The organism is Amycolatopsis sp. NPDC051061, from assembly GCF_040682935.1.
Classification (GTDB): domain Bacteria; phylum Actinomycetota; class Actinomycetes; order Mycobacteriales; family Pseudonocardiaceae; genus Amycolatopsis.
Map to the genome: position 1 here is coordinate 225,268 of NZ_JBFBBZ010000007.1, position 55,452 is coordinate 280,719.

Below are 55,452 nucleotides of genomic sequence, written 5' to 3' on the forward strand. Positions count from 1 at the left end.
GGTCGTGGGTTCCGAAGATTCGGCTGCCTCGTGCCGCTGGAGCATTCGACCGTACCGACGGCTGCAGCACCTACGACTACCACCGCCAACACGATCGCCCAGCGGATCAACTTGGCGCGCATACGCTTGCCGAAGAATCTTCCTCTGGGGCGCCGGTTTCGACTTCGCATGCTCCCCAAGTCGCCGCACCGGAGCAAGGCGTTAAAGCCGATAGCAGATCGTGACGGGCGACATGATCAGCACGACACGCGAGCTGTTCTGGCGCCGAGAGCGAGCCTAAGAAATCATCCCGCGTCGACCCCGATGCCCGCGAGGATCTCCCGCGCGCTCATCACCAGCGACGCCCGCGACGGCGTGACCGAAGCCCCCGCCAAGGCACCGAAGATCGTGCCCTCCATCCAGTCGACCACCAGCGCCGCGTGCCGGGATGGGTCGGACGAACCCGCCGCCGCCAGGGCCTCCGTGGCCAGCCGGCGGATCAACGCTCCGCCCGAGTCGTACTCCGCGCGCAGCTCGGGACGCCGGGTCGCCTCCAGTGCGAACTCGTAGCGGGCCAGCATCCTTGTCCGGCCCGCGCCCAGGGCCTCGGACACGTAACCCGCAATCGACTCCGCCAGTCCGCCCGACGGCGCCGGTGCCTGGTCCAGCTCGACGATCCGCGCGAACGTCAACGACAGCAGCGCCGCGCGGGTGCGCGCGTAGTACGACGTCGAGCCCACGGGCAACCCGGCGAATCGGTCGACCGCGCGGTGCGTCAGCCCGCGCATGCCCTCCGCCGCGATCACCTCGATCGCCGCGTCACCGATCACCGAAAGCCGGTCCATCCAAGGCACTCTACAGGTGTAGAGTCCTCTACAGATGTAGAGGAGGAGCCATGCACGCGATAGTGGTCGGCGGCGGGATCGGCGGGCTGGGCGCCGCCGCGGGGCTGCACCGGATCGGGTGGACCGTCACCGTGCTCGAACAAGCCGGCGAGTTCGGCGACGTCGGCGCCGGGATCTCGCTCTGGCCGAACGCCCTGCGCTGCCTCGACGAACTCGGCGTGGACCTGGGAGAACACCTTGCCGCCCAGCACGAAGGCGGGTTCCAGGATCGCCGCGGCCGGCGGGTCACCCGCTTCGACTCCGCCGCCTTCGAACGCATCCACGGCCGCCCGCTCGGCGCCATCCACCGAAAAGACCTGATCGCCGCACTGAGGAACGCCGTCCCGGCCGAGAGCCTGAACACCGGCGCCGAAGTCACCGAAGTGCACGAAGACGGGCGAGTCCGCTTCACCGGCGGAGAGCTCCAGGCCGACCTCGTCGTCGCCGCCGACGGCATCCGCAGCCCGATCCGCCACGCGCTCTTCCCGCACCACCCCGAACCCGTGTACTCCGGCAGCACGGCGTTCCGCGGCGTCGCGAAATACCCCGGCGCCCGGCTCAGCACCAGCTTCGACCGCGGCACCGAGATCGGCGTCCTCCCCCTGACCGGCGACGACGTCTACTGGTGGGTCTCCTACCTCACCGAACCCGGGAACCGGCCGGACGACCCCAAGGAGTACCTGCGGCAGCACGTAAAAGACTGGCACGACCCGATCCCGGCGCTCATCGACGCCACCCCGCCGGAAGCCGTGCTCTACCACGACCTCTACTACCTGGGAACGCCGCTCGAGACGTACGTCCGCGGCCGGATCGCGCTGCTCGGCGACGCCGCCCACGCGATGCCGCCGTTCCTCGGCCAGGGCGGCTGCCAGGCCCTCGAAGACGCGACCGTACTGGCCCACGAGCTGTCCACAAAGGACCCTGAGCAAGCACTGCGGGCCTACGACGAAGAACGACGGCCCCGCAGCCAGAAAGTGGCCCGCGAGTCCGTCCGGATGGGCAAGCTCGGCCCGCAGCTGGCCAACCCGGCCGCGGTCAAGCTCCGCACCGCGCTGCTCAAAGCCCTCCCGGCACAGGTGACCGTCCGCGTGGGCAAGGACATCACGGGGTGGCGGCCGCCGCGTCTCCCCCGACCAGCCCCGCCTCGTACGCCGTGATCGCCGCCTGCACCCGGTTCTTCGCCCCGAGCCGGGTCAGGATCGTGCTCACGTGCGCCTTCACCGTCCCCTCGACGACGAACATCTTCGCCGCGATGTCCGCATTGGACAGTCCGGAACCCACCAGCGTCAGCACTTCCCGCTCGCGCGGGGTCAGCGACTCGACCTTCGAACGCGCCGCCGCGGCCCGGGAAAGCCGGCCGCCCGACAGCCGCGCGATCACCCGCTGCGCCACCTTCGGCGAGAGGAACGCGGCCCCGTCGGCGACGGCGTGGATGCCGGCCAGCAGCTCGCGCGGGTCGCCCGACTTCAGCAGGAACCCACCCGCGCCGAGCCCCAGCGCACGCTCGATGTACTCGTCCTCGCCGAACGTCGTCAGCATGATGACGCCGGCCGACGGCAGCAGCCGCCGGATCTCCGCGGCCGCGCCCAGCCCGTCCAGCCCGGGCATCCGGATGTCCAGCAGCACGACGTCGGGGTGCGTGGCGAGCGCCTGCGACACGGCGGAACGCCCGTCGGCCGCCTCGGCGACGACCTCGATCCCCGGGTCCGCGCCGAGGATCGCCGCCACCCCCGCCCGCATCAGCGCCTCGTCGTCGGCCAGCACGACCCTGATCACGATTCCCCCTCGCTGAACCAGTTCTTCGAAACGAGCTTCCCGTCGGCGAAGCACAGCCGATAGGCGGCGTAGTCGTTGTCGAGCCACGATCGTCCGGTGCCGTAGTACTCGCACACCGCGCCCGGCGCCGGGCGCGGCTCGCCCCGGGTCGGGCGGGCGGCGCGCTGGTGCTCCGGCAGCTGCGGCGCCAGGTCGGCGCGCGGCTGCCCGACCCGCATCCGGTCGTACGCCGCGGCGGGCAGCTCGGAAGAGTTCCACTGGTAGAGGAACGCGATCCCGCTGACCGCGAGGAGCACGCCGAACAACGCGAGCGGGATGGTCACGGCGTGGATCAGGGTGCGCCGCACGTCCCGCCGGGCCAGCGCCAGCGCCTGGGCCGACGTCGACTGCCCGACGGCGTCGTCGGCCGCCTCCCGCCGCTCCGGGCTCTCTTCGACCGGCGCGGCGTCGTGCGGCAGCGTCGCGGTGACGGCGAACCCGCCCGCACGCGGCCCGGCCCGCAGCGTCCCGCCGACGAGCCGGACGCGCTCCCGCAGGCCGATCAGCCCCAGCCGCCCGGACGCGGCCCCCGGCAGCGGCCCGGCGGGCGGCGCCGCGTTGACGACGCTCACCTCGGTCTCCGCGCCGGAGCTGGTCACGCGGACCGTCACGGCCGCGCCCGGCGCGTGCTTGGCCACGTTCGTCAGGCCTTCCTGCACCACCCGGTAGGCGGCGCGCGCGACCATCGGCGGCGCCAGCGAACTGTCCACGCCTGCGTCGATGAGCAGCCCGGACGCGCGGGCCCGCGAGATCAGCTCGTCGAGGTCGCCCTGCACCGGCTCGACCGGCGCGGCGTCCTCGCGCAGCACGCCGATGATCTCGCGCAGCCGTTCGGTGGCCGCCGCGGCGCTGGTCCGCAGCTGAGCGGCCGCGTCGCGCTGGACGTCGTCGAGCCCGCCCGCGACCTCCAGGGCGGCCGCGCGGACCGCGATCAGGCTCAGCTCGTGGCCCAGCGAATCGTGCATGTCGCTGGCGATCCGGGCGCGTTCGCGCAGGCGCGCCTGGTCGGCGACCAGGCGCTGCCGGCTTTCCATCTCCTCGGCCCGCCGCCACCCGGTGCGGGCGAGCTCGCCGCGCACCCGGACGTACCGGCCGAGCAGCCACGGCGACAGCCCGGCGAACACCAGGATCGCCATCATCGAACCCCAGTCGCCGAGACCGTCCGGGGCCACGAGCAGCGACAGCGGGATGCCCAGCAGCGAGACGGCCGCGCCCATCAGCAGCGCGGGCCGGACCCGGGCCATCCGCAGCGCGGCCTGGTAGCTCATCGCCACCAGCACGAACACCGTCCACACCGGCACGCGGTCGCCGTAGGGGAACGGGACGGCGAGCGCCCCGGCCAGGGCGAGGCCGAGCGAGACGGCGGGGTAGCGCCGGGCCGTCGCCACCGAGCCCGCGACGACGGCGAGGCCGCCCGCCAGCTCCCAGTACGACGGCGTGTCGAGTGTCCCGGCGACCACGGTGAAGGCCAGGAACAGCCCGAGAAGCACGTCCAGCACCACGCGCCACCTGCGCTTCGTCACCTCCCGCACAGGAACGAAGCTACAAGCCGTGACGGCGGGCGACCACTGCCGAAAGTCAACCTTTCAGGCTGTCCAAGAAAGCCAGGGTCTGCGGCCACGACAGCGCATACGCGTCGGCGTTGACGGTGGTGCCGTGCCGCGAAGAGTCGCTGAAGCCGTGTTCGGCGCCCGGGAAGTGCTGGGTGAACGTCGCGCCGCGCGGCCGGGACTGCAACGCCGTCTGCAGGCGCGCGAACGTCTCGTGCGAGACGACGGTGTCGGCCTCGGGGTAGGCGACCAGCACCGGCACGGTGATCTCTGTCGACAAAGCGACTGTGTCGAGGTCGTGGTTCGGCGGCGCCGGCTCGCGGACCGTCGGGTGGTAGGCGACGACACCGGAAAGCCGCTGGTCACGGGCGGCGAGCAGGAGCGCGAAGCGGCCGCCGAGGCACCAGCCCATGACGCCGGCCGATGTGCAGCCGAGGTCGCCGAGCAGGTGGTCGAGCAATGCCGTCTGCTCCGCCAACGCGGTCTCGTCGCGCAGCTCGCCGAGCTTCTCGCCGAGGTCCTCGCGGGAGGTGTTGTCGGTGCTCGCGCCGTGGAAGACGTCCCAGGTCAACGCCGTGATCCCGCGGCCGGCCAGCTCGTCGGCCCAGGCCCGGACCTGCTCGCCGATGCCGGTGATCATCGGCAGGAGCAGCATCCCGCGCTCCGAGCCGCCGGCCGGGCGGGCCAGGTACGCGGAGAGGTCGCCGACACGGACCGTGGACGTCTCGATGCTCATGTCCGCATGATGCATGATGATCCACCATGGCCGAGCGCACACTCGCCGAACAGTTGGGCGGCTACCTCCCCGAAGGCATCGAGGCCCTCGAAGAGCACGAACGGCAGGACCTCGCCGAGGCGCTGCGCGACGCGCGCAGACGGCAGGCGAAAGCGCTCGCCGAAGCGGGCGAAGAGGGCCTTCGGTACGTCCCCGCGTTGCTGCGCGGAGCGGTCCGGAAGGCGGTCGGGCTGTGACGGACTACGCGGCCGAAGCCGAGATCCTCAAGCTCGCGCGCGTCCTCGACGTCGAGCCCGCGCGGCTCGGGTACCTCGCCCGCGTCGACGCCGACGAGCTCCAGGCATTCCGCGCGCAGGTCACCGACACGCTCTTCGACGCGAACATCGCCGTCCTGCAGCGGATGGCCCTGGCCGCGCGGCTGCTGCCCGGCGGGGTGCTCGCCAAGATCGCCGAGAAGGTGTTCGGCCCGCTGCTGTGCGCCCGGATCGCCGGGGTGGTCGACGTCGCGCGCGGCGTCGACGTCGCCAAGCGGCTGCACCCGCGGTTCCTCGCCGAGGTCGCGGCCGAGCTCGACCCGCGGCGCGCGAGCGCGATCATCTCCCGCATCCCGCTGGACACGGTTCTCGCGGTGGCGGCCGAGCTGGCGCGCAAGCAGGACTGGATCACCCTCGGCCGGTTCGTCGGGCACCTGCCCGACCCGACCGTGCGGCGGGCCCTGGAGGAGATCGACGACCCCGGCCTGCTGCGGATCGCGTTCGTGCTCGACGACAAGAAGCGCATCGACCACGTCGTCGGCCTGCTGCCGGCCCACCGGCTCGGGCGGCTGCTCACCGCCGCCGGCGCCGACGAAGACCTGTGGACCCCGGCGCTCGACCTGCTGAACCACCTGAGTGCCGAGCGCCGGGGCACGCTGGTCCCGATGCTCGGCGGCCTCCCGGACGGACTCCGGGAACGCGCTCAGGCGACGATCAAGTAGATCCCGTACCCGACGATCGCCGCGCACAGCACGAAGCAGATGACTGCCCCGGCCAGCGGACCGGTGCCCGAGGCACCCGATTCGCGGGCCGAGTCGCGCTGCGAAAGCCCGACGACCCCGAACGAGAACAGGCTCGTCAGCACGACCACCGAAGCGAGCGCGACGACGAAGACGAGACCGAGGGAACCCCAATCGATGTTCACGGCGCTCCTCAGGCGTTGGCCGGCTGCGCGGCCGGCTCGGACTCGGTGATGGAGCCGGCGCTGACCGGGTTCCGCTTCGACGCGAGGTAGATGCCGACCGCGACGACGACCCCGGCGAGGCCGATCAGGACGGTGCCCCAGGTGCCTAGCGTCGAGACCTCGGCGGCGACCGCGCCGACGATCGCGGCGGCGGGCAGCGTCAGCGCCCAGGCCACGACCATCTTCCCGGCGACGCCCCAGCGGACCTCGGCGAGCCGCCGGCCCAGGCCGGACCCGATGATGCCGCCCGAGCAGACGTGCGTGGTCGAGAGCGCGAACCCGAGGTGCGCCGAGGTGAGGATGACGGCCGCGGCGCTGGTTTCGGCCGCGAAGCCCTGCGGCGTCTGGATTTCCGTGAGCTTCTTGCCCATCGTCTGGATGATCCGCCAGCCGCCGAGGTAGGTGCCGAGCGCGATCGCGGCGCCCGCGGTGAGGATGACCCAGATCGGCGGGTTGGAGCCCGGCGCGAGCGAGCCCGACGCGATCAGCGTCAGCGTGATGACACCCATGGTCTTCTGCGCGTCGTTCGTGCCGTGCGCGAGCGAGACCAGCGAAGCCGACGCGATCTGGCCGGCCTTGAAGGTCCGGCCCACGGTCCCTTCCTTGGCGCGGGCGGTGATCCGGTAGACGAGGAAGGTGCCCAGCGTCGCGACGATCCCGGCGACGATCGGCGAGGCGAGCGCGGGGGTCAGGACCTTCTCGACGACCTTCCCGAAGTGGACGGCGTCCGAGCCCGAGGCGATCCAGGTGGCGCCGATCAGCCCGCCGAAGAGGGCGTGCGACGAGCTCGACGGCAGCCCGATGAGCCAGGTCACCAGGTTCCACACGATCGCCCCGACCAGGCCGGCGAAGATGATCACCGGCGTCACCTTCGTGTCGTCGACGATGCCGCCGGAGATCGTCTTCGCGACCTCCACCGAGAGGAACGCGCCGACGAGGTTCAGCACGGCGGACACGGCGACCGCGACCCGCGGTTTCAGGGCGCCGGTGGCGATCGAGGTGGCCATCGCGTTGGCCGTGTCGTGGAAGCCGTTGGTGAAGTCGAAGGCCAGTGCCGCGACGATCACCACCAGCACGATCAGTGAGAAGTCCATGGCGGCCCTCTTCCGATGCCGGAGGCGGTTCCTTGGCAACGCTACTGATCAACAGGACGGGCTCCGATCCCTGTCGCGTGACGGCTCCCTGAACTTCCGATGAACCGGGGTGGGGACAGCCCCACCACGAAACCGGTGGTCCGGCCCAGTGCCCTCGGCCGGTCCACCTGAGACCGTCGATGCCGGACGAAAGGGGCAGCGATGAACAAGCTCGGGTGGGCGGTCGTCGCGACGGCGGCGTCGGCGGTGTTGTTCTTCTTCGGCACGGGCCTGGATCCGGTGCCCGAACTCGCTTGGCTCGCCCCACTGCCGATCCTCCTGCTCGCCACCCGCGTCGTCGGCGCGGCCGCGCTCGGCTGCGCGTTCGTCGCGTACCTCGCGGGCAGCGCCGGCACCTGGAGCTACTTCTGGCACTCGTTGGCGGTCCCGCGTCCCGCGGCGATCGGGATCCTCGTCGGGAGCGCGCTGCTGTTCGCGCTGGCCGTCGGACTGTTCCGGCTGCTGGTCCGGCGCGGTCACGCCTTCCTGGCCGCGCTCGCGGCACCCGCGTTGTGGACCGTGGTGCTCTACGGCGTCTCGCTGCTGAACCCGACCGGGCTGATGGGCACCTTGATGACGACCCAGGCCGACCGGCCGTCCGTGCTGCGGATCGCCGCGGTCACCGGCGGCTGGGGCGTGGAGTTCCTGGTGCTGTTCGTCCCGGCCGCCGTCGCCGCCGCGCTCGCTCCCGGGGTCCGCGGCCTCGCCCGGCTGACCGGCCTGGTCGCCGTCGCCGCCGCGCTGGGCGGCCTCGTCTTCTGGAGCGTTCCCACGCCCACCGGGCCGTCGACGCGGATCGCGTTGGTCGCGCCGGGGCAGAGCCGCTGGGCGGCCGACGTCGCCACCCCGGACGGCCAGGCGCTCGTCCGGTCCTATGTGGACCAAATCGGCCGGCTGCCGGACGGCGTCCAGGCCGTCGTGCTCCCCGAGGCCGCCTTCGCGGTGGACCAGACCAGCCGCCCGCGGCTCGTCGAGGCCTTCACGGACGTCGCGCGCACCCGGAACCTCGACGTCGTCACCGGTGTCCTCGACACCACCCCGGACGGCCGGTTCAACGCCGCTCTCGCCGTGCCGCCGTCCGGTGCTCCGGTCGAATACCGCAAGTGGCACAACGGGGATTCGAAGAACGTCGCGTCCGGCACCGAGCTCGCGCACCTCGCCGGGATCGGGCTCATGGTGTGCATGGACGTCAACTTCGCCGACCCCAGCGGCGAATACGGCGAAGCCGGCACCGGCCTGGTGCTCATCCCGGCCTCCGACGAGGACGTCGACGGCTGGGAGCACAGCCGCACGGCGCTGATCCGCGGCGCCGAGAACGGCTTCGCGGTCGCGTGGAGCGCCGCCCGCGGCACGTCGATGCTCGCGGACTCCCGTGGCCACGTCCTGGCCGACGCGCACACCGGCGGCAGCCCGTTCACGGTGGTCGTCGCCGACGTCCCCGTCGGGCCGGCAAGACCCCGTACGCGCGCTCCGGCGACTGGTTCGCGTGGCTCTGCGGCCTGGTCGCGGTGGGCGGGATCGTCGCCGGCGCCCGTAAGCCGTCGTTGTCACCCGTCACAACGAACACCGGGCAACTCTGAGCGTTTTCCCAGGTCGCCTCCAGCGGTATGTGACCGATCATGATCTGCGTCACGTACTGACGGGTAACTGGAGGCAACGGAATGCGGGTCACCAACGGCGGTGCCAAGCGAATCCTGGCCGTGCTCGCCGCGGCGCTCACCTTCGGCGCGGTCGCGCCGGCGGTCGCGGAGGCCGCACCGAGCAGCGGCTGGAACGACTGGGGGTGCCGCCCCACGGCCGCCCACCCGGCGCCGGTCGTGCTCGTGCACGGCCTCGGCGCGAACGACACCGTCAACTGGTTCTTCCACGCGCCGAAGATCGCCGCCCAGGGCTACTGCGTCTTCTCGCTGACCTACGGCACCGGCCTCCTCGGCCCCGGCGTCGGCGGGCTCGCGTCGATGCGTGACAGCGCCGCGCAGCTCGGCCGGTTCGTCGACCGGGTGCGGTCCACGACCGGCGCGGCGAAGGTCGACCTCGTCGGCCACTCCGAGGGCAGCACGATGCCCGCGTACTACCTGAAGTTCGGCGGCGGCGCGGCGAAGGTCGCCCACTTCGTCGGCTTCGGCGCGAACTACCGCGGCACGACGCTCGGCGGCCTCGACGCGCTGGCCAAGGCGCTGCTCACCACGGTGCCCGGGCTGGGCCTGGTCCTGAAGACGGCCTGCGGCGCGTGCACGGAGTACCTGGCGCCATCGGCCTTCCTGGACGACCTCGCCCGCGGCGGCGTGCACGTCGCCGGGCCGGCGTACACGAACATCGTGAGCAAGTACGACGAAGTCGTGACGCCGTACACGAGCGGGATCATGAACGAGCCGGGCGCGACGGACATCCTGCTGCAGGACTTCTGCTCGTCCGATGCTTCGGGTCACCTGAGCCAGGCGGTCGACCCGAACGTCACCGGGCTGATCCTGCACGCGCTCGACTCGTCCTATACGCCGAAGTGCACGCCGTTCACGCTTCCGCTGTGAGCGGGTTCTGCCCGAGGTACCGGCGTCCGTTTTCGGCGGACTCCCGAACCGCGGCGAACCCGTACTCCACCATCGCGGACTCGTAGGCCGCCACGGCCTCGAGCAGCGGAGCCCCGGCCAGCGCGGACGCCAGCGCCGCACCATCACGCAACGCGGTGTTGGCGCCCGCGCCGCCGGCCGGGCTCATCGCGTGGATCGCGTCGCCGACGAGCGTCACCCGCGACGGTTCCCACGGCCCGATCGGCACGCTCGTGCGGATCGGCTGCGGGAACGTCGCCGGGACGTCCCAGTGCTCGACCATCGCCCTGGCCAGCGGGTGCCAGCCGTCGACCAGCCCGAGGGCCACCTTCTGCAGGTCGCCGGGGGTCATCGCGGCGAGGTCCGCCTCGGCGTGGCCGACGACCTCCCAACGCGCCCCGACCGAGCAGGTCATGTACGGCTCGCCGTCGCGCAGCCGCAGGTCCGGCACCAGCCGGGCGCACGCGTCGGCGACCGGCTCGGGGTAGTCGACCGGCGCGAACCCGGCCATCGTCCGGTCCGGGCCGATCATCATCGAGAACACCGCGAACATCTCCGGCTCGAACAGCGCCCGGGTGTCCGGGGTGAGCGGGATCCGGCCGTAGAGGTGCACGAGCCCGGCGTCGACGACCTCGGCGTGCGGCAGGCGCCGCTGCCGCACCGCGGAGTTGATGCCGTCCGCCCCCACCAGCAGGCTGCCGCGCGCGGAGGTCCCGTCGGCGAAATGCGCTGTCACGCCGTCTTCATCGGTTGCGTGGTGCGTGCATCGCTTGCCGTAGGTGACTTCCTGGCCGTACAGCAGGATCTGCCGCAGGGTGAAGCGGTTGATGTTGAGGTGGGTGCCCTCGTCTTCCAGGCGCGTGAGCAGCCGCAGCCGCTCGTCGTAGACGTTCGTGTGCGGCAGCGCCCGGCCCGCGGTGGCGCGGAAGAGCTCGTGCAGCTCGGGACGCAGCACCTCGCGCAGCGCCGAGTCGCCGACGCCGCTGATGTGCAGCCGGTAGCCCTGCTTGCGCGCGCCGGCCGACTCGTCGCGTTCGTAGACCTGGTACGGAATTCCGGCTCGGCGCAGGCCGTTCGCGAGGCTCAAGCCACCCAGGCCGGCCCCGATGATGATCACAGACACAGCTGTCCCTTCGTCGCTTCCGAGGAAGGGACGCACAGGTAAGCCTGCTGCCGCCCGGACTAACCCATACCGGACTGTGTCCTATCAGAAACAGTGTCTTCGCGCGTCCTCGGCTCCGACGTTAGCGCACGCGATCTCCGGCGCGCCACACCATTTTCGTCAGCGGCACTCCCGGCCGGTACGCCAAGTGCGTCACCGAAGGCGCGTCGAGGACGTGGACGTCCGCCCGCGCGCCGGGCCGCACCACGCCCACGTCGTCACGACGCAACGCCTTCGCGCCGCCCGCCGTCGCGGCCCAGACCGCTTCTTCGATCGTCATGCGCATCTGCAGCACCGCCGTCGCGACGCAGAACGCCATCGACGTCGTGTACGAGCTGCCCGGGTTCGCGTTGCTGGCCAGCGCCACGGTCGCGCCCGCGTCGAGCAGCCGCCGGGCCGGGGCCAACGCCTGCCGGGTCGACAAGTCGCACGCGGGCAGCAAAGTCGCCACGGTCTCCGACGCGGCCAAGGCCTCGACGTCGGCGTCGCTCAAGTAGGTGCAGTGGTCGACGCTCGCCGCGCCGAGTTCCACCGCCAGCCGCACGCCCGGGCCCTCACCGAGCTGGTTGCCGTGCACGCGCAGGCCGAGCCCGCGCTCGGCGGCGGCCTTCAGGACCCGCGACGACTGCGCCTCGTCGAACGCCCCGGTCTCGCAGAAGACGTCCGCCCAGCGCACGCTCCCCGCGACGGCATCGAGCATCTCGCCGCACACCAGGTCCACATAGGACTCCGCGTCGGCACCCGGCGGCACGAGGTGAGCGCCGAGGAACGTGACCTCGTCGGCGACCTCCCCGGCGATCCGGGCGCTGCGGGCCTCGTCGGCGACCGTAAGCCCGTAACCCGTCTTCGTCTCCAGGCAGGTCGTCCCCTGCTGAGCCGCTTCGTCGACGTGGCGGCGCAGGTTCGCTGCCAGCTGCTCGTCGGACGCCTCCCGCGTCGCGCCGACCGTGATCGCGATTCCGCCCGCCGTATAGGGTTTCCCGGCCATCCGCGCCTCGAACTCGGCAGTGCGGTCGCCGGCGAAGACGAGGTGCGTGTGGCTGTCGACCCAGCCGGGCAGCACCGCGCGGCCGCCGACGTCGACGCGCTCGTCGGCGTCCGGCGCTTGCCCGGCAGCACCCACCCACGCCACTTCGGCGCCGTCGACGACGAGAGCCGCGTCGGTGAGCCGGCCCAGCTCGGGGTCGTTCGTGGTGAGCTCGCCGATGCCCGTGATCAGGACTGCCACAGTGCCTCGATCTCCTTCGCCAGCGCGGTTTCCGGTCGGTCGATCAGCAAGTGCGCGCCGTCTCGCACAACCTCGCGGCCCGCGACGACGACGTGCCGGACGTCGGCGCCCGAAGCCGCGAACAGCACCCCGGACGGCTCGATCCCGGCCGTCCGCACCGAGTCCAGACCGACCGTGACGAGGTCCGCGCCCTGCCCCACGGCGAGCGAACCGACCTCGGGCCAGCCGACGGCGGCGTGGTCGGTGCCCGCTTCGAGGAGTTCTTCGGCGCTGAAGCGGCCGCGTTCCTCGCTGGCCAGCCGGTCGTCCAGTTCCAAGGCGCGGGTTTCCTCGAAGGCGTCAACGACGGCGTTGCTGTCACTGCCGATGCCGAGCCGCACGCCCGCGTCCCGCAGCGCGCGGGCCGGGCCGATTCCGTCGCCGAGATCGCGTTCGGTGGTCGGGCAGAAGCACGCCCGCGCCCCGCTCAGCCGGTTGATGTCCGCCGCCGTCAGGTGGGTCGCGTGCACGGCGACGAGCCGGTCGGTGAGCACCCCGCGTTCGTCCAGCAGCTCGGCCGGCGTGCGGCCGTACGCGCTCCGGCACTGCTCGTTCTCGGCCCGCTGCTCGGAAAGGTGGATGTGCACGACGCGCGCACTATCCACAAGCGACAATTGATCAGCCGGGACCGCGCGTACGGAATGGATCGCGGCGCCGACCCGGAACAGGTCGTCTTCCTTCAGGTCGCCGACGCGCTGAGCCCACGCCGAAGCCGAACCGTCGGAGAACCGGCGCTGGACCTCGTCCGGCTCGACGCCGATTCCGCCCGCGAGATAACACGTGTCCAGGAGCGTCAGCCGGATCCCGGCGTCCGCCGCGGCCCGGCGCAGCGCCTCCCCCATCGCGTTCGGATCGGCGTACGGCTGCCCGCCGGGCCCGTGGTGCAGGTAGTGGAACTCCCCGACGCTCGTGTAGCCGCCGAGGACCATCTCGGCGTAGACCCCGCGTGCCAGCCGGTAGTACGTGTCGGGGTCCAGCCGCGCGGCCAGCGAGTACATCCGCTCGCGCCACGTCCAGAACGTGCCGCGCTCGTGGTGCGTGCGACCGCGCAGGGCCCGGTGAAAGGCGTGCGAGTGCCCGTTCGCGAAGCCAGGCAGCGTCAGCCCGTCGAGCACGAGACCCGCGCGCGGCGCCCCGGCGGTCACGCCGGTGATCCGGCCGTCCGCGACGTCGATCCGCACCCCGGAAGCGACGCCGCCGGGCAGCCAGGCCCGTTCGCACCAATAAGTCATCGCGACAGTTCTTCCAGTGCCGTCGCGAGCGCCTGAGCCCCCGCCTCGACGTCCGCGGCTTCGGCGAACTCCTCCGGCGAGTGGCTGATGCCGGTCGGGTTCCGCACGTAGAGCATCCCCGCCGGGACGAACCCGGCGAGGATCGCGGCGTCGTGCCCGGCACCGGTCGGCAGCTCCGGCACTCCGCCGAGCCAGCCGCCCAGGTCGCGGCGCAGGGCGTCGTCGAACACGACGTCGCCGGAGTAGGACTCGCGGGTGATCTCGACCCGGCAGCCCTCCTCCTTCGCCGCGTCCGAGGCCGCGCGGCTGATCTCGGCGACCAGCCCCGGCGTGCCCTGGCCGGGCACCCGCGCGTCGAGCCAAAGGTCCACTGTGGACGCAATGACGTTGGTTCCGCCCGGGGTCGGCACGAGCCGGCCGACGGTCGCGCGCGCGTCCGGCACGTTCGCGGCCAGCCGCCGGACGGCCGTGACCGTCGCCGCGGCGGGCAGCATCGGGTCGGCGCGGTCCGCGATGAGCGTCGCGCCGGCGTGGTTTCCCTGGCCGGTGAAGGAGAACCGCCAGCGGCCGTGCGCGATCACGGTGCTGCCGACGGCCACCGGCAAGCCGACGTCGATGAGCCCGCGCCCCTGCTCGACGTGCAGTTCGAGGAACTGCCCGATCCGGTCGAGCCGCTCGTGGTCCGGCCCGATCCGCGTCGGGTCGATGCCGGCTTTCTCGGCGGCCTCGGCGAACGTGACGCCGTCGGCGTCCCGCAGGCCGCGCGCCTTGTCGGCGTCGATCGTGCCGGTGAGCAGCCGCGAGCCGAGGCACGGGACACCGAACCGGCCGCCCTCCTCCTCGGCGAACACCACGACGGCGAGCGGCTTGCGCGGCCGAAATCCCTTGCCTTGCAATGCTTCCACGGCGGCCAGTGCGCTCACCACACCGAGCGGGCCGTCGAACGCGCCGCCGCCGGGCACCGAGTCGAGGTGGCTGCCGGTGACGACGGCGTTGCGCCCCGGCGGCCCCCACCAGGCCCAGATGTTGCCGTTGCGGTCGGTCTCGACGTCCAGCTCGAGCCCCAGCGCCCGCTCGACGAACCACTCACGCAGGTCGTGCTCGGGTGAGTCGAAGGCGTGGCGGGAGTAGCCGCCGCGCTTCGGGTCGCGCCCGACGTCGTCGATTTCTTCCAGCAGCCCGGAGGCTTTCACACGTCGTCCCGCATCGGCACCCGCACACCCCGTTCGTCGGCGACCTCGGCCGCGCGATCGTAACCGGCGTCGACGTGCCGGATGACGCCCATGCCCGGGTCGTTGGTGAGCACCCGCTCCAGCTTCTGCGCGGCCAGCGGCGTCCCGTCGGCGACGCTGACCTGGCCCGCGTGGATGGAGCGGCCCATGCCGACGCCGCCGCCGTGGTGGATCGAGACCCAGCTGGCGCCCGAGGAGGTGTTGACCAGCGCGTTGAGCAGCGGCCAGTCGGCGATCGCGTCGGAGCCGTCGGCCATGCCCTCGGTCTCGCGGTACGGCGAGGCGACGCTGCCGGAGTCGAGGTGGTCGCGCCCGATGACGACCGGCGCCTTCAGCTCGCCGCTCGCGACCATCTCGTTGAACCGCAGGCCGGCCAGGTGCCGCTCGCCGTAGCCGAGCCAGCAGATGCGAGCCGGCAGTCCCTGGAACGCGACGCGCTCGCCGGCCAGCTTGATCCACCGGGCGAGGGATTTGTTCTCGGGGAACAGGTCCAGCATCGCGCGGTCGGTCGCGGCGATGTCCTCGGGGTCGCCCGACAGCGCGACCCAGCGGAACGGGCCGTTGCCCTCGCAGAACAGCGGGCGGATGTAGGCCGGCACGAAACCGGGGAAGTCGAACGCGCGCTCGCAGCCGCCCAGCTTGGCCTCGCCGCGCAGGGAGTTTCCGTAGTCGAAGACCTCGGCGCCCTTGTCGAGGAAGCCGAGCATGGCGTCGACGTGGTCGGCCATCGACTCGCGCGAGCGGTCGGTGAACTCGTCGGGCTTCTTGGCCGCGTAGTCGTGCCAGTCGTCGACGCTGACGCCCTTGGGCAGGTACGACAGCGGGTCGTGCGCGGACGTCTGGTCGGTGACGATGTCGACCTCGACATCGCGGCGCAGCAGCTCCGGCAGCACCTCGGCGGCGTTGCCGACGACGGCGACCGACAGCGGCCGCTTCTCCTGCTTCGCCTTCGTGACGCGGGCGATCGCGTCGTCCAGGCTGTCGGCGACCTCGTCGAGGTAGCGCGTCTCGACGCGGCGGTGCGCGCGCTGCGGGTCGCACTCGATGACCAGCGCGACGCCGTCGTTCATGGTGACGGCGAGGGGCTGGGCGCCGCCCATGCCGCCGAGGCCGGCGGTCACGGTCAGGGTGCCTCGCAGCGACCCGCCGAACTTTTTCTTGGCAACCGCGGCGAACGTCTCGTAGGTGCCCTGCAGGATGCCCTGCGTCCCGATGTAGATCCACGAACCCGCGGTCATCTGGCCGTACATCGTGAGGCCCTGCTGCTCTAGGCGGCGGAACTCCGGCCAGGTCGCCCAGTCGCCGACCAGGTTCGAGTTGGCGATGAGCACGCGCGGCGCCCACTCGTGCGTGCGGAACACGCCGACCGGCTTGCCGGACTGGACGAGCAGCGTCTCGTCGATGTCCAAAGTGGTCAGTTCGCGGGTGATCGCGTCGAAGCTGGCCCAGTTGCGGGCGGCCTTGCCGGTGCCGCCGTAGACGACCAGGTCCTCGGGCCGCTCGGCGACGTCGGGGTCGAGGTTGTTGTGGAACATCCGCAGCGCGGCTTCGGTCTGCCACGACTTGGCGGTGAGCTGGGTGCCGCGGGCGGCACGGACGACGCGGGACATCAGACCTCCAGACGGGCGGCGTCGAGGACGGCGCCGGAGCGGACGAGTTCTTCGGCGGCCGCGATCTCGGGCGCCAGGTGCCGATCGGGGCCAGGGCCCTCGACCTTCGTGCGGAGCAGGTCGCGGACCGCGCCGGTGACCGGCGACGGCTTGAGCGGCGCCCGGAAGTCGAGCGCGCGGGCCGCCGTCAGCAGTTCGATGGCCAGCACGGTGGTCAGGCCGTCGACGGCCTTGCGCAGCTTCCGCGCGGCCGACCAGCCCATGGAGACGTGGTCCTCCTGCATCGCGCTGCTCGGGATGGAGTCGACGGACGCCGGCACGGCGAGCCGCTTCAGCTCGCTGACGATCGCGGCCTGCGTGTACTGCGCGATCATGTGCCCGGAGTCGACACCAGGGTCGTGCGCGAGGAACGGCGGCAGGCCGTGCGAGCGGGCCTTGTCGAGCATCCGGTCGGTGCGGCGCTCGGCGATGCTCGCGACGTCGGCGACCGGGATGGCCAGGAAGTCCAGCACGTACGCGACGGGCGCGCCGTGGAAGTTGCCGTTGGACTCGACGCGGCCGTCGGCGAGGACGACGGGATTGTCCACGGCGGACCTCAGCTCACGGTCGCCGACGAGTTCGGCGTGCGCGAGGGTGTCGCGCGCGGCGCCGTGGACCTGCGGGGCGCAGCGCAGCGAGTAGGCGTCCTGGACGCGGTTGCAGTCCGGCCCGCGGTGGCTCTCGACGATCTTCGAGCCCTGCAACGCCTGGAACATCCGGGCCGCGCTCAGCGCCTGGCCGGGGTGCGGGCGCAGGGCCTGCAGGTCGGCGGCGAACACGCGATCGGTGCCGAGCAGTGCCTCGACGCTCATCGCGGCGGTGAGGTCGGCGACGTCGAAGAGCCGGTGCAGGTCAGCGGCGGCAAGCAGGAGCATCCCGAGCATGCCGTCGGTCCCGTTGGTGAGCGCGAGGCCTTCCTTTTCGGCGAGGACGACCGGCTCGACACCGGCGTGCTTCAGCGCTTCGCCGGCGGGAACGACTTCACCGCGATACTCGACTTCGCCCTCGCCCATGAGCGCGAGCGCGACGGCGGCCAGCGGCGCGAGGTCGCCGGAGCAGCCGAGCGAGCCGTACTCGTGGACGATCGGGGTGATACCGGCGTTGAGCAGGGTCGCAAGCGTTTGCGCGGTGCCCGGGTTGATGCCGGTGTAGCCGCTGGCGAGCGTGCGCAACCGCAGCAGCATGAGCGCGCGGACGACCTCGGTCTCCACCGCGGGCCCGGCGCCGGCGGCGTGCGAGCGGACGAAGCTGCGCTGCAGCGCGGTCCGGCTCTCCACCGGGATGTGCCGGGTGGCCAGCGCGCCGAAGCCGGTCGAGACGCCGTAGGTCGGCGTCACGGCGTTGGCCAGGTTCTCGATGTGCTGGCGGGTCGCGGCGAGGTTCTTCTCGGCCGCGTCCGTGAGCCCGACCGGCGCGTGGCCGCGGACGACGTCGACGACCTGGGCGGCGGTCAGCGGTTCGGGGCCCAGGAGCACTTTTTCCGGCATGGGCTCATTGGACATCGTCCTTCCCGCTGGTGGGCTGCCTCAACGAGTGGTTGTGTCTGGTATCCCAGACAACGGAGCTACCCTGGCCCCGAGCGCCCCAATGTGGCCTTCGGTGCGTTGAACGCACCCAAGGGGCCCTTCGGTGCGTTGAGCGCAACCAAGGCCACATTGGGGCGCCTGGCCCGGGAGGTGCGGATGGGTGAGAGCAGCGAGGTGCCGGCGCTGCGCCGGGGCTTGGCGGTGCTGCGCCTGCTGGCGACGCGGCCGGGTCCGGTGACCGCGGCGGCGATCGCGCGGGAGGCGGGACTCCCCCGGTCGACGACGTACCACCTGCTCGGCGAGCTCGAGGCCGCCGGGTTCGTCGTGCACCTGCCCGCGGAACGCCGGTACGGCCTGGGCATCGCGGCTTTCGAGCTGGGTTCGGCGTACCTGCGCCACGATCCCCTCGAGCGCCTGGCCGGGCCGTTGCTGCGCAAGCTCGTCGACCGCGCCGGCCACACCGCGCACCTGGGCGTGCTGCACGGCAACGAGTCGCTGTACCTGATCAAGGAGCGCCCGGCGCGGCCGGAGACCCTGGTGACCGAGGTCGGCGTCCGGCTGCCGGCCCAGCTGACGGCGTCCGGCCGGGCCATCCTGCGGCACCTGCCGGCGCCACACGTCCGGGCGTTGTTCCCGTCGGCGTCGGCGTTCGTGCTCCGCACCGGCCGCGGTCCGCGCACCCTCGCCGAGCTGCGCCGGACGTTGACGGCGGAGCGCCGGCTGGGCTGGTCGGTGGAGGACGGCCACGTGACGGCGGGGTTCGCGTCGGTGGCGGCCCCGGTCTTCGACCACGGCGCCCGCCCCATGGCGGCGATCAGCGTGACCCTGCGCCACCACTGCACCGCCGAGCCGTGCGCGCAGACGTGGCCGGAGCTGGCGGCCGAGGTGGCGGCGTCGGCCGCCGAGCTGACCAGCCGGATCAGCGGCCACCCGGGCTGACCCGCTGCGGCGATCGGGGCAACTGTCACCGAACGGCTCGATTCCACTCCGCTGGGTTATTACCGTGACTGAGCAGGGGTTTCGAGGGGACGTCGGGTGATGGACGACGCACGCGTGACGAGGGTGGGATTCGGCGCGGTCCTGGCCGTCGCCGAGTTCCGCGCGATGTGGGTCGCTGAGCTGCTGTCCGTCTGCGGCGACCAGCTCGCCCGCGTCGCGCTCGCGGTCCTCGTCTACCAGCGCACTTCGTCGGCGGCCCTGACCGGCCTGACCTACGCCCTGACGTACGTGCCCTCGCTGCTCGGCGGGGTCCTGCTCGCCGGGGCGGGTGACCGGTGGCCGCGCCGGGACGTCATGGTCGTGGCCGACCTGGCCCGCGCCGCGCTCGTCGGCGTCATCGCGGTCCCCGGCGTCCCGCTGTGGGTGCTGTGCGTGCTGGTCGCGGTGATGACGGCGCTGGGCGGGCCGTTCAAGGCCGCTCAGCAGGCGTTGCTGCCCTCGGTGCTCGACGGCGAGCGGTACCTGGTCGGAATGGCCCTGCGGAACGTGACGATCCAGGGCGCGCAGCTGGCCGGGTTCGCCGGCGGCGGGCTGCTGATCGCCGCGCTCGCGCCGTCCGCGGCGCTGGCGCTGGACGCGGTGACGTTCGTGCTCTCGGCGGCGTTCCTGGTCACCGGCGTCCGGCGCCGCGCGGCGATCGCGCGGGCGGTCCGGCCGGCGTGGCTCTCGACGACGTCCGCGGGCATCCGGCTGATCTGGCGCGATCCCGCGTTGCGGACGCTGGTGGCGCTGAACTGGCTGGCCGGGTTCTACATCGTGCCGGAGGCGCTGGCCGCGCCGTACGCGGCCGGGATCGGCGCGGGCGCGGCGCTGGTGGGGCTGCTGATGGCGGCGGACCCGGCGGGCAGCGTGCTCGGCGGCGTCGTGTTCGGCAAGTGGATCCCGGAACGCGCGCAGGTCCGCGTGCTCGGGTGGCTGGGGATCGCGGCGGGGCTGCCGCTGATCGTGTTCGCTTTCCGGCCGGGCCTGGTGCTGTCGGTCGTGTTGCTGGCGGTGTCCGGGCTGCTGGCCACGGGCTACAACATCCAGGGCACGGTGTCGTTCATGCGGCGGGTGCCCGACGAGCACCGCGCGCAGTGCGCCGGCGTGAACTCGGCGGGGCTGCTCACCGTGCAGGGCGTCGGCGCGGCCGCGGCGGGCGTGCTGGCCGACGTGTTGAGCCCGGCGCACACCATCGCCGTGGCCGGGGCGGCGGGCGCCGCGGTGGCCGTGCCGATCGCGAGGGCGTGGCGCCGGGCCGGGCTGGAGGGACCATGACCTCAGTTGTCGCGTCCGCACATGGCGCGCCTCCCTTCGGCACCTCGGGCCGTACCGGCTCCGTCACCGGCCGGACACCATGAGTATGCAGACCGGTGCCGGGACACCGCGCGGCGCACCGCGGTTTCGTGACGTCCTCGTGGCACCACGGCGCTGGGCGCTGTGGCGCCAGAGCCCGCGGGTGATCGTCTACTGCCTGCTGAGCGAAGCGGCTGCGGTGGTACTGACGCTGCGCCCGTTCCCGGTCGCGGTGGACCGCCGGACGCTGCTGATCCTCGCGACACTGCTGGTCCTCGGCGTGATCCAGTCGGAGACGGGCCGCCGCGTCGAGCGCATCCGGCGCCGCGTGTCGGGGACCCCGCACATCAACATGACGTCGGTGTGGACGTTCGCCGGCGTCCTCCTTCTGCCGCCGGTGTTGCTGGCGGTGCTGGTCGGCGGCCTGTACGCGCACCTGGCGGTCCGCAGCTGGTACCGCCTGCAGCGGGTGCCGGTGTCGAGGACGGTCAGCAACGCGGCCATCATCCTGCTCTCGTGCTACGCGGCTCAGGCGGTGCTGCGGGTCTCGGGTGCGTCGGACGTGCGCTCGGCGTTCACGCACGGCTGGGCCGGAACGTTCGCGATCGCGGGCGCGGGAGCGACGTTCTTCGTGGTGAACGCCCTGCTGGTGCTCCCGGCGCGCCGCGAGGTCGGCCGGACGCCGGAGGCGTTGTTCGGTACGTGGTCGGACAACGGCCTGGAGGTGGCGACGCTGTGCCTGGGCGCGCTGAACGCCGTGTCCCTGGCGATGTTGCCGGGCCTGGTGGTGCTGGTGCTGCCGCCGTTGCTGCTGTTGCACCGGACGGTGCTGGTGAAGCAGCTGGAGGTGGCGGCCCACCGCGACGCGAAGACGGGCCTGTACAACACGAGCGGCTGGCACGCGCTGGCCGAGCGAACCCTGGCGGCGGCCGCGCGCCAGCACACGACGTTCGGCTTGCTGATGCTGGACCTCGACCACTTCAAGCAGGTGAACGACACGTACGGCCACTTGGCGGGCGACGCGGTGTTGCGAGCGGTGGCGGAGGCGATCATCTCGGCGGTCCGCGGCCGAGGTGACGCGGTGGGCCGGTTCGGCGGCGAAGAGTTCGTGGTCCTGCTGCCGGGCATCGCCCACCCGGACATCGGAGCGGTGGCGGAGCGCATCCGCCGCGCGATCACGGCCCTGAAGGTCCCGGCGGGCCAGCTGTCGATCACCGGCCTGTCGACCTCGATAGGCATGGCGATCTACCCGACGGCGGGAACCTCGCTCCAGCGCCTACTGGACGCAGCGGATACAGCGCTGTACCACGCCAAAGCCACAGGTCGAAACAAGGTGGTCCACGTAGCGGACCTGGTCTGATCAGGCGATCTTGTGCCGCCGCCCGGCATCGAGCCCGAGCATGGCCAGCAGCTCGGCACACTCCCCGACATTGGACGAGTGCCCGGCCACGGTGATGACGGCCCGATCGTTCTGTTCAGCGAGCCGAACGGCCTCCTCAGCCCGGATAACCCCCATCCGGCTGTCTTCATCATTGGCGGTCGAGCTGCCGTTGGAACGGGCCCAGGTCATCTGGCCACCTACTTCCGACTCCGCGGGTGCAGAGCCATGGTCGGGCCTCAAGCATGACACTCACAAAAATTTCACCCACAAGTGGGCCCCATCACAAGGCAGTGTTCGCGGAAAGTAGCGACGCTTCGGCGGTGGGTCTGGGCGGCGGATCTGGCGGTGGAGCTGCGGAGGTGGCTTGGAGAGCGCGAGCCAGTGGGGGGGTGCGGTACGGGGAGCGATCGCGACGAAGGGTCGGGGTCGCGGAGCGGCAGGGCGCGGACGTCACGTGTGAGGCAAACTGTCCCTTTGGGGCCTTCCGGCACCCCGAAGCTGTCATCGTGACTACGGCCGACAACACCGCGTCAAGGCGGGAAAGATGCCTTGACCCGGCGCTGCCGGCCGTGTTCTGGCTTCGGATCGGGGTGCGGGGGGGGTCTGGGTGCTCGTCGGTGCCCGTTCCCGCGTCAGCTCGGCTTGCGAAGCGGCCGGAAGGGCAAGGGGCGAAGCCCCAAGGGCGGGGTCCAGGGGCGAAGCCCCGGAGAGAAGGGGCGAAGCCCCGAGAAAGCGGGGTCCCGGGGCGAAGCCCCCGGGGAGGGGGTCCAGGGGGCGAAGCCCGCCTGGCGGGGGTCTGGGGGTTCGACCCCCAGAGGCGATGAGTGAGACAAAGAGAAGGCCCACAGCCCCGAAGGGGCGAGGGCCTTCTCGTGTCGAGTGGAGGTGCCGGGAATTGAACCCGGGTCCTCTGGCGTATCAACAGGGCTTCTCCGTGCGCAGTCCGCTACGTCTCTACTTGGCCCCCTCAGTCATGCGAACGAGCTGAGGTGACGAGCCCAGCCACTGTTTGCTTCACGACTGTTCCCCGTGGCCGGGACAGTCGCTGAGCCTCCTAGCTGATGCCGGTACCCGGGCCGGAGGCGAACCCGGGCCGACAGAGACGCACTCGCTCAGGCGGCGAGGGCGTACTCGCGCTGATTGGAATCGGCGCTTATTCGTTTGCGATGACGCTTACGGTGGTCTCTCGCCTGCACCGGCACGCTTCCCCTGGATCAACGTCCAAAGTCGAAACCGTTCACCCCCTTGGTGGGAACACAACCTCTACATCATAACGCGTGCCGCTACCTCTTTACTCCAGGCGGGTAGGGCCAGCCCTACCGCGGGGATGCCCGCGCGCACCATGTTCGCGGGTCTGCCGGAAGACGATCCTTGAGTCCATCGTGGGATGAAGGGAGCCCGTCATGGGTAGCGAGAGGCGGGATCCGCCGTTCGGTGGGTCGGTGGTGTTCCTGCTGATGAACTTGCCGCTGGGGGTCGCGGCGTTCGTCGTGCTGACGTCGTTCGCGGGGGCCGGGCTGGGGACCGCGGTCGTGTGGGTGGGGGTCGGTTTGCTCGCGCTGCTCGTGCTGGCGGTGCGGGGGGCCGCCCGCGTGGAGCGTGCGCGGGTCTATGCGCTGCTGGACCGGTACATCGATCTGCCGTACCTGCCGCTGCCGGCCGGGAAGCAGGCGGAACGGTGGAAGGGGCGGCTGAAGGACCCGTCGACGTGGCGGGACCTGACCTATTTCTTCCTGCTGTTCCCGCTGGGCATCATCGAGTTCGTGCTGGTGACGACGTTCTGGTCGACGAGTTTGGCGCTGGCCGGGTTGCCGATCTACTTCCGGTGGCTGCCGGGGGGCGCGTATTACTTCCCGTCGGAGGACCTGCGGTGGCTGACCGTGGATTCGACGGTGGAAGCGCTACCGTGGGCAGCGCTGGGGGTGTTGTTCATCGCGTTGTCGGTGGCGCTGACGAAGGCGCTGGCGGGGATGCACGCCCGCGTGGCGAGCGCGTTGCTGGGGACGACCGTGGCCCAGCGCCGTCGGATGGAGCGCTGGTGGGAAGACGCGGAAGAGAAGAACCTGGTGGCGGGATGACCGAGGCGCAGCGGCTGGAGCACCCGCGGCCGAACCCGGCTCGCACGATCGTGTACATGATCGTGAGCTTCGTCTTCCGGATCGTGCAGTTCGTGCTGATCGTGACGGGGATCGCGGTGGGGGTGGGCACGGCGGTGGTGTGGGTCGGGTTCCCGATCCTGCTGGCGACGACGAGCTTCATCCGCTGGTCGGCGGATCGGGAGCGGGCGTGGATGGGGGCGATGCTGCAGGTGCCGCTGCCGCCGGTGGAGCGGCGCTCGCAGGAGGGCCTGCCCCTGCTGCGGCGGTGGATCGTGCGGCTGAGCGATCCGACGACGTGGCGTGACCTGGCGTACCTGATGCTGGCGTTCCCGCTGGCGTGCGCGGAGCTCGGGATCGCGATCGCGTCGATCGTCCTGCTGCCGATGGCGATCTGGGTGACGCCGTGGCTGGGCTGGCTGCACGGCGAGCTGGGCGTCGCGCTGCTGGGGCCGGACCGCACGGTGCGGCTGGAGCAGAAGGCCGAGCGGCTGCAGGCTTCGCGGGCGCGGGGTGTCGACGCGGCCGAGGCGGAGCGGCGCCGCATCGAGCGTGACCTGCACGACGGCGCGCAGCAGCGGCTGGTCGCGGTCGCGATGAGCCTCGGGCGGGCGAAGGCGAAGTTCGACCAGGACCCGGCCATGGTGCGGGAGCTGATCGACGAGGCGCACTCGGACGCGAAGCTCGCCGTGTCGGAGCTGCGGGACCTGGCTCGCGGCATCTTCCCGGCCGTCCTCGGGGACCGGGGGCTGGACGCGGCGCTGTCGGCGCAGGCGGCGAAGTCGCCGATTCCGGTGGACGTGACGGTGTCCGTGGAGCCGAGGCCGCCGGCCGCGGTGGAGACGACGGCCTACTTCATCGTCGGCGAGACGCTGACGAACATCGCGAAGCACTCCGGAGCGTCCGAAGCGGGTGTGAAGGTGTGGCGGACCGACGACCACGTGGTCGTCGAGATCACCGACAACGGCCACGGCGGCGCCGAGGTGCGTCCCGGCGGCGGGCTGGCCGGCCTGGCCGACCGCGCCGCGACGATCGACGGCGTGATCACGGTCGTCAGTCCGATCGGCGGGCCGACGGTAATCCGGGCTGACCTCCCCTGCCAGTGGTGAATAGGCTGGACCCCGTTCATCCACGAGCTTGGGGGCCGGATGCGGGTAGTCATCGCCGAAGACGCCGTGCTGCTGCGGGCCGGGGTGACCCGCCTGCTCGCCGACGAGGGCATCGAGACGGCCGCAGCCGTCGACAACGGCGACGATCTGCTCGGCGCGATCAAGGAACATCGCCCTGACCTGGCGATCGTCGACGTCCGGATGCCCCCGACGTTCACCGACGAGGGTCTGCGCGCGGCCCTGGCGGCGCGCAAGGAGATCCCGGGGCTGCCGGTGCTGGTGCTCTCGCAGTACGTCGAGGAGTCGTACGCGGTGGAGCTGCTGTCGGGCGGCGCCGGCGGCGTCGGCTACCTGCTGAAGGAGCGGGTGGCCGACGTTGAGGAGTTCCTGGACGCGGTCCGCCGGGTGGCCAACGGCGGCACGGCGATCGACCCGGACGTGATCGCCCAGCTGATGGCCCGCGGCCGCCGCAACCCCCTGGACGCGTTGACCGCCCGCGAGTCCGAGGTGCTGGGGCTGATGGCCCAGGGCCTGTCGAACACGGCGATCGCGAACTCCCTGGTGGTTTCGCACGGCGCGGTGGAGAAGCACATCGGCAACATCTTCTCGAAGCTCGGCCTGGAGGCGAGCGCGGAGGAACACCGCCGGGTCCGCGCGGTGCTGACCTACCTGGGCCGCTGAGCCCGCCACCACGGCGTTCGCAAGTCGACCTCTCTGCGTCACCGAGCGGACAGACGGTGACCAAAAGCCCCGTAAAGTGGACATAGGGTCACCCGTTCCGCGGACGGCACCCTCCACACCGCTCACTTACCATGAGCGGACCCCTCGGAGAGGAGCGCGCAGATGTCCGACGATTCCCGCTGCGTCCGCTTCTTCGGCGGCCCGCTCGACGGCCGCGTCCAGGAGCTCGGGGACGCCGAACCCGTGCCCGGCACCGTCATCCGGCACATCCACCTCCACGGCGGCCCGAAGATCGAGACCCGCTACGAGCTCGGCCTCACCGAGAGCGGCTGGGAGTACCGCGTCTCCGCGACGCGGCACGAACCCGAGCCCGACGGCCTGAGGTAGGGAGAACCCCCGTATCGAGCGGGGGTGAACAGGACCCCGAAGACGCCGGTCAGCACCGCTGTTCCCGCAGGTCGAACCGGCCAGGCTGGTGCGCATGCAGACAAGCCAGCGAGGCGGCCGGGACAGGTTTCTCGACGTCGTCCGGGCGGGGGCCATCCTCGCCGTCATCGCCCAGCACTGGGTCATGCCGGTGCTCTCGTACTCCGACGGCCGGCTGGCCACGGGCAACGCGCTCGCGACGCCCGGCTGGTGGGTCGTCACCTGGCTGTCCCAGGTCATGCCCCTGGTGTTCTTCGCCGGCGGCGCGGCCAACCTCATTTCGCTGAGCCGCGCGAAGTCGACGCGCGAGTGGCTCGGCGCGCGGCTCAAGCGGCTGATGCTGCCGGTCCTGCCGCTGCTGGCCGTCTGGCTCGTCATGCCGGACTTCCTCCGCGGCCTCGGTATCCCGCCTCAGCCGTTGCAGGTCGCCGGCGCGATCGCCGCGCAGCTGCTGTGGTTCCTCGCGGTCTACGTCCTGGTCGTGCTCCTCACGCCGCTGATGGTCGCCGCGCACCGGCGCTGGGGCCTGAAGGTGCCGCTGGTCATGGGGGTCGCCGGCGTCCTCGTCGACGTCGCCCGCTTCAACGATCTCGGCTACCTCGGTTACGCCAACGCGATCTTCGTCTGGGTCGCCGTCCACCAGCTCGGCTTCCACTACGTCGAAGGCCGCCTCGGCTCGCTCACCCGCCGCGCCGCCTTGACGCTCTCGGCCGCCGGCTTCGGCATCACCGCGATGATGGTCGCCTTCGGCCCCTACCCGGCCAGCATGATCGGCATGCCGGGCGCGCCGGTGTCGAACATGAGCCCGCCGACCGTGCTGCTCGCCTTCCTCGCCGTCGGCCAGATCGGCCTGCTGCTCGCCTTCCGCCCGCAGCTCAACGCGCTCGCGGAACGTCCCGTCATCGGGCCCGCGCTCGGCTGGCTCGGCGCGCGGTTCATGAGCGTCTACCTCTGGCACATGCCGGCGCTGATCGTGGTGGCGGGTGTGACGGTCTACGGCCTCGGCTACGAGACGCCCACGCCGGGCACGCTGCTCTGGCTCGTCATGGCGCCCGCGTGGTTCGCGGTGTGCGGGCTGGTGCTGCTGGGCTTGCTGCGGTTGTTCGCGCACTTCGAAATGCAGCGCGACACGGCCGGGGTCACCGCGAGGGTGCCGCAGCTGGTCGTCGCCGGGTTGCTGATCTCCGGTGGCCTGCTCGGCCTGGCGGCGCACGGGTTCGCGCCGCTTTCGGACGGCATCGCGCACGGCCCGGTGCCGTGGGTGGTCCTCGCGGCGGCCGGGTTCCTCCTGGCGGGCAAGCAGGTTCCGGTGGTCGACCTGCTGGGCCGCGCGGTCGCCGTCACGGAACGGGCCGCGGTCAGGCGCTGAGCAGCCGCAGCGGGGTGTCGTGCAGGACAGCCCGCAGGAACGGCTCTCCCAGGCGATCGTCGGCCGCCCAGCCGGCGATCGCCTGCAGCTGCGTCGCGTAGGAGTACGGGATGTTCGGGAAGTCCGTGCCGAGCACGACGCGGCCGGCGAACTCGGCCAGCCGCGCGGTCCAGTCCGGCGGCAGCGGCGACATCTTCTCCGCGAACGGGACCCCGACCATCGTCGTGTCCAGATGCACGCGCGGGTACTTCTCGAGCAGTTCGAACGCGACGCCGAACTCCGGCATCGCCGCGTGCGCGAGCACCGCCGTCAGGTCCGGGTACCGCGCCAGGACCTCTTCGAACACCGACAACCCGGTGAAATCGCCCCGCAACGGACCGTGTCCACAGTGGACGACGACCGGGACGCCCGCGTCGGCCAGCGCGCCCCACACCGGCTTCAGCAGCTCGTCACGCGGGTCGTACGCGCCCACCTGCACGTGCGCCTTGAACACCCGGGCGCCGGCGCGCAACGCACCGTCCACAGCGGACCCGGCGCCGGGCTCGGGGTAGAACGTCCCGGTCGGTACCGCGTCCGGAACGTTCGCGGCGAACTCCAGCGCCCACTCCGTCAGCCACTGCGCCATCCCCGGCTTGTGCGGGTAGACGAGCGGCGCGAAGCGAGAAACACCCAGCGATCGCAATGTCTCCAGCCGGTCCGATTCGGACGTCCGGTAGTGCACCGGCCAGTCGGTGCCGTAGTGCGTCGAGGCCCGGTCGAAGTACGCCCAGACCTTGTCCATCACCGGTTTCGGCAGGAAGTGGACGTGCAGGTCGACCAGGCCCGGCAAGCCCAGCGACGCCGTCCAGCGCGCCACGTCGGCGTCGGAGGCCGGGCCCGCCGTCACTCCGTGAACCGGCCCTTCAACGCGCGGCCCATCGCCTTCCTGATGTCGCGATCGGCGTCGCGCTTGGCGAGCGTCTGCCGCTTGTCGTAGGCCTTCTTGCCCTGGGCCAGCGCGATCTCGACCTTGACCTTGCCGTCTTTGAAGTACATCGACAGCGGCACCAGGGAGAGCCCGCTCTCCTTGGTCTTGCCGATGAGCTTCTCGATCTCCCGCCGGTGCAGCAACAGCTTCCGCGTCCGCCGCGGCGTGTGGTTGGTCCACGTGCCCTGCGTGTACTCCGGGATGTGCACGTTGCGCAGCCACACTTCGCCGTCGTCGACCGTCGCGAACGCGTCCGCCAGGGACGCCTTGCCCTCGCGCAGGCTCTTCACCTCGGTGCCGACGAGCACGAGACCGCACTCGTAGGTGTCGAGGATGGAGTAATCGTGCCGCGCTTTGCGGTTCGACACGATCACCTTCTGGCCACGTTCCTTGGGCATACGACCACTCTACGTGATGTCCGGGGCCGCAAGCAGCCGGTTAAAAGCCTAGTGCCGGACGTACAGCCGCAGCGTGACGTACCCGGTGATGGCGGAGATCACCATGGAGACGCCCAGCAGGATCGGCGCGACCGGGAACAGCAGCTCCAACGTGGTGATCTTCGGGAACACGTCGCCGGTGAACACCGCGTCCAGGAAGCTGACCTTCGTGATGACCAGCATGATGATCCCGAGGATCGCGCCGACCGCGCCGGCGACCACCGCCTCCAGCAGGAACGGTAGCTGCGTGTACCACCGCGTCGCGCCGACGAGCCGCATGATGCCGACCTCGGTGCGCCGGGTGAACGCGGACACCTGGATCGTGTTGGCGATCAGCAGCAGCGCGGCGATGGCCATGATGAGCGCGGCCCCGAAGGCCATGTTCCGGACGCCGTTGAAGGCGTTGAACACGCGGTCGAGGAACTTCTTCTGGTCGTCGACCTTCCGCACGCCCGGCTTGGCGCCGTACTCCTGCACGATCGACTCGCTGCGGTCCGGGTCCTTCAGCTTCACGTGCAGCGACGCGGGCAGCGACTCCGGCCCGGTCAGCTGGATGAGCTCCGGCTGGCTCTCGAAGATCTTCTTGAACCGGTCGAAGGCCTGGTCGCGATTCTCGAACACGACCGACTCGACACCGTCGTTGCTCTGCAAGGACGAGCGCAGCGACTGGCACAGCGACTGCGTGCAGGTCTTGTCGTTGGCGCTGATGTCGTCGGTGAGGTAGACCGAAACCTCGACGTCGGCGAGGAAGTTGGACTTCATCTTGTCGATCGTGCGCACGGCCAGCAGGCCACCGCCGAGCATGGCGAGCGACACGGCCGTGGTCAGCATCATCGCGATGGTCATCGTGATGTTCCGGCGCAGGCCGGTGATTACCTCACTGAAGACGAAACTGGCACGCATGTCGGGGTCTGGTCCTTGGTGTCGGGGGCGTTGGCGGGGCGGAGAGTGCCGGAGTCAGCGACCGATGCCGTAGACGCCGCGGGCGTCGTCGCGGGTCACGCGGCCGAGCTGCAGCTCGACGACGCGGCGCCGCATGGAGTCCACGATGGAGTGATCGTGGGTCGCCATCAGGACGGTCGTGCCGGTGCGGTTGATCCGCTCCAGGAGCAGCATGATGTCCTGGCTGGTGTCGGGGTCCAGGTTCCCGGTCGGCTCGTCGGCGAGCAGCACCAGCGGCCGGTTGACGAACGCGCGCGCGATCGCGACGCGCTGCTGCTCACCACCGGAGAGCTCGTTGGGCAGCCGGTCCGCCTTGCCGTCGAGGCCGACGAGCTCCAGCACCTCGGGCACGACCTTCTTGATGGTCGGGGCGGGCTTGCCGATGACCTCGAGGGCGAACGCGACGTTCTCCGCGACCGTCTTGTTGGCCAGCAGGCGGAAGTCCTGGAACACGCAGCCGATGGTCTGGCGCAGGCGGGGAACCCGCCGGCGGGCCAGCTTGGCGACGTCGAAGTTCGACACCATCACGCGGCCCTTGCTCGGCGTCTCTTCACGCAGCAGGAGCCGGAGGAAGGTCGACTTCCCCGATCCCGAGGGACCGATGAGGAAGACGAACTCACCCTTTTCGATGTTGACGGACACCCGCTCGAGCGCGGGCCGCGTCGAGGTCTTGTAGACCTTGGAAACCTCTTCGAGCCGGATCACGATTCGGCATACTACCCACCGGTCTCGTGAAGCCCCGGTTGCCCGGTCCACCCGGGTGGAGCAAAGGGTGTTTGCGCACGGTGTGTAATGGGGTCGTACCCCCACCCCCGCGCCGGGGGCTCCGCCACCCGGACCCCCTAAAAGCCGCGGTGAGCGGTCGAGCGGACACCCCTTGCACCGATCAGACGGTCGCCGTCTGCTTCCGCCAGCGGATGCCGGCGTCGAGGAAGCCGTCGATGTCGCCGTCGAGCACCGCGGTCGGGTTGCCGACCTCGAACTCGGTCCGCAGGTCCTTGACCATCTGGTACGGGTGCAGCACGTACGAACGCATCTGGTTGCCCCAGCTGGAGCCGCCGTCCTTGAGCGCGTCCATCTCGGCGCGCTCTTCTTCCTTCTTGCGCAGCATCAGCCGGGCCTGGAGGACCTTCAGCGCGGCGGCCTTGTTCTGCAGCTGCGACTTCTCGTTCTGGCACGAAACGACGATCCCGGTCGGCAGGTGCGTGATGCGCACCGCGGAGTCGGTCGTGTTGACGCTCTGGCCGCCGGGGCCGGACGACCGGTAGACGTCGACCCGCATGTCCTTCTCCGCGATGTCGACGTGGTCGACCTCTTCGACCTCGGGCAGCACCTCGACGTGCGCGAACGACGTCTGGCGGCGGCCCTGGTTGTCGAACGGCGAGATCCGGACGAGCCGGTGGGTGCCCTGCTCGACCGAGAGGGTGCCGTAGACGTAGGGGGCGGTCACCTTGAACGTCGCCGACTTGATGCCCGCCTCTTCGGCGTAGGAGATGTCGTAGACGTCGGTCGGGTAGCCGTGGCGCTCGGCCCAGCGCAGGTACATGCGAAGCAGCATCTCGGCGAAGTCCGCGGCGTCGACGCCACCGGCCTCGGAACGGATGGTGACGACGGCGTTGCGGTCGTCGTACTCGCCGGAGAGCAGGGTGCGGACCTCGAGGCCGTCGATGGCCTTGCCCAGGTCGGTCAGCTCACCTTCGGCCTCGCCCATGCTGCCAGCGTCGCCCTCGTCCCCAGCGAGCTCGTACAGCACGCCCAGGTCGTCGAGCCGCTGGCGCAGTTCGCTGACCCGGCGCAGCTCGGTCTGCCGGTGGGACAGCTGGCTGGTGACCTTCTGCGCTGCCTCCGGGTCGTCCCAGAGGTTGGGGCTCGAAGCCTGCTGCTCGAGATCGGCCACCTGGGCGCGCAGCGCATCCAGGTCCATCACCGACTCGATCTGCGTCAGCTTGCCGGTCAGGTCCCTCAGTGCCGCGTCGAACTCATCACTCACGTTTGTCGAGGTTACGGCAAAACCCACGACCGGTCGCGAGGACCGGTCGTGGGGGCGCGAACCTCAGGCCGCGGGGATGGCGTCGAGCAGCTTCAGCGCGGCCTTGGCCTGAGCTTGGGCGAACTCGGCGACGGCCTTCTCGTACGGCCCGTCGGCGGCCTTGGTGGCCGCCTTCGCGTCGTCGAGCTGCTGGCCGTAGCTCGTCCGGGCCGACTCGAGCAGCAGCTGGCGCTGCTTCGCGGTCAACGACGCCGCGTGCACGAGCCGCAGGATGAGCGGGCTGCGCAGGTGGTCGGGACCGGCCTCGGACGTCAGCCAGGCCTTGAAGGCCTTCTTGCCGGCGGCGGTGATCAGGTACTGCTGGCTGGAGCGCGGGCCCTGCTTGCCGAGCCGGACGAGACCTTCTTTGGACAGCGCCGGGAGCTCCCGGTACACCTGGCTGCGGGTGACGCTGAAGAAGGCGCCGAATCGCTCACCCGCTCCCGCGACGAGCTGCCCGCCGGTGGCGGGACCGTCGTGGAGCAGACCGAGCAGGGCGGCGGCTGTTGCATTCAATTCGGACACGTTCCCTAGATTCCCACTTATCGGCCGCTGTGTCCACAGTGGTCAGCGGATCTGTCCATTGTGGCTAGTGAGATCCCCTCGTTCGGCCCAATGCGACCAGGTCCACTGTGGACCGCGGACACGCTGTGCAACCACGTGGGCGGCACTTTGGTCCAACCAGCCGCACGCGAGCCGCCCCGACGCCGCCAGGCAGGTGAGTTCGCCGGGCGGTCCTCCCCGGCTTGGCCGACTCCGGACACGCACCGCAACCACCCGGAAACAATGCCCGAATCACGAGATTCGTAGCCGAAGGCGACCACGACGGGGGATCCCAGGGGGTGGAGCCCCTTTGGCGGGGGTTTGGGGGTTCGACCCCCAATTCAATGCGAAAGAGGCCCGTGTTCGCATATTCTGCGAACACGGGCCTCTGCCTCTGTAGCGGGGACAGGATTTGAACCTGCGACCTCTGGGTTATGAGCCCAGCGAGCTACCGAGCTGCTCCACCCCGCGCCGTTGTGGTACTTGAATAGATTACACGGGGTGGCTACCGGGTTTACACCGGGGTGCACAAAGCGGCTGACCAGGCATTACCGGGTTTCGAGCCACTGACGGGCTCCACTGAGGACCATCGAGAGCCCGTCCTCGAACCGCGAGCCGACGTCGGCGAGGAGGTCCCCCGCCGCCTCGCTGCGGTAGCGCTCGTCCAGCTCGCCGGGCTTCGGGTAGACGGCCTGCTCCTCGATGGTGAAGCCGACGACGTAGCTGTACACGGTGAACAGCGCCTGGGCCGCCCGGCGTTCGTCCAGCCCGGCCTCGATGCTCCGCCGCAGCGGGCTCGGCCCGACCAGGCCGGTGTCCCCGAGGTAGGTGCCGGCGAAGACCTTCCCGCCGTCGCGATGGGACAGCATCATCCGGCGCAGCGCCCGCGCGCCGTGCGCGATGGCCTCCCACTCCCCCAGCGAGTCCGGCGGCCGCCGGTCCTCGGCCGAATCGGCGTACATCTGCGTCGCCATCTCGTCGAGCAGCTCCTGCTTGTTCTTCAGGTGCCAATAGAGCGCCGGCGCCTTGACGCCGAGGTCGGTGGCGATCAGCCGCAGCGTGAGCCCGTTGAGACCGACCTCGTTGAGCACCTTCAGCCCCGAACGCGCGATGTCCTGCCTGGTCAAGGCCATGATTTCGATTCTCCTCGGGGTACCGGCTTGACAATTTAACGATGTTAAGGGCATCCTCGGGTCGGGTCAATTTAACGTTGTTAAGGAGCTGGGGATGAACGAGCTGACCGCGGACGTGGTCGTCGCCGGGGCGGGGCCGACCGGGCTGATGCTGGCGAACGAGCTGGCGCTGGCGGGGGTGGACGTCGTGGTGCTGGAACGCCTGGCGGTCCGGACCGGACTGTCGAAGGCCCTGAACCTGCAGCCGCGCACGGCGGAGGTACTGGATCTCCGCGGCCTGCTGGGCCGGGCAGAGCAGCGGTCGTTCGCGACTGTCGCGGACGGACACTTCTCGGTGATCCCGGTGCGCTACACCGGCTGGGACACGCGGCACCCGTACCAGGTGGGCATCCCGCAGGCGCAGGTCGAAGCGGCGCTGGAGGAGCGGCTGGCCGAGCAGGGCGTGAAGGTGCTGCGCGGCCACGAGCTCACCGGCTTCGAGCAGGACGACGCCGGCGTGACGGTCACGGCCGGCGACCTCCGGGTGCGCGCGGCCTACCTGGTGGGCTGCGACGGCGGCCGCAGCGTCGTGCGCAAGGCCCTGAACCTGCCGTTCGAAGGCATCGAGGGGCGCGGCCACGGCGTCTCGGCGGACGTCCTGTTCCGCACGACCCCGCCGGGCGCGCCGACGGAGTGGCGGTCGATGGGGAACATGGTGACGTCGCTCAGCCCGGGCAAGTTCGTCGGCCTGATCCCGCTGGGCGAGCCGAACCTGTACCGCCTCAGCTACGGCGACCGGCTGAACCGCCCGGAGAACCTCCGAACGGAGGTCCCGGAGGAGGAAGTCCGCGCGGCGATCCGCGAACGCTTCGGCGCCGAAGCGGAGATCGAGGAGATCCGCTGGGTGTCGCGCTTCTCGGACGACAGCCGTCTGGTGGCGAAGTACCGGGTGGGCCGGGTGCTCCTGGCGGGCGACGCGGCGCACATCCACTTCCCGGCCGGCGGCCAGGGTCTGAACCTGGGTGTCCAGGACGCGATGAACCTGGGCTGGAAGCTGGCGGCCGAGCTGCGCGGCCGGGCGCCGGCCGGCCTCCTGGACACGTATGAGGAAGAGCGTCGCGCGGTGGCGAACGGGGTCCTGCAGAACGTGGCGGCGCAGAACGCCCTGATTCCCCTGACCCCGGACCAGCTGGCCCTGCGAGCCCTGTTCCGCGACCTGACGGCGCTCCCGGAGGTCCAGCGCAAGCTGTCGGGAATGGTCTCGGGCCTGGACATCCGCTACGGACCGGACGAAAGCCACCCGGCGACGGGAGCGCGTCTCCCGGACTTCCCGCTGGGCGAAGGGTTCGCGAGCGACTTGTTCCACAGTGGAAAGTTCGTCCTGCTGACGAAAACCCCGGCGTTCCCGCCCCACGCGGAGGTAGTCGTAGCGGAAGTACCAGAGCTACCCTGGCCCGACCTGACACGAATCCTCGTCCGCCCGGACGGTTACGTAGCAAGCACAACAGCATCCACAGCAGCCTGGTTAAAGAACTGAGGCGACCACGCGCCGGGGGGTCCAGGGGGGCGGAGCCCTCCCTGGCGGGGGTCTGGGGGTTCGACCCCCAGGGGGAAATGCGAAGGAGGCGCGGCCAGCGCTTTCCGCTGGCACACGCCTCCTACATCCGTAGCGGGGACAGGATTTGAACCTGCGACCTCTGGGTTATGAGCCCAGCGAGCTACCGAGCTGCTCCACCCCGCGTCGTGATACCTACCTTACGCCCTGGTTTCCAGGGGGTGCAAAGCAGGTACCCCGAAGGTAAGAGACGTCACCCTCCCGGCTGGGTGCTGGACGGCGGAGTGCTGGTCCCGGGCGCCGCGGTCTTGGCCGCTTCGTACGCCCTGGCCGCCGCGTCCAGTGCCGCCAGAGCCGCGCCCTGGTCCGTGAAGTTGCCCGACTGCTGAGCCGCCCGGAGCTTGGCGAGGGCGGACTGGATGTCCGTCACGGCCTTGTCCAAAGCCGCGTTGCCTCCGCTGGTGTTCGGTGGCGTCGTGGTCGGCGCGGTCGGGGTCGTCGTCGGCGACGTCGGGGTCGTGGGCTGTCCCGCCTGGGGTGGCGTGGTCGTCGCCTCGCCGGTGCCGGGGCCGAAGATCTGGTCGAGGGCTTCCTGCAGCGTCGCGCCGTAGCCGACCTTCGGCCCGTACGAGACGAGCACGCGGGCCAGCTGTGGATAGCTGTTCTGGTTGCGCTGCCGGATGTACACGGGCTCGACGTAGAGGAAGCCCTGCGCGACCGGCAGCGTGATCAGGTTGCCGTAGATCGGGATGACGTTGGGGTTGTTGAACAACGTCCGGTCCTGCGCCACCCGTGGATCGCTCTGGAACCGGTTCTGGACCTGGACCGGGCCGTCGACCTGCGTGGCTCCGGTGGCCGCGCTGGGGAGCTGGAGGACGCGGATCTTCCCGTAGTCGTTCGGATCCGAGGACACCGACATCCAGGACGCGAGGTACTGCCGCTGCAGACCGGTGAGCGAGCTGGTCAGCTGGAACGTCGGCTTGCTCTGGCCCGGGGTGTCGGCGAGGACGTAGTAGCCGGGCTGGTTGGCCGCGCCGGCCGCGGCCGGGTTGGAGCCGCCTTCGGCCGTCGGGTCCTGCGGGACGCTCCAGAAGGCCTGCTGCGAGTAGAACTCCTGCGGGTTGCTGACGTGGTAGCGCGACAGCAGCTCACGCTGGATCTTGAAGAGGTCCTCGGGGTAGCGGAAGTGGGACCGCAGGTCCGGCGAGATCTCGGAGCTCGGCTTCACGAGCCCGGGGAAGACCTTCTCCCACGCGTTGAGGACCGGTTCCTTGTCGTCGATCGAGTACAGGTTGACCGAGCCGTTGAAGGCGTCGACGGTGGCCTTGACCGAGTTGCGGATGTAGTTGATGGAGCTGTTGTTCTGGCGGGCGACGCCGTTGAGCGAGTCGTTGGTGGCCGCGCCGAGCTGCGTCTGCTGCGAGTACGGGAAGTTGTTGATCGTGGTGTAGCCGTCGATGATCCACTGGATCTTGCCGTCGACGACCGCGGGGTACGGGTCGCCGTCGAGGGTCAGCCACGGCGCGACCTTGCTGACGCGGTCGCGCGGGTCGCGGTTGTACATGATCTTCGAGTTGTCGCCGATGGCATCGGAGAACAGGATGTTGCGTTCGCCGTACTCGGCCGCGAAGGCCAGGCGGTTGAACCAGTTGTCGACCGAGACGCCGCCGGTGCCCTTGTAGGTGTAGCGGTCGGTGGCGGTGTCGTACTCGCCGGGCGCGTTGCCGGTGGTGCCGCCGACGATGGCGTAGTCGGAGTCCGCGGCGGACAGCTCGCCGTAGTAGATGCGGGGTTCCTTGACTTCGATGCCGGGCTGGCCCGTGCCGGACGAGCCGGCACCGGAGGGGTTCTGGGTGTCGCTGGTGGTGGCGATCGGGTAGCCGCCGTCGGAGTTGGCGTCCTTGACCGCGCGGTCGATCGTGTTGGCGGGCGCGGCGACGAAGCCGTTGCCGTGGGTGTAGACGAGGTGCTTGTTGATCCAGCTGGTCTGGTTGCCGGTCAGGCCTTCGGTCTTGATCTCCTTGGCGGCGACGATGTAGTCCTGCGTGGTGCCGCCGACGGTGTAGCGGTCGATGTCGAGCTTGGCCGGGAAGCCGTAGAAGTTCTCGCGGCCGACGCGCTGGGTGAAGGTGTCGGAGAGGATGTTCGGGTCGAGCAGCCGGATGTTCGACATCGTCCCGGTGTCGACCTTGAGCTGGTCCTCCGTGGCGGTGGAGCTGCCGGTGTAGGGCTGGTACTGGACGTCGGTGAGGCCGAACGCCTTGCGGGTGGCGTCCATGTTGCGCCCGATGGACGTCGCTTCCTTCTCGTTCGCGTTGGGCTTCACCGAGAACTGGTCGAGGATCGCGGGCCACGCGACGCCGACGAGGATGCTCGACAGGATCAGCAGCACGAGGGCGATCGCCGGCAGCTGCAGGTTGCGCAGGAAGGCACCGGCGAAGAACGCGATCGCGCAGATCACCGAGATGCACAACAGGATCAGCTTGGCGGGCAGGACCGCGTTCAGGTCGGTGTAGGTGGCCCCGATGAACAGCGGCGCGCCGCGGTCGGACAACAGCAGGTTGTACCGGTCCAGGAAGTACTCGGCGGCCTTCAGGAGCACGAAGAGGCCGACGGTGATGGCGAGCTGCGCGCGGGTCGGGCCGGCGAGCTGCCCGCCCTTGCCGGCCAGCCGGATGCCGCCGAAGACGTAGTGCGAGATCAGCGCGCCGAAGAAGGAGACGACGACGGTGATGAACAGCCAGCCGAGCAGCCAGTTGTAGAACGGCAGGCTGAAGGCGTAGAAGCCGACGTCGTTGCCGAACTCGGGATCGGTCTGGCCGAACGAGGTGCCGTTGAGGAACAGCTGCACGACCTGCCAGTCGCCCTGGGCGGACAGGCCGGCGATGAGGCCGGTGAGCACCGGGATCCCGATGCCGAAGAGACGGATGCGCGCGACGATCGCGGACCGGTAGCGGGCCAGCGGGTCGTCGGCGCCGGAGATCGGCACGAACACCGGGCGGCTGCGGTAGGCGATCATCAGGCTGATCGCGAGCGCCCCGCCGACCAGCAACCCGACCGCGAAGAACAGGATGACGCGGGTGACGACCTGCGTCGTGAACACCGAACGCGCGCCGACCTCTCCGAACCACAACCAGTCGACGTACGTGTCGAGCAAGCGGGCTCCGAGCAGGAGCGCCAGCACGATCACCGCGGCGATGATGAGGAGGATCCGGCTCCGCCGGGACAGCTTCGGCAGGCTCACCGGGGGCCGAGTCGCCACGGTGCACGCTCCTGTCATTCGTCAGCACTTGAACAGGGGCGCACGCGCCCCCTGATTCCCTAACTCTACGGATGCCGCGGGAAGTTCCCGGGACCCGCCCGAATCGGACTCGCGGCGTGGTCGCGCGGACCGGCCGGAGAGCCTTGTCCGGCCGTCGCCCGCCACCTGGCTCCGGCGCAGACCCGCGTCCGGCGTCCGGGGCGTGGCGGGTTGACCAGGACCAGGCTCTGACACGATGGGCGCATGGAACCGCAGCAGGCCGGCGTGGCCGCTCTCGCGCGCGAGATCGAAGACTTCATGGCCGCGAACGGCTGGGACCAGCCGCCGCAGCTGTTCGCGCTGGTGCCGACGGCGGCGCTGCTGGACGAGCAGCCGGAGCTGGCCGGGCAGCTCGACCGGGCGAACCCGCTGACACCGGTCGCGCAGGAAGCGCTGCCCGATGGCGACCTCGCCGAGGCGCTGGCCCGGATCGCGTGGCCCGATCTGGTGATCGGGTGCGCGCTGGCGCAGGAGATCATCGTGCTGCCGCCGGGCTCGGAGTCGGAGCTGCCGGACGTCGCGGAGGCCGACGCCGAGAGCCTGCGCCGCGCGGCCGCCGACCACCCGCAGCGGACGGAGGCCCGGCTGGTGGCCGCGGTCCTGCGCGAGGGCAACGGCGCGTGCGTCATGCGGCTGCGCGGCATCGGGACGGCCGAGGGCGCCGACGAGTCGGTCGACGAGATCGTCGAGAGCCCCGACCTCGCCCCGAACCTCCTCGAGGCCCTCAAGGCGACGCTCCTCCCCTAGCAGGACGCCGTCGGCCGGCCCGCCTTCAGGTTGGCCAGCTGCGCGAGCGCGTCGTCCAGTGTGGACACCTTGATGAGGTTGAGCCCGTCGGGCGCGGTGGTCTTGGCCTCGGCGCAGTTGTGCTCGGGCACCAGGAAGTCCGTGGCGCCGGCTTCGCGCGCGCCGACGACCTTGAACGAGATCCCGCCGATCGGGTCGACCTCACCGGTCTCGGTGATCTCGCCGGTGCCGGCGATGTGCCGCCCGCCCGCGATGTCGTCGCCCTTGAGCCGGTCGATGATCGCCAGGGTGAACATCAGCCCGGCCGACGGGCCGCCGACGTCCTGCAGGGAGATGTTGACGTTGAAGGGCGCCTCGGCGCGGTCGGTCGCGGTGAGGCCGATGAAGCCTTCCTTGCGGTCCGGGCGCGAGGCGAGCGTGAGCGGCACGGTCCGTTCCGGCTGCCCGTCCGACTGGAAGGTGATCTGGACGGTCTGGCCCGGCAGGGTGCCGGCCAGCGCGGCCCGGACGTCCGCGGCTTCGACGATCTTCTTGCCGTTCACCGTGATCAGCTTGTCGCCGGGGGCGAGCACGTGGTCGGCCGGGCTGCCGGAGACGATCTGCTTCGCCAGCACCTTGACCGGGTAGCCGAGCTCGCGCAGGGCGGCGACCTGGGCGTTCGACTGGGAGTCCTGCAGCTGCTGGATGTTCTCCTGCTTGACCTGTTCGTTCGTCTCGCCGGGCTTGAAGTACTCCTCGCGCGGCGCGAGCGCGTAACGGCCGCTGGCCCAGAAGCCGAGGCCCTGGAAGAGCGTGACGCCGTCGTGCAGCGAAACGGTCGTCATCCGCAGCTCGCCGGTCGTCGGGTGGGTCTCGTGACCGCTGACCTGGATGACCGGGTTGCCCGCGGCGTCGCGACCCAGCGTGTCGTAGGTCGGGCCGGGGCTGATGGCCACGAACGGCACCGGCACGACCAGCCCGAGCACCACGAAGACGAGGAACAGCGAGCCGCTGACCACGAGCGTCCACCCTCGGCGGGTCATCCGCCGGGCCTCGCCGGCGGCCTCGGCGCCGGGGTCCGGGCTGCTCTTCGCGGGCGCGGTCTGCTCGGAGGACTTGGTCACGACCGACAGCGTACGGTGACCGCGTTCGCTTCCCGGTGAAGGCCACGCACATGACGTGCTTCGGGCTTCCCGACCCGCGTACGGTGGACGCATGAGCAATCCCCCGTTCGGCTTCGGACCTTCCGATCCCGACAAACGAGGTGAGAACGACCCCTCGGAGCCGTCCGGTGCCGAGGCCTTCAACCAGCTCGGGCAGATGCTGAGCCAGCTGGGCCAGATGCTCAGCCAGGCCGGTACTTCCAGCGGGCCGGTGAACTACGACCTCGCCAAGCAGATCGCCCTCCAAAGCCTCGGCAGCGCCGGCAACACCGGCGAAAGCCGCCTCGGCTTCTCCGGTGGAGACGACTCGAACGCCGCCGTCCGCGACGCCGCCCACCTCGCCGAGCTGTGGCTCGACGCGGGCACCCAGTTCCCGGCCGGCGCGACGTCGGCGGTCGCCTGGTCGCCGCGCACCTGGGTCGAGAAGACGCTCCCGACGTGGCAGCGGCTGTGCGACCCGGTCGCCCGCCAGGTGTCCGGCGCCTGGATGGAAGCGCTGCCCGCGGAAGCCAAGGAAGCCGCCGGCCCGCTGCTGCAGATGATGGGGCAGATGGGCGGGATGGCCTTCGGGTCCCAGCTGGGCCAGGCCCTGGCCCAGCTCGCGCAGGAGATGCTGACGGCGTCCGAGATCGGCCTGCCCCTGGCCCCGGCCGGGACGTCGGCGCTGCTGCCGGCGAACATCGAGAAGTTCGCCGCGGGCCTGGAGCTGCCGAACAGCGAGATCCTGGTGTTCCTGGCCGCGCGCGAGGCCGCGCACCAGCGGCTGTTCACGCACGTGCCGTGGCTGCGGCAGCGCCTGCTGGCGACGGTCGAGGAGTTCGCGCACGGCATCTCGGTGGACACGTCCGCGCTCGAGTCCCTGGCCGGCCGGATCGACCCGGCCAACCCGGCGAGCATCGAAGAGGCCATGTCGTCGGGGCTGCTGGAGCCCCAGACGACGGACGAGCAGAAGGCGGCGCTTCGGCGTCTCGAGACGCTGCTCGCCCTGGTCGAGGGCTGGGTCGACGTGGTGGTGGCCGACGCGGTCGGCGACCGGTTGCCCGGAGCGGACGCGCTGCGCGAGACGCTGCGCCGCCGCCGCGCGACGGGCGGCCCGGCGGAGCAGACGTTCGCGACGCTGGTCGGCCTGGAGCTGCGCCCCCGCCGCATGAGGGACGCGTCGAACCTGTGGAAGCTGGTGGGCGACCGCCACGGGGTCGAGAAGCGCGACGGCCTGTGGTCCCACCCGGACCTGATGCCGACGGCGGAGGACCTGGACGAGCCGATCGACTTCGCGGACCGCGTCGGCGAGACGGGCTCGCTGGACGACCTGGACCCGATCGCGGAGCTGGAGCGCACGCAGCAGTCGGAGCAGTCGGAACGCTCCGAGCGCGAGCAGAAGAGCAAGGACACCCCGCCCGAGGAGGGCGAGACCCCGGCGTAGACCGGGTCGTCTTCGGAAAGCCGGTGCTCCGCGGAAGCGGGCCACCGGCTTTCCGCTTTCGTCGGCCACCCCTCGATCGCGCCGACCGGTCGTTTGCCGGTCGCCGACCCCTCGAGCGCCCGCGCCCCCACCCTTCCCCTCCCACCGGCGGCCTGTAAAGGCAACCGGGGGCGACCCGGAACCGCAGGTCACCCCGGCCGCCGTCACCCGCTCAACACTCGGTGTCGATCCCCCACCCGGCGGCGGCCGCCAACCCCTCGAGGTATCCCATCGCCCGCTCGGTCTTCGGGTACTTCCGCACCAGCGTCCAGAACGCCGCGTCGTGGCCGGGCTCGCGCAGGTGCGCCAGCTCGTGCACCAGCACGTAGTCCAGCACCCAGGGCGGGACCTTCCGCAGCCGGTCGCTGACCCGGATGGTCGCGTCGACCGGTGTGCAGGACGCCCACCGCGTGCGCATCGGCGGCACCCAGCGGACGCTCGCCGGCACCGCGGTGCCGCCCAGGTACTTGCCCGACAGCAGCGCGCAGCGCGCCAGCAGGGCTTCGTCCGACGTCTTCGGGGACGCCGGCCGTCGTGGTTCCGAGCGCTGCAGCTTGCGCTCCATCTCGGCGACCCAGTGTTTCTCCTCCGCCCTGGTCATCCGCGCGGGGATGAGGACGATGAGCGTGTCGTCCTTCCAATACGCGGTGACCGTCCGGTGCCGGCGCTGGCTGCGCCGCACTTCGACCCTGTGTCCGGGTGTGTCCGACGGGGGGTTCGTTTCCCCCCGGCCTCTCAGTGAAGGCATCTGTGCTTCGACCACCCGACAACGGTAAGGCCCGGCACCGACAACTCCGAGCGCATTGAGGTCACAGAGCCGAGTTGTCCACAGCCCCTTCTCCTTGTGGACAACTCGGCCGATCCGGCGCCTTCCCGGGCTCGATCGACGCCGCCGGGTGCCATCCTGCGGACATGATCCTCTCCACCGCGGACATGCCACCGGTCCTCCTGCCGGCCCATCCCGCCCTGCTCCCGGGCATCACGGTGCTCGAACGCGCCCCGCGCGAGATCCAGATCGGCCTCGACCCGCGCCACGGCGTGATCGTCGAAGGCCTGCCACCCGGACTCGTCACCCGGCTGCGGAAACTCGACGGCAGCAAGCCCGTCGAGCGGCTTCTGCTCGCCGAGAGCGAACACCGCGATCAGCTGCGGACGCTCCTCCGGCAGCTGACCGCGCTCGGCCTGATCACCGACGCCGGGCGCCCGGACGGCCCGGGTCTCCGCGCCGAAACCGGCCTCTGGTCCCTGCGGGCCCGCCACCACCAGACCGCCCTGAGCGACCGGCGCCGCGCCACCGCGGTCACGGTCCACGGCGACGGCCGGGTGGCGGTCGCCGTCGCGGTGCTGCTGGCCAACGCCGGGATCGGGCACGTCGAGCTGGAGCTGCCCGGCACGGTGACCGAGCACGACCTGGGCACCGGCTTCACCGAAGCCGACCTGGGCCGGTCCCGGCGCCACGCCCTCGGCGACCTGCTCCGCCGCGTCGATCCCGAGGTCCGCGTCACCCGCCTGCACGACCGTTATCCGGAGCTGGCGCTGCTCACCGACGCCGTCGTCCCGGCGCCGGAAGTCGTCGCCGAATTGATGGAGGACGGCGTCCCGCACATGGCCGTCCGCGTGCGCGACGGGACGGGCATCGTCGGGCCGCTGGTCCTCCCGGGCCGCAGTTCCTGCCTGCGCTGCGCCGACCTGCACCGCACCGACCTCGACCCGTGCTGGCCGCGCGTCGCCGGGCAGCTGACCGGCCGGCACCAGCGGCCCGACCTCGGAGCGGTCCACGCCTGCGCGTCGCTGGCCGTCGCGCAGGCCATGCGGCTGCTCTCCCCCGCCCAGCCACCGCCGCCGGCCTGGAACGCGACCCTCGAGATCGACGCCTTCGACGGCCGCATCCGCCACCGCGGCTGGCCCCCGCACCCGCGGTGCGGCTGTGGCGCTCCGGCGCCGCAACAGGAGACGTAGGCCACTAAGTCGTCGTGAGCAGGCTGCGCGACGCCGAGGTCGCAAGGCAGAATCGCGGAGGTGACCGACTTCCGCGACCCAGGCGATCGTGACCCCGCGATGCCGCGCAAGGGTGCTGCCCGTACCGCCAAGCTCGCCAGTCTGCCGCTCGGGATCGCCGGCCGGGCGGTCGGCGGGTGGGGCAAGCGGCTGGCCGGCCAGAGCGCGGAGCAGGTCAACGCGACGCTCTCCGCGAAGGCCGCCGAGCAGCTGTTCGAGGTGCTCGGCACGCTCAAGGGCGGGGCGATGAAGTTCGGCCAGGCGCTGAGCGTGTTCGAGGCGGCGGTGCCGGACGACATGGCGAAGCCGTACCGCGAGGCGCTGACGAAGCTGCAGGCCGCGGCGCCGCCGATGGCGGTCCGGCAGACCCACCGCGTGCTCGCCGAGCAGCTGGGCCGCACCTGGGCCAGCCGGTTCGCCTCGTTCGACGACGAGCCGGCGGCGGCCGCGAGCATCGGCCAGGTGCACCGTGCGGTCTGGCACGACGGCCGCGAGGTCGCGGTCAAGGTGCAGTACCCGGGCGCCGACGAGGCGTTGCGCAGCGACCTGCGGCAGCTGCAGCGGTTCAGCAGGCTGTTCCAGGCGTTCGTGCCCGGCACGGAGGTCAAGCCGCTGCTGGCCGAGCTCGCCGAGCGCATGAACGAGGAGCTCGACTACCAGGCCGAGGCCCAGCACCAGCGCACCTTCGCGAAGGCGTTCGAGGGCGATCCCGGCATCCTGGTGCCGCGCGTGGTCGCCAGTGCGCCGAAGGTCGTGGTGACGGAGTGGGTGACCGGCACGCCGTTGTCGAAGGTCATCGCGGACGGCGACCGCGAAACGCGGAACCTGGCGGGCCGGCTGCTGGCGGAGTTCCACTACTCGTCCCCCGAACGCGTCCACCTGCTGCACTCGGACCCGCACCCGGGCAACTTCATGATCACCGCCGACGACCGGCTGTGCGTCATCGACTTCGGCGGCGTGGCCCGGCTGCCCGACGGCATCCCCCGCCACCTGGGCGAGATGACGCGGCTGGCCCTCGACGGCGAGTCCGCCGGGCTGATGCGCCTGCTGCGGGAGAACCGGTTCATCCGGCCGGACAGCGACCTGGCCGCGGACGAAGTGCTCGCGTACCTGGCGCCGTTCACCGAGCCACTGGCGGAGCCGATGTTCCACTTCACGCGCAAGTGGATGCAGAAGCAGGCGTGGCGCGTCGGCGACAGCCGCGGCAACGACTTCCGGGTCGGGCGGTCGCTCAACCTGCCGCCCGAATACTTGATGATCCACCGGGTGACGGCCGGGTCGACGGGCATCCTCTGCCAGCTCGACGCGGAGATCCCGGCACGCGGCATCGTGGAGCGCTGGCAGCCCGGGTTCGCCGCCTGAGTTGTCCACAGGCCGGGCCACCAACGGACGGATTCCGGCGAGTTGTCCACAGCTGCGGGGAACGGGGTTCCACCCGGTTGGCCGAGCCGCCATGCTCGGTTCATGACCGCTACTCAACGCACCGACGCTCTGGCCCTCGGTAACCCCGGCTCGTGCGAGGTGATGAACCTCGAACAGTTGCGCAGGGCCGGGGTGTCCGACCGAAGAACCCGGCGGCTCTGCGGCCCCGGCGGGCCGTGGCGCCGCCTGCACCCCGGTGTCGTCCTGCTGCGCAACTGCGCCCCGACGCGGCGGCAGCTGCTGCACGCCGCTCTGGTGCGCTACGGCCCGCGGGTCGTGATCACGGGCGCCGACGCACTGCGGGCCCACGGCGTGAAGTGCCCGGCAGACGACGAAATCCGGCTGCTGGTGCCCAACCACTGCCGGGTGGCGGCGTGCGACGGCGTCAGCGCGGCACGCACGGCCCGGCTGCCGGCGCCGGTGGAGGTGGACGGCCTGCCGTTCGCGCCGCCGCCCCGGGCGGCGCTCGACCTGGCGAGGTCCGAGCCCGACCCGGCACGGATCCGCCACCTGCTGACGCTCCCGCTCTACTGGGGCCTGTGCGACCGGCAGGAGCTGCTGACGGAGCTGGCCGAGGGGCCCCAGCGCGGCACGGCGGCGGTCCGGAAGGTCCTCCGCGAGCTGGACGAGGGGCCGATCCAGGCCCACGGCCTGGCCGTGCAGGCCCTGGACACGGCGCGTCTCCCACCGCCGGTCTGGGACGTGACGATCTGCGACCGCCGGGGCCGCCGCATCGGCGAGGCGGACGCGTGGTGGGACGAGATCGGCCTGGCCTGGCAGTACCGCTGCGGCCCCGGCACGGGCGGCTTCTCGCACCTGGCCCTGGCCGCGACGGGGATCGTCCTGGTCCGCTGCACGGTCCGCCAGCTGCGCCAGGTCCCCCGCGAGGTGGCGCGAGAGCTGGCCCAGGCCTTCGGCGAGGCATCCCGCACTCCACGTCCCAAGGTCCGAGCAGTCCCGATGACCCCGATCGGCGACGCGGCATGACCCCTACCGCCGGCGACGCGGAGTCACGCGTTCAGCCCATCCGGAGGGCTCGATTTTCGCGCACCCGTCACAGCCCGTCCGGAGGACGAAACTGTTTGTCCGCCAGGCCCGCGCGCCAGGCACACCACCCAGGCAACCGCATTCCTCAGGAGGGCCGATCGATCACCAGTACTCGTCGGGCAGCTTGCCTTCGATGTCCCGCACGTGCTGTCGCGCGCAGTCCGGGCACAGCCATCGCAGCCCGCCCCGCTCGCGGCTGGACACCCACGCGAGCGCCGTAGCCGGGTCCTCGTCCGCGCCGCGGGTGTGGCCGCACCGCGTGCACGCGACCGGCTCCGGCGCGCTCACGGGCGCCGTCCACTGTGGATCGCCTTGGCGCCGAACAGGAACAGGTCGTCGCGGCGGCCGAGGAAGTCCGGGCCGTCCGGCTCGGTCAGCGCGGCGACGGTGGCGCGATCATCGGCGTCGAGCCGGTCCCCGGCCGACTCGGCGAGCCACCCCACGCGATGCACCACGTACTCGCGCAGCAGGTCCGAACCCGGCATGGGATGGTCGATGAGCGCGCCGAACGACTCGACGTCCTCGAGCCCGGCCTCGCGCAGAGCGCGCGGCCAGCCGTAGGGCATGGCGACGCTGCCCGGAAGCCCGGCCCGCATTTCGGCGAACCATTCGGCCCGCGCGGCGAGCAGCCGTTGCTCCAACCCCGGCCGTCCCACCCCGACATCCCAAGGGAGGCACCGCATTTCGAGCCCACCCTCGCCAATGGCGAGTACCCCACCGGGACGCAGCAGCCCGGCGAGAGCGCGCAAGGCGGCCTGCTGGTCGCCGACGTGGTGCACGACGCCCGAGGCCCACACGAGGTCGGCGGCGGGCACCCGCTCGGCCAACCGCGGATCGGCGAGGTCTCCATGCACGCCGACGACCTCGACGTTCCCACCGGCGGCCTCGGTCACGGCCCGCCGCGCCTCGGCCAGCAGCGCGGGCGTGGCATCGAGGAGCACGACGGTGCCCCCATCGCCGCGGGCGAGCTCTCGCGCGAAGAGCACGCTCATCCCGCCGGCCCCGCACCCGACGTCGAGAAGCGTCGGCCGCCCGGGCACGCGGCCGAGCAACCGCCGCGCGACGGGCGCGAGCGCGCCCGCATCGAGCGAGTCGGCCATGCGCAGCTGAGCGAGGCGGTCCGCCCAGTCGATGTCGTCGTGGGTGTGTGCGGACATCGCCCCATTCAACACCAGCGAACGCGACCGGACAGCACCCGAAGGAGGCCGCCGGACCCATACCCGCAGGTCCGCGCCGGCTTCCCGGCCCGGCGGCGAACGTCCGACGCCACCGCGGCCGGGCAGCACGACGGCCCCCGCCGCCCGGAGGCGGCAGGGGCCCTGCGCTCAGTCCTGGTCCAGCTCGTACCGCTCCGCTCGCCGAGACGCCCATCGGGCTACCCGCGTCCAGCGGCGTACGGCACGCGCGCTACCTCGGGCCCGCTGGGCGCGGACCCCTTCCTCCAGATCCCGTATTCGGGCCCTGGACAGTTCTTCGTAAAGCAACATCTCGCTGATCTCCTCGATCTCGGTCTTCGTCAACTGCAGTTGCGGACGGCACATCCGCGCTTCGTGGTCCTTCGTGGTGACCGGTTCGACGCTCATGCGGCGGCGCTCCGGTGATCGCCGCCGGCCTTGGCCGCGACGGGCTCGACGGCAGCGTTCTTGCGCGGGCGGCCACGGGGCCGCTTGCGCGCGATCACGACACCGCGCTCGAAGATCTCGCCGCCCCAGACGCCCCACGGCTCGCGACGAGCCAGCGCGCCCGCCAGGCAGGCGTCGCGCACCGGGCAGTCGGCGCACTGCGCCTTCGCACGCTCGAGCTCGGCCGGGGACTCGGCGAACCACAGGTCCGCGTCGCCCGAACGGCAGGGCAGAGCCGCGTCCGGTACCGCGATGGGGTCGAGCAGGTCGGCGAATATTGCCTCACCCGAGGTGTAGGCGATGGCCGAAGACATGGCAGTTCCTCCTTGTGTCGTACGGGTTTTCGGTTGAGAGATGGAGCTGGGCAACGCTGTTCCTCTTGGGTTGTGCAGCCAAAAACACAAAGGCCGCGGATCCGGGTTCTCCGGTTCCGCGGCCTTCGTGAGCCTCTAGTCCTGACTAGGTCAGGAACTTCGCTCCCGTAGTGACAACGGAACACGGAACTGCTTGATGGTCGGCAGATCGGCCTGCGGGTACGCGGCGAGAACGCCCTGCGTCCCGAAGACGACGACACCAGTGGCCAAGCGCCGCTCGACGCGACGCATGCCACGGATCCCATGCGCGCTCACGGGCACACCGGTGCCCGGGCGCTGCGCAGCCGCAACTTCCGCGGCGCAGGACAGACGGGTGCCCGGGTTCGTGAGCGTCATAGTGATGGTCATTTCACCGGCACCTCCTTCTGTACTCTGCACACACGGCCGCCGAGCGGCGCTGCTACGTGGATCCCCAGTCGAGCCCTTCGGGCTCGGTACTGGCAGGTTATTGCCCCCCACCACACCGAGGCAACTCAATTAACGGGAAAATCCTCGAAGATACGAAGATCGGCCCTGAGCAGCGGGTTCGCCGCGTCGATCATGGCCCGGACGCGGTCAACACCACATCGCCACGACACCGCCGCACAAGCGACGCGGATGCGACCCGCGCCGCCTCGGACGCGGCCGAGACCGCATCGACGCCAGTGCCCCGCACCGGCCGCCGCTAGCCCGCCGACGCCCGGACCACGCCGAGGATCTCCGCGCCGAACCGCTCCAGCTTCGTCGCGCCGATCCCCGAGATCGACACCAGCGCCGCTTCGTCCACCGGGCGCTGCTCGGCGATGGCCATCAGCGTCGCGTCGGTGAACACGACGAACGTCGGCACCTTCAGCTCCCGGGCCCGGTCGCCGCGCCACGACTTCAAGCGCTCCAGCAGGCCCTCGTCCACCGTTGACGGGCACTTCCCGCAGCGGCCCAGCTTGACCTCGATGGTCTCCAGCAGCGGCCCGCCGCAGACGCGGCAGCGCGTCTTGATCGGCGTCGCCGGCTTCTGCTGAGAGCGGGCCACCCGGGCGGCCGGGTGGTCCTCCGGAATCAGGCCGTACAGGAACCGGCTGCGCCGGCGGTTGCGCCGCGCGCCCGGCGTGCGGGCCAGCGCCCACGACAGCCAGAGGTGCTCGCGAGCGCGCGTCACGCCGACGTAGAACAGCCGCCGCTCCTCTTCGATCGCCGCTTCGTCGTCGCCCGCGTGCAGGATCGGCATCGTGCCCTCGGCCAGGCCGACGAGGAACACCGCGTCCCACTCCAGGCCCTTCGCCGCGTGCAGCGAGGCCAGCGTCACGCCCTCGACCGTCGGCGGGTGCTGGGCCGCGGCGCGCTGGTCCAGCTCGGTGTTGAAGCGCGGCAGGTCCGCGTCCCCGACCGCGGAGGCCAGCTCTTCGGCCAGCTCGACGATCGCCAGGAGCGCGTCCCAGCGTTCCTTGGCCGCGCCGCCCGCCGGTGGCGACTCGGTGAGCCCGACGCGGGCGAGCACCGACCGCACCGTCGTGACCAGGTCGGAGCTGCCGTCGCCGCTCGCCGCCCGCAGCGCCGACATCGCCTGCCGGACCTCGGTCCGGTTGAAGAACCGCTCGCCGCCGCGGACCAGATAAGGGATGCGGGCCTCGGTCAGCGCCGACTCGTACGCCTCGGACTGCGCGTTCACCCGGTACAGCACCGCGATCTCGCTCGCCGCGACGCCGCCGTCCAGCAGCTCGCGTACCCGCCGGGCGACGGCCTCGGCCTCGACCGCCTCGTCGTCGAACTCGGCGAAGCGCGGCTCCGGGCCCGGCGGCCGCTGGCCGATCAGCTTCAGCCGCGAACCCGCGGGCCGTCCGCGCGCGGCGCCGATGACGCGGTTCGCCAGCGAGACGACCTCGGGCGTCGATCGGTAGTCGCGCTCGAGCCGGACGACGGTCGCGTCCGGGTAGCGGCGCGTGAAATCCAGCAGCGACTTCGGCGACGCGCCGCCGAAGGAGTAGATGGTCTGGTTGGCGTCGCCGACGACGGTCAGGTCGTCGCGGCCGCCGAGCCAGGCATCGAGCAGGCGCTGCTGCAGCGGCGTGACGTCCTGGTACTCGTCGACGACGAAGCAGCGGTAGCGGTCGCGGAACTCCTCGGCGACGACGCCGTGCTCCTCGAGCACCGCCGTCGTGTGCAGCAGGAGGTCGTCGAAGTCGAGCACCTGGGCGGCGTTCTTCAGTTCTTCGTACGTGCGGTAGACCTGGGCGATCTGAGCTGCCGGCGCCGGGATGTCGCGCTGAGCGCGCGCGGTGACGGCCGGGTAGTCGTCCGGGCTGATCAGCGACGCCTTCGCCCACTCGATCTCGCTCGACAGGTCGCGCAGGACCTCGGTCTCGGTGCCGAGCTTGGCCCGGGTCGCGGCCTGGCCGACGTAGCGGAACTTGTTCTCGAGCAGGTCCCACGGCCGGTCGCCGACCACGCGCGGCCAGAAGTAGCGCAGCTGGCGGCGGGCGGCGGCGTGGAACGTCAGTGCCTGCGCGGCTTCGACGCCGAGGCCCCGCAGCCGCGTCCGCATCTCCCCCGCGGCCCGCGTCGTGAACGTGACGGCGAGCACCTGACCAGCGGAAACGTGTCCCGACCGGATGAGGTGGGCAATCCGGTGGGTGATCGTGCGGGTCTTGCCCGTGCCGGCCCCGGCGAGCACGCAGACCGGCCCCCGCGGGGCACTGGCGGCGGCGCGCTGCTCGGGGTCGAGACCATCGAGCAGACGGTTCAGGCTCTTGGGGGAAAGTACGCCGGTCACGTCCGGCATCCTCGCAGAGGGGGACGGGGAATCGGGGCAGGGGCACGCGGCCGTATCCTGGTCTGATGGCGGGACAGCAGGACAAGGAAGCGGCCAAGCTGGCCAAGAAGGAGAAGCGCGCGGCGAGCAAGGCCCGCCGTGGCCAGCTCTTCGAGGCCTTCAAGATGCAGCGCAAGGAAGACCCGTGGCTCATCCCGTGGATGGCCGGGTCGATCGTCGTCGTCGCCGGCGTGTTGTTCGGGATCGGGTTCTTCTTCGACTCGCAGTGGGTGCTGCTGCCGCTGGGCCTGGTGCTCGGCGCCCTGCTCGCCATGATCATCTTCGGCCGGCGCGTCCAGAAGACCGTCTACTCGAAGGCCGACGGCCAGCCCGGCGCCGCGGCGTGGGCGCTGGAGAACCTCCGCGGCAAGTGGAAGGTGACGCCGACCGTCGCGGCGACGACGCAGCTCGACGCCGTGCACCGCGTGCTGGGCGGCCCGGGCGTGGTGCTCGTCGCCGAGGGCGCGTCGCACCGCGTCAAGACGCTGCTCTCGCAGGAGAAGAAGCGCGTCTCCCGCTTGGTCGGTGACACGCCGATCTACGACGTGACGATCGGCCACGAAGAGGGCCAGATCCCGCTGAAGAAGCTCCAGGGCTTCCTCATGAAGCTGCCGCGCAACCTCAAGCCGGCCCAGGTCGACGCGCTGGAGGCGAAGCTCGCCGCACTCGGCAACCGCGGCGCGGCGATGCCGAAGGGCCCGATGCCGGCCGGCGCGAAGATGCGCAACGTCCAGCGCACGATCCGCCGTCGCTGACCCGCGCGAACGACGAAGGCCCCGTCCACCCGGACGGGGCCTTTCTCATGCAGCGGTCAGCGCATCCGGATGACCACGGTGCCGGTCAGCCGGTCGAGCCAGCTGCGGCCGTCGGCGTTGCGGACGGCCGCCGGGATGATCACGAACGTCAGCACCGCCCGGACCAGCGCACGCGGCGGCCCGACCAGCGCGGCGCCGTCGAGCCGGGCGACGCGGACGCCGACGGCACCCATCCCGGGCGTGAACCCGAAGAAGCCGGCGGACACGACGGAGATGACCGCCCACACGCCGCCGGACCAGAGGTTGAAGTTCTGCATCACGGCCGGGTCCTGCAGGCTGGGGTGCACGAAGATGGCCGTGACCAGGGCCGCGACCACGAGGTCGACGATCAGCCCGAGCAGCCGCGCGCCCCCGCTCGCCGCCGAGCCCACGCCCGATTCGGGCAAACCGAACTTCTCGCCCGGCCAGCGCGACTCGTGCTGATCAGCGTCCTGCCGGCCCTCGCCGGTGCCGGGCAGCCATTCACCGGTCCATCTCGCCACCCATCCAGGGTATGCCGGTGGCGCGGACCACATCCGCCCTGGTCGGATAGCCGGTATCCACCCACCCGTTAACACCCGCGAAACATACGGGTGACGGTCGGGCAACACCGCCCTCTTAGCGTGAGCCGAAGAGAGCACTGCCGTACGAGCTCGAACGAGAAGGAGTCACCGAGGGTGCCCACTACTCCAGACGACATCCAGCGCCTCATCGCCGATGAGGACGTCGAGGTCATCGACGTCCAGTTCTGCGACCTGCCCGGCGTGATGCAGCATTTCACGGTCCCCGCGAAGGCCTTCACAGATGAGGCCTACGAAGAGGGTCTCGCGTTCGACGGCTCCTCGGTGCGCGGCTTCCAGTCCATTCACGAGTCCGACATGTTGCTCCTGCCGGACGCGGCGACCGCGCGGATCGACCCGTTCCGCAAGGCGAAGACGCTCGCGCTCAACTTCTTCGTGCACGACCCGTTCACCCGTGAGGCGTACAGCCGCGACCCGCGCAACATCGCGCGCAAGGCCGAGCAGTACATCTCCGAGTACGGCGTCGCCGACAACGTCTACTTCGGCCCCGAAGCCGAGTTCTACATCTTCGACTCGGTCCGCTTCGACTCCGCCGAGCACGCCTCGTTCCACGAGATCGACTCGGTCGAGGGCTGGTGGAACACCGGCACCGACGAGGTCGGCGGCAACCAGGGCTACAAGACGAAGTTCAAGGGCGGCTACTTCCCCGTCCCGCCGGTCGACCACTTCGCCGACCTGCGCGACGACATCGTCCGCAACCTGACGAACACCGGTTTCGAGATCGAGCGCGCGCACCACGAGGTGGGCACCGCCGGCCAGACCGAGATCAACTACAAGTTCAACACGCTGCTGCACGCCGCGGACGACCTGCAGCTGTTCAAGTACATCGTGAAGAACACGGTGTTCGCCGCGGGCAAGACGGCGACGTTCATGCCGAAGCCGCTCGCCGGCGACAACGGCTCGGGCATGCACTGCCACCAGTCGCTGTGGAAGGACGGCCAGCCGCTGTTCCACGACGAGTCGGGCTACGCCGGCCTGTCGGACACCGCGCGCCACTACATCGGCGGCCTGCTCAAGCACGCCCCGAGCCTGCTGGCCTTCACGAACCCGACGGTGAACTCCTACCACCGCCTGGTGCCGGGCTTCGAAGCGCCGGTTTCGCTGGTCTACTCGCAGCGCAACCGCTCGGCCTGCGTCCGCATCCCGATCACGGGCAACAACCCGAAGGCGAAGCGCGCCGAGTTCCGCTGCCCGGACTCCTCGGGCAACCCGTACCTGGCGTTCTCGGCGATGATGATGGCCGGGCTCGACGGCATCAAGAACAAGATCGAGCCGGCGGACCCGATCGACAAGGACCTCTACGAGCTCCCGCCCGAGGAGGCCAAGAACGTCAAGCTGGTCCCGGGCGACCTCGGCACGGTGCTGGACACTCTCGAGGCCGACCACGACTACCTCCTCGAGGGCGGCGTGTTCACGCCGGACGTGATCGAGACGTGGATCTCCTTCAAGCGCGAGAACGAGATCGACCCGCTGCGCCTGCGCCCGCACCCGTACGAGTTCGCTCTGTACTACGACGTGTGATGCGGTAGGACGGCCCCGGACACGCCGGCGGCGAGGTGCGAAGAGCCCTCGCCGCCGGCGTTTCTCGTTCAGGCCGGGCGCAGGTCCAGCCACATGATGCGGAGGCCGACGTCGCCGTGGACGGGGTGACGGAACGCTCCCGGGGCCACTCCGAGAGTCGTGAAGCCGAGGCTTTCGTAGAGGCGGATCGCGCTCTTGTTGGTGTCCACCACCGCGTTGAACTGGATCGCCGCGAAGCCCGCCTCGCGCGCCCACGTGATCATGTCCGCCGCCAGCGCACGGCCTACTCCCCTGCCCCGGGCTCGGCCATCGCCGGGTCGTACGGGAACGTCCGCTGCTCCCTGACGACGTCGTCGATGATCGGCCAGATTCCCGGCCAGTCGCCGGGACCGGCCGGGCGGATCTCCACCCTCAGCCTTCCGAAGTAGAGAGCAGCTTCAGGTCCGCGCCCGCGGCTTCGAAGCGGCTTCGCGGGTCCGCCACCAGCTTCCGGACTTCCAGGTCCATCAACCCCAGAGTGCAGGTGATCTCCGCGGCCAGGGTCCCGTCGAGCTTGTAGATGTTCGAGTCCATCTTGAACGTCTTGCCGCTGCCGAACTTGACGTCGCACGTCACGTCGACCTCGTCGCCCGCGCGCAGTTCGCGGCGGAACACCACGTGCGTCTCCAGCAGCACCGACGCGAGCTTCTCCTTGACGAAGTTCTCGAACCCGCCGGCCGCTTCGAGCAGCTCCAGTCTCGAGACCTCGCCGTAGGAGTGGTAGACGGCGTGGTTGAGGTGGCCCAGGGTGTCCAACTCGTAGTGCCGGACCTTGATCCGGGTCCGGTACGGCTCGCGCTCAGTCACCAGCCCACTGTAGGTCAGGCCTCGTAGAACAGGTGCTCGACTATGGTGTGCGCCCGCCGGGTGATGCGGCGGTACGTGTCCAGGAACTCGCCCGGGTCGTCCGCGGCCGTCTGACCCAGCACCCGGGCCACCGCCGCCAGGTCACGCCCCGAGCCCGGGACCTCGTCGACCGCCTTGCCGCGCACCAGCATCCCCGCGTTGCGCACCCGCGTCGCCAGCAGCCACGCCTCCCGCAGCGAAGCCGCCTCGGACGCCGAAGCCAGCCCCGCTTCCGGCAGGTACGCCAGCGCGTCGAGCGTCGACGTCGTCCGCAGCGCCGGCACCGAACCAGCGTGCTGGAGCTGCAGCAGCTGGACCGTCCACTCGACGTCGGCGAGGCCGCCGCGGCCGAGTTTCGTGTGGCGCGTCGGGTCGGCTCCACGGGGCATCCGCTCGGTCTCCACCCGCGCCTTGATGCGGCGGATCTCGCGCGCCTTCGTCCCGTCCAGGCCTCTCTCGGGGTAGCGGATCGGGTCGATCATCGCGATGAAGCGCTCGCCGAGGTCGTCGTCGCCCGCGACGAACCGGGCGCGCAGCAGCGCCTGCGCCTCCCACACCTCGCCCCAGCGCGCGTAGTACGTGCGGTACGACTCCAGCGTGCGCACCAGCGGCCCGCTCCGCCCCTCCGGCCGCAGGTCGGCGTCGACCTCCAGGGCCGGGTCCGAGCTCGGCGCGCCCAGCATCTTCCGGACGGTCTCCGCGACCGACGAAGCGAACTTCACCGCGTCGGCGTCCGAGACCCCTTCGGACGGCTCGCACACGAAGAGGACGTCGGCGTCGGAGCCGTAGCCGAGTTCGGCGCCGCCGAGCCGGCCCATCCCGATCACGGCGATGCGCGCCGGCGTGCGACCCAGCTCCGCCTGGCGCTGGCGGAACGCCGCGGCCAGCGCGCCCTGCAGCACCGCCACCCAGACACTCGAG

The 55,452-nt window shown here is 71.1% G+C and carries 56 protein-coding genes, 2 tRNA genes and 1 other RNA gene (2 of these 59 cut by a window edge); 21 read left to right on the forward strand and 38 right to left on the reverse strand.

The genetic code is table 11. The annotated features are described in order from the left end of the window. Together AB0N03_RS12310 and AB0N03_RS12315 are read right to left on the reverse strand one after the other, a co-directional pair. Positions 1-45 carry the 5' portion of a DUF6185 family protein gene (locus AB0N03_RS12310; protein WP_364369468.1) on the reverse strand. Its footprint begins 2,337 nt before the window's first position, so 45 of the gene's 2,382 nt are visible here — the first part of the coding sequence; the start codon lies at positions 43-45; its stop codon lies beyond the left edge, outside the window. A 239-nt stretch (positions 46-284) separates the two neighbouring features. After that, entirely contained in the window at positions 285-824 is a 540-nt protein-coding gene (locus tag AB0N03_RS12315; protein WP_364369471.1) for a TetR/AcrR family transcriptional regulator, read from the reverse strand. Between the two features lie 50 nt (positions 825-874). Here AB0N03_RS12315 and AB0N03_RS12320 point away from each other — a divergent pair, with 50 nt between their 5' ends. Next, positions 875-2,020, forward strand: a complete 1,146-nt coding sequence (locus AB0N03_RS12320) for an FAD-dependent monooxygenase (RefSeq protein ID WP_364369474.1) — start codon at positions 875-877, stop codon at positions 2,018-2,020. Here AB0N03_RS12320 and AB0N03_RS12325 read toward each other — a convergent pair. The 3 genes from AB0N03_RS12325 to AB0N03_RS12335 are packed head-to-tail and all read right to left on the reverse strand — an operon-like array spanning position 1,965 to position 4,964. Then, positions 1,965-2,639 (reverse strand): response regulator transcription factor, encoded by a 675-nt coding sequence (locus AB0N03_RS12325; protein ID WP_364369477.1) that lies wholly within the window; start codon positions 2,637-2,639, stop codon positions 1,965-1,967. The two genes, AB0N03_RS12320 and AB0N03_RS12325, sit on opposite strands and share 56 nt — an antisense overlap. After that, entirely contained in the window at positions 2,636-4,210 is a 1,575-nt protein-coding gene (locus tag AB0N03_RS12330) for a histidine kinase (RefSeq protein ID WP_364369480.1), read from the reverse strand. The genes AB0N03_RS12325 and AB0N03_RS12330 overlap by 4 nt, the downstream gene beginning before the upstream one ends. 46 nt (positions 4,211-4,256) lie before the next feature. Further along, on the reverse strand, positions 4,257-4,964 hold the full coding sequence (locus tag AB0N03_RS12335) for a dienelactone hydrolase family protein (RefSeq protein ID WP_364369483.1): 708 nt from the start codon (positions 4,962-4,964) through the stop codon (positions 4,257-4,259). Between the two features lie 26 nt (positions 4,965-4,990). Between AB0N03_RS12335 and AB0N03_RS12340 the strand changes: the two genes are divergently transcribed. Together AB0N03_RS12340 and AB0N03_RS12345 are read left to right on the forward strand one after the other, a co-directional pair. Then, positions 4,991-5,200: a hypothetical protein gene (locus tag AB0N03_RS12340; RefSeq protein ID WP_364369486.1), complete on the forward strand. Its 210-nt coding sequence runs from the start codon at positions 4,991-4,993 to the stop codon at positions 5,198-5,200. Beyond that, positions 5,197-5,940, forward strand: a complete 744-nt coding sequence (locus tag AB0N03_RS12345) for a hypothetical protein (protein ID WP_364369489.1) — start codon at positions 5,197-5,199, stop codon at positions 5,938-5,940. The genes AB0N03_RS12340 and AB0N03_RS12345 overlap by 4 nt, the downstream gene beginning before the upstream one ends. Here the strand turns inward: AB0N03_RS12345 and AB0N03_RS12350 are convergent. Both AB0N03_RS12350 and AB0N03_RS12355 read right to left on the reverse strand, forming a co-directional pair. After that, positions 5,922-6,143, reverse strand: coding sequence for a hypothetical protein (locus tag AB0N03_RS12350; protein ID WP_364369492.1), 222 nt, complete (start codon positions 6,141-6,143; stop codon positions 5,922-5,924). The two genes, AB0N03_RS12345 and AB0N03_RS12350, sit on opposite strands and share 19 nt — an antisense overlap. Positions 6,144-6,151: 8 nt before the next feature. Further along, positions 6,152-7,276, reverse strand: coding sequence for an inorganic phosphate transporter (locus AB0N03_RS12355; RefSeq protein WP_364369495.1), 1,125 nt, complete (start codon positions 7,274-7,276; stop codon positions 6,152-6,154). Between the two features lie 201 nt (positions 7,277-7,477). On the opposite strand from AB0N03_RS12355, the gene AB0N03_RS12360 reads away from it, so the two are divergent. Both AB0N03_RS12360 and AB0N03_RS12365 read left to right on the forward strand, forming a co-directional pair. Further along, positions 7,478-8,938, forward strand: coding sequence for a nitrilase-related carbon-nitrogen hydrolase (locus tag AB0N03_RS12360; protein WP_364369498.1), 1,461 nt, complete (start codon positions 7,478-7,480; stop codon positions 8,936-8,938). Between the two features lie 38 nt (positions 8,939-8,976). Next, positions 8,977-9,843: a lipase gene (locus AB0N03_RS12365; protein WP_364369500.1), complete on the forward strand. Its 867-nt coding sequence runs from the start codon at positions 8,977-8,979 to the stop codon at positions 9,841-9,843. On the opposite strand, the gene AB0N03_RS12370 is transcribed toward AB0N03_RS12365, so the two are convergent. The 6 genes from AB0N03_RS12370 to hutH form a co-directional block, all read right to left on the reverse strand. Continuing rightward, entirely contained in the window at positions 9,827-10,984 is a 1,158-nt protein-coding gene (locus tag AB0N03_RS12370; RefSeq protein WP_364369503.1) for an NAD(P)/FAD-dependent oxidoreductase, read from the reverse strand. The two genes, AB0N03_RS12365 and AB0N03_RS12370, sit on opposite strands and share 17 nt — an antisense overlap. Positions 10,985-11,105: 121 nt before the next feature. Then, complete coding sequence (gene hutI / locus AB0N03_RS12375; protein WP_364369505.1) at positions 11,106-12,251, reverse strand: imidazolonepropionase; 1,146 nt, start codon at positions 12,249-12,251, stop codon at positions 11,106-11,108. Continuing rightward, a complete protein-coding gene (locus AB0N03_RS12380; protein WP_364369508.1) occupies positions 12,239-13,522 on the reverse strand; it encodes a formimidoylglutamate deiminase in 1,284 nt (427 codons plus the stop codon). Before AB0N03_RS12380 ends, hutI begins: the two co-directional genes overlap by 13 nt. Then, a complete protein-coding gene (locus AB0N03_RS12385) occupies positions 13,519-14,715 on the reverse strand; it encodes an allantoate amidohydrolase (protein ID WP_364369511.1) in 1,197 nt (398 codons plus the stop codon). Before AB0N03_RS12385 ends, AB0N03_RS12380 begins: the two co-directional genes overlap by 4 nt. Further along, positions 14,712-16,364, reverse strand: a complete 1,653-nt coding sequence (hutU, locus tag AB0N03_RS12390; RefSeq protein WP_364369514.1) for a urocanate hydratase — start codon at positions 16,362-16,364, stop codon at positions 14,712-14,714. Before hutU ends, AB0N03_RS12385 begins: the two co-directional genes overlap by 4 nt. Continuing rightward, positions 16,364-17,890, reverse strand: coding sequence for a histidine ammonia-lyase (gene hutH, locus AB0N03_RS12395; RefSeq protein ID WP_364369517.1), 1,527 nt, complete (start codon positions 17,888-17,890; stop codon positions 16,364-16,366). The genes hutU and hutH overlap by 1 nt, the downstream gene beginning before the upstream one ends. 195 nt (positions 17,891-18,085) lie before the next feature. Between hutH and AB0N03_RS12400 the strand changes: the two genes are divergently transcribed. From AB0N03_RS12400 to AB0N03_RS12410, 3 genes are all read left to right on the forward strand, one after another. Next, entirely contained in the window at positions 18,086-18,868 is a 783-nt protein-coding gene (locus AB0N03_RS12400; RefSeq protein WP_364369520.1) for an IclR family transcriptional regulator, read from the forward strand. 99 nt (positions 18,869-18,967) lie between these two features. Continuing rightward, positions 18,968-20,185, forward strand: a complete 1,218-nt coding sequence (locus tag AB0N03_RS12405) for an MFS transporter (RefSeq protein ID WP_364369523.1) — start codon at positions 18,968-18,970, stop codon at positions 20,183-20,185. 139 nt (positions 20,186-20,324) lie between these two features. Next, on the forward strand, positions 20,325-21,563 hold the full coding sequence (locus tag AB0N03_RS12410; RefSeq protein WP_364369658.1) for a GGDEF domain-containing protein: 1,239 nt from the start codon (positions 20,325-20,327) through the stop codon (positions 21,561-21,563). Here the strand turns inward: AB0N03_RS12410 and AB0N03_RS12415 are convergent, their stop codons facing one another. Beyond that, entirely contained in the window at positions 21,564-21,773 is a 210-nt protein-coding gene (locus AB0N03_RS12415; protein WP_364369526.1) for a hypothetical protein, read from the reverse strand. Between the two features lie 688 nt (positions 21,774-22,461). Further along, positions 22,462-22,829, reverse strand: a transfer-messenger RNA (tmRNA) gene (ssrA, locus tag AB0N03_RS12420). A gap of 158 nt (positions 22,830-22,987) precedes the next feature. On the opposite strand from ssrA, the gene AB0N03_RS12425 reads away from it, so the two are divergent. The 5 genes from AB0N03_RS12425 to AB0N03_RS12445 all read left to right on the forward strand — a co-directional run bounded on the left by AB0N03_RS12425 (position 22,988) and on the right by AB0N03_RS12445 (position 27,265). Further along, the gene (locus tag AB0N03_RS12425; protein WP_364369529.1) at positions 22,988-23,662 is read left to right on the forward strand and encodes a sensor domain-containing protein; all 675 of its coding nucleotides are present in this window, start codon (positions 22,988-22,990) and stop codon (positions 23,660-23,662) included. After that, positions 23,659-24,789: a sensor histidine kinase gene (locus tag AB0N03_RS12430; RefSeq protein WP_364369532.1), complete on the forward strand. Its 1,131-nt coding sequence runs from the start codon at positions 23,659-23,661 to the stop codon at positions 24,787-24,789. The genes AB0N03_RS12425 and AB0N03_RS12430 overlap by 4 nt, the downstream gene beginning before the upstream one ends. Before the next feature lie 39 nt (positions 24,790-24,828). Then, complete coding sequence (locus tag AB0N03_RS12435; RefSeq protein WP_329051584.1) at positions 24,829-25,470, forward strand: response regulator transcription factor; 642 nt, start codon at positions 24,829-24,831, stop codon at positions 25,468-25,470. Positions 25,471-25,632: 162 nt separating this feature from the next. Beyond that, entirely contained in the window at positions 25,633-25,857 is a 225-nt protein-coding gene (locus AB0N03_RS12440) for a hypothetical protein (protein ID WP_364369536.1), read from the forward strand. A 94-nt stretch (positions 25,858-25,951) separates the two neighbouring features. Beyond that, on the forward strand, positions 25,952-27,265 hold the full coding sequence (locus AB0N03_RS12445; protein WP_364369539.1) for an acyltransferase: 1,314 nt from the start codon (positions 25,952-25,954) through the stop codon (positions 27,263-27,265). Here AB0N03_RS12445 and AB0N03_RS12450 read toward each other — a convergent pair. The 8 genes from AB0N03_RS12450 to AB0N03_RS12485 all read right to left on the reverse strand — a co-directional run bounded on the left by AB0N03_RS12450 (position 27,255) and on the right by AB0N03_RS12485 (position 33,316). Then, the gene (locus AB0N03_RS12450) at positions 27,255-28,151 is read right to left on the reverse strand and encodes an amidohydrolase family protein (RefSeq protein ID WP_364369542.1); all 897 of its coding nucleotides are present in this window, start codon (positions 28,149-28,151) and stop codon (positions 27,255-27,257) included. The genes AB0N03_RS12445 and AB0N03_RS12450 overlap by 11 nt on opposite strands. Beyond that, the gene (gene smpB / locus AB0N03_RS12455; protein ID WP_354826990.1) at positions 28,148-28,630 is read right to left on the reverse strand and encodes an SsrA-binding protein SmpB; all 483 of its coding nucleotides are present in this window, start codon (positions 28,628-28,630) and stop codon (positions 28,148-28,150) included. The genes AB0N03_RS12450 and smpB overlap by 4 nt, the downstream gene beginning before the upstream one ends. A gap of 48 nt (positions 28,631-28,678) precedes the next feature. Then, positions 28,679-29,572, reverse strand: a complete 894-nt coding sequence (gene ftsX / locus AB0N03_RS12460) for a permease-like cell division protein FtsX (protein WP_364369547.1) — start codon at positions 29,570-29,572, stop codon at positions 28,679-28,681. 54 nt (positions 29,573-29,626) lie between these two features. Further along, positions 29,627-30,316 (reverse strand): cell division ATP-binding protein FtsE, encoded by a 690-nt coding sequence (gene ftsE / locus AB0N03_RS12465; RefSeq protein ID WP_364369550.1) that lies wholly within the window; start codon positions 30,314-30,316, stop codon positions 29,627-29,629. Between the two features lie 181 nt (positions 30,317-30,497). Then, on the reverse strand, positions 30,498-31,601 hold the full coding sequence (prfB, locus tag AB0N03_RS12470) for a peptide chain release factor 2 (protein ID WP_364369553.1): 1,104 nt from the start codon (positions 31,599-31,601) through the stop codon (positions 30,498-30,500). A 63-nt stretch (positions 31,602-31,664) separates the two neighbouring features. Beyond that, complete coding sequence (locus AB0N03_RS12475) at positions 31,665-32,165, reverse strand: helix-turn-helix transcriptional regulator (RefSeq protein ID WP_364369556.1); 501 nt, start codon at positions 32,163-32,165, stop codon at positions 31,665-31,667. 415 nt (positions 32,166-32,580) lie between these two features. Next, a tRNA-Met gene (locus AB0N03_RS12480) sits at positions 32,581-32,654 on the reverse strand. Between the two features lie 77 nt (positions 32,655-32,731). Beyond that, positions 32,732-33,316: a TetR/AcrR family transcriptional regulator C-terminal domain-containing protein gene (locus AB0N03_RS12485; protein ID WP_364369559.1), complete on the reverse strand. Its 585-nt coding sequence runs from the start codon at positions 33,314-33,316 to the stop codon at positions 32,732-32,734. A 94-nt stretch (positions 33,317-33,410) separates the two neighbouring features. Between AB0N03_RS12485 and AB0N03_RS12490 the strand changes: the two genes are divergently transcribed. Beyond that, positions 33,411-34,832 carry an FAD-dependent monooxygenase gene (locus tag AB0N03_RS12490; RefSeq protein WP_364369562.1) on the forward strand — a complete coding sequence of 474 codons (1,422 nt, stop codon included), beginning with the start codon at positions 33,411-33,413 and terminating at the stop codon, positions 34,830-34,832. 130 nt (positions 34,833-34,962) lie between these two features. Here AB0N03_RS12490 and AB0N03_RS12495 read toward each other — a convergent pair. Beyond that, positions 34,963-35,036, reverse strand: a tRNA-Met gene (locus AB0N03_RS12495). A gap of 67 nt (positions 35,037-35,103) precedes the next feature. After that, on the reverse strand, positions 35,104-38,112 hold the full coding sequence (locus AB0N03_RS12500; protein WP_364369565.1) for a UPF0182 family protein: 3,009 nt from the start codon (positions 38,110-38,112) through the stop codon (positions 35,104-35,106). A gap of 243 nt (positions 38,113-38,355) precedes the next feature. On the opposite strand from AB0N03_RS12500, the gene AB0N03_RS12505 reads away from it, so the two are divergent. Further along, the gene (locus AB0N03_RS12505) at positions 38,356-38,898 is read left to right on the forward strand and encodes a PPA1309 family protein (RefSeq protein ID WP_364369568.1); all 543 of its coding nucleotides are present in this window, start codon (positions 38,356-38,358) and stop codon (positions 38,896-38,898) included. Here AB0N03_RS12505 and AB0N03_RS12510 read toward each other — a convergent pair. Further along, on the reverse strand, positions 38,895-40,001 hold the full coding sequence (locus tag AB0N03_RS12510) for a S16 family serine protease (protein ID WP_364369571.1): 1,107 nt from the start codon (positions 39,999-40,001) through the stop codon (positions 38,895-38,897). The two genes, AB0N03_RS12505 and AB0N03_RS12510, sit on opposite strands and share 4 nt — an antisense overlap. A gap of 91 nt (positions 40,002-40,092) precedes the next feature. Here AB0N03_RS12510 and AB0N03_RS12515 point away from each other — a divergent pair, with 91 nt between their 5' ends. Then, positions 40,093-41,463 carry a zinc-dependent metalloprotease gene (locus AB0N03_RS12515; RefSeq protein WP_364369574.1) on the forward strand — a complete coding sequence of 457 codons (1,371 nt, stop codon included), beginning with the start codon at positions 40,093-40,095 and terminating at the stop codon, positions 41,461-41,463. Positions 41,464-41,674: 211 nt separating this feature from the next. Here the strand turns inward: AB0N03_RS12515 and AB0N03_RS12520 are convergent, their stop codons facing one another. Then, on the reverse strand, positions 41,675-42,184 hold the full coding sequence (locus tag AB0N03_RS12520; protein WP_364369576.1) for a M48 family metallopeptidase: 510 nt from the start codon (positions 42,182-42,184) through the stop codon (positions 41,675-41,677). Between the two features lie 230 nt (positions 42,185-42,414). On the opposite strand from AB0N03_RS12520, the gene AB0N03_RS12525 reads away from it, so the two are divergent. The 3 genes from AB0N03_RS12525 to AB0N03_RS12535 all read left to right on the forward strand — a co-directional run bounded on the left by AB0N03_RS12525 (position 42,415) and on the right by AB0N03_RS12535 (position 45,909). After that, positions 42,415-43,461 carry a hypothetical protein gene (locus AB0N03_RS12525; RefSeq protein ID WP_364369579.1) on the forward strand — a complete coding sequence of 349 codons (1,047 nt, stop codon included), beginning with the start codon at positions 42,415-42,417 and terminating at the stop codon, positions 43,459-43,461. 60 nt (positions 43,462-43,521) lie between these two features. Further along, on the forward strand, positions 43,522-44,862 hold the full coding sequence (locus AB0N03_RS12530) for an AarF/ABC1/UbiB kinase family protein (protein WP_364369581.1): 1,341 nt from the start codon (positions 43,522-43,524) through the stop codon (positions 44,860-44,862). Positions 44,863-45,024: 162 nt separating this feature from the next. Further along, positions 45,025-45,909, forward strand: a complete 885-nt coding sequence (locus AB0N03_RS12535) for a hypothetical protein (RefSeq protein WP_364369660.1) — start codon at positions 45,025-45,027, stop codon at positions 45,907-45,909. Between the two features lie 162 nt (positions 45,910-46,071). On the opposite strand, the gene AB0N03_RS12540 is transcribed toward AB0N03_RS12535, so the two are convergent. The 6 genes from AB0N03_RS12540 to AB0N03_RS12565 form a co-directional block, all read right to left on the reverse strand. Beyond that, entirely contained in the window at positions 46,072-46,257 is a 186-nt protein-coding gene (locus tag AB0N03_RS12540; protein ID WP_364369584.1) for a hypothetical protein, read from the reverse strand. Further along, positions 46,254-47,126, reverse strand: coding sequence for a methyltransferase (locus AB0N03_RS12545; RefSeq protein WP_364369587.1), 873 nt, complete (start codon positions 47,124-47,126; stop codon positions 46,254-46,256). Before AB0N03_RS12545 ends, AB0N03_RS12540 begins: the two co-directional genes overlap by 4 nt. A 168-nt stretch (positions 47,127-47,294) precedes the next feature. Further along, on the reverse strand, positions 47,295-47,552 hold the full coding sequence (locus AB0N03_RS12550; RefSeq protein WP_364369590.1) for a hypothetical protein: 258 nt from the start codon (positions 47,550-47,552) through the stop codon (positions 47,295-47,297). Continuing rightward, the gene (locus AB0N03_RS12555; protein ID WP_364369593.1) at positions 47,549-47,905 is read right to left on the reverse strand and encodes a WhiB family transcriptional regulator; all 357 of its coding nucleotides are present in this window, start codon (positions 47,903-47,905) and stop codon (positions 47,549-47,551) included. The genes AB0N03_RS12550 and AB0N03_RS12555 overlap by 4 nt, the downstream gene beginning before the upstream one ends. A 150-nt stretch (positions 47,906-48,055) precedes the next feature. Continuing rightward, positions 48,056-48,313, reverse strand: a complete 258-nt coding sequence (locus tag AB0N03_RS12560; RefSeq protein WP_364369596.1) for a hypothetical protein — start codon at positions 48,311-48,313, stop codon at positions 48,056-48,058. A gap of 316 nt (positions 48,314-48,629) precedes the next feature. Continuing rightward, a complete protein-coding gene (locus tag AB0N03_RS12565; protein ID WP_364369599.1) occupies positions 48,630-50,711 on the reverse strand; it encodes an ATP-dependent DNA helicase UvrD2 in 2,082 nt (693 codons plus the stop codon). Positions 50,712-50,776: 65 nt separating this feature from the next. Between AB0N03_RS12565 and AB0N03_RS12570 the strand changes: the two genes are divergently transcribed. Further along, positions 50,777-51,505, forward strand: a complete 729-nt coding sequence (locus AB0N03_RS12570; RefSeq protein WP_364369602.1) for a DUF4191 domain-containing protein — start codon at positions 50,777-50,779, stop codon at positions 51,503-51,505. A 56-nt stretch (positions 51,506-51,561) separates the two neighbouring features. Here the strand turns inward: AB0N03_RS12570 and AB0N03_RS12575 are convergent, their stop codons facing one another. Beyond that, complete coding sequence (locus tag AB0N03_RS12575) at positions 51,562-51,951, reverse strand: RDD family protein (RefSeq protein WP_364369663.1); 390 nt, start codon at positions 51,949-51,951, stop codon at positions 51,562-51,564. Between the two features lie 270 nt (positions 51,952-52,221). Here AB0N03_RS12575 and glnA point away from each other — a divergent pair, with 270 nt between their 5' ends. Then, positions 52,222-53,646, forward strand: coding sequence for a type I glutamate--ammonia ligase (gene glnA, locus AB0N03_RS12580; RefSeq protein WP_364369605.1), 1,425 nt, complete (start codon positions 52,222-52,224; stop codon positions 53,644-53,646). A 68-nt stretch (positions 53,647-53,714) separates the two neighbouring features. Here glnA and AB0N03_RS12585 read toward each other — a convergent pair whose 3' ends face one another. The 4 genes in view from AB0N03_RS12585 to AB0N03_RS12600 are tightly spaced (at most 20 nt apart) and all read right to left on the reverse strand, a layout consistent with a single transcriptional unit that may run on beyond the window. Further along, the gene (locus AB0N03_RS12585) at positions 53,715-53,909 is read right to left on the reverse strand and encodes a GNAT family N-acetyltransferase (RefSeq protein WP_364369608.1); all 195 of its coding nucleotides are present in this window, start codon (positions 53,907-53,909) and stop codon (positions 53,715-53,717) included. A gap of 20 nt (positions 53,910-53,929) precedes the next feature. Continuing rightward, positions 53,930-54,055 (reverse strand): hypothetical protein, encoded by a 126-nt coding sequence (locus AB0N03_RS12590; RefSeq protein ID WP_364369611.1) that lies wholly within the window; start codon positions 54,053-54,055, stop codon positions 53,930-53,932. Between the two features lie 2 nt (positions 54,056-54,057). After that, entirely contained in the window at positions 54,058-54,492 is a 435-nt protein-coding gene (locus tag AB0N03_RS12595) for an acyl-CoA thioesterase (RefSeq protein ID WP_364369614.1), read from the reverse strand. 14 nt (positions 54,493-54,506) lie between these two features. Next, on the reverse strand, positions 54,507-55,452 hold the 3' portion of the coding sequence (locus AB0N03_RS12600; RefSeq protein ID WP_364369617.1) for a bifunctional [glutamine synthetase] adenylyltransferase/[glutamine synthetase]-adenylyl-L-tyrosine phosphorylase. 2,030 nt of this gene lie beyond the right edge of the window; the window shows 946 of its 2,976 coding nt (coding positions 2,031-2,976); its start codon lies beyond the right edge, outside the window; the stop codon is at positions 54,507-54,509.

Excerpts from the sequence above, each read along its gene's own strand:
- AB0N03_RS12315 (WP_364369471.1), bottom strand. The coding sequence starts at position 824 with ATGGACCGGCTTTCGGTGATCGGTGACGCGGCGATCGAGGTGATCGCG.
- AB0N03_RS12320 (WP_364369474.1), top strand. The coding sequence starts at position 875 with ATGCACGCGATAGTGGTCGGCGGCGGGATCGGCGGGCTGGGCGCCGCC.
- AB0N03_RS12335 (WP_364369483.1), bottom strand. The coding sequence starts at position 4,964 with ATGAGCATCGAGACGTCCACGGTCCGTGTCGGCGACCTCTCCGCGTAC.
- AB0N03_RS12340 (WP_364369486.1), top strand. The coding sequence starts at position 4,991 with ATGGCCGAGCGCACACTCGCCGAACAGTTGGGCGGCTACCTCCCCGAA.
- AB0N03_RS12355 (WP_364369495.1), bottom strand. The coding sequence starts at position 7,276 with ATGGACTTCTCACTGATCGTGCTGGTGGTGATCGTCGCGGCACTGGCC.
- AB0N03_RS12360 (WP_364369498.1), top strand. The coding sequence starts at position 7,478 with ATGAACAAGCTCGGGTGGGCGGTCGTCGCGACGGCGGCGTCGGCGGTG.
- AB0N03_RS12365 (WP_364369500.1), top strand. The coding sequence starts at position 8,977 with ATGCGGGTCACCAACGGCGGTGCCAAGCGAATCCTGGCCGTGCTCGCC.
- AB0N03_RS12380 (WP_364369508.1), bottom strand. The coding sequence starts at position 13,522 with ATGACTTATTGGTGCGAACGGGCCTGGCTGCCCGGCGGCGTCGCTTCC.
- hutU (WP_364369514.1), bottom strand. The coding sequence starts at position 16,364 with ATGTCCCGCGTCGTCCGTGCCGCCCGCGGCACCCAGCTCACCGCCAAG.
- hutH (WP_364369517.1), bottom strand. The coding sequence starts at position 17,890 with ATGCCGGAAAAAGTGCTCCTGGGCCCCGAACCGCTGACCGCCGCCCAG.
- AB0N03_RS12400 (WP_364369520.1), top strand. The coding sequence starts at position 18,086 with ATGGGTGAGAGCAGCGAGGTGCCGGCGCTGCGCCGGGGCTTGGCGGTG.
- AB0N03_RS12405 (WP_364369523.1), top strand. The coding sequence starts at position 18,968 with ATGGACGACGCACGCGTGACGAGGGTGGGATTCGGCGCGGTCCTGGCC.
- AB0N03_RS12415 (WP_364369526.1), bottom strand. The coding sequence starts at position 21,773 with ATGACCTGGGCCCGTTCCAACGGCAGCTCGACCGCCAATGATGAAGAC.
- AB0N03_RS12425 (WP_364369529.1), top strand. The coding sequence starts at position 22,988 with ATGGGTAGCGAGAGGCGGGATCCGCCGTTCGGTGGGTCGGTGGTGTTC.
- AB0N03_RS12430 (WP_364369532.1), top strand. The coding sequence starts at position 23,659 with ATGACCGAGGCGCAGCGGCTGGAGCACCCGCGGCCGAACCCGGCTCGC.
- AB0N03_RS12435 (WP_329051584.1), top strand. The coding sequence starts at position 24,829 with ATGCGGGTAGTCATCGCCGAAGACGCCGTGCTGCTGCGGGCCGGGGTG.
- AB0N03_RS12440 (WP_364369536.1), top strand. The coding sequence starts at position 25,633 with ATGTCCGACGATTCCCGCTGCGTCCGCTTCTTCGGCGGCCCGCTCGAC.
- AB0N03_RS12445 (WP_364369539.1), top strand. The coding sequence starts at position 25,952 with ATGCAGACAAGCCAGCGAGGCGGCCGGGACAGGTTTCTCGACGTCGTC.
- smpB (WP_354826990.1), bottom strand. The coding sequence starts at position 28,630 with ATGCCCAAGGAACGTGGCCAGAAGGTGATCGTGTCGAACCGCAAAGCG.
- ftsX (WP_364369547.1), bottom strand. The coding sequence starts at position 29,572 with ATGCGTGCCAGTTTCGTCTTCAGTGAGGTAATCACCGGCCTGCGCCGG.
- AB0N03_RS12485 (WP_364369559.1), bottom strand. The coding sequence starts at position 33,316 with ATGGCCTTGACCAGGCAGGACATCGCGCGTTCGGGGCTGAAGGTGCTC.
- AB0N03_RS12490 (WP_364369562.1), top strand. The coding sequence starts at position 33,411 with ATGAACGAGCTGACCGCGGACGTGGTCGTCGCCGGGGCGGGGCCGACC.
- AB0N03_RS12505 (WP_364369568.1), top strand. The coding sequence starts at position 38,356 with ATGGAACCGCAGCAGGCCGGCGTGGCCGCTCTCGCGCGCGAGATCGAA.
- AB0N03_RS12515 (WP_364369574.1), top strand. The coding sequence starts at position 40,093 with ATGAGCAATCCCCCGTTCGGCTTCGGACCTTCCGATCCCGACAAACGA.
- AB0N03_RS12525 (WP_364369579.1), top strand. The coding sequence starts at position 42,415 with ATGATCCTCTCCACCGCGGACATGCCACCGGTCCTCCTGCCGGCCCAT.
- AB0N03_RS12535 (WP_364369660.1), top strand. The coding sequence starts at position 45,025 with ATGAACCTCGAACAGTTGCGCAGGGCCGGGGTGTCCGACCGAAGAACC.
- AB0N03_RS12545 (WP_364369587.1), bottom strand. The coding sequence starts at position 47,126 with ATGTCCGCACACACCCACGACGACATCGACTGGGCGGACCGCCTCGCT.
- AB0N03_RS12550 (WP_364369590.1), bottom strand. The coding sequence starts at position 47,552 with ATGAGCGTCGAACCGGTCACCACGAAGGACCACGAAGCGCGGATGTGC.
- AB0N03_RS12555 (WP_364369593.1), bottom strand. The coding sequence starts at position 47,905 with ATGTCTTCGGCCATCGCCTACACCTCGGGTGAGGCAATATTCGCCGAC.
- AB0N03_RS12560 (WP_364369596.1), bottom strand. The coding sequence starts at position 48,313 with ATGACCATCACTATGACGCTCACGAACCCGGGCACCCGTCTGTCCTGC.
- AB0N03_RS12570 (WP_364369602.1), top strand. The coding sequence starts at position 50,777 with ATGGCGGGACAGCAGGACAAGGAAGCGGCCAAGCTGGCCAAGAAGGAG.
- AB0N03_RS12585 (WP_364369608.1), bottom strand. The coding sequence starts at position 53,909 with ATGATCACGTGGGCGCGCGAGGCGGGCTTCGCGGCGATCCAGTTCAAC.